The organism is Paenibacillus xylaniclasticus, assembly GCF_004001065.1.
GTDB classification, from domain to species: domain Bacteria; phylum Bacillota; class Bacilli; order Paenibacillales; family Paenibacillaceae; genus Paenibacillus_T; species Paenibacillus_T xylaniclasticus.
In genome coordinates, this window is the sequence record NZ_BIML01000033.1 from 1 (window position 1) to 47,325 (window position 47,325).

Sequence of the window (47,325 nt, forward strand, 5' to 3'; positions counted from 1 at the left end):
GCCATTTCTTCAAGAAGATCAAAGAAGTTTTCGTTCGGCACTATCTCATATTTTGTTTCATCAACTGCAGGTGGTTCAACTTCAAACTTCACCCCTGTATCACCAAAGTATCCTTCTTCCCATGACTCATATTCAGATGGAAATGCACAACCAATAAACTCTGAAACACCATAGCCTGTCAAGTTTGAAAAGCCTTCTAGAGCCTTTACGAATTTATCTTCATCAAGATAAAGGAAATAAAGCTCCATTGCAGTTAATTCCTCGAATTTTTTATCGATTCTCATGGCTTACCTCCATTAATCAATTTTAGGATAGAAATTCGTAATTATACCATCAGAATCCATATAACCCTCAAATTTCAACCCATTTGGTGCAACGCCAGTAATTTTTCTTCCGACTATACTGCCTGCATCCATTCCTTGTTGCATAGCAGCTTTGTAATGCTCCCCATTGTCAAGACACGAATTTTTGAGGAATAAGTTAATCCTCCTTGTCGTGTAGTCTAGCTAGGATGCGATTTTGTCAGTCGAATGGACATAGAATTGATCTGGTTTGGCGCCGCGCAAAGACTTATGAGGCCGTTCCTGATTGTAAAAATGGACATAGCGAGCTATCCCTTTACGCAGCGCGCGAGGGTTTTCAAATTCGTTTAGAAAGATGCATTCGTACTTGAGAGACCGGAAATAACGCTCTGTGCGGCTGTTGTCTGTTGCCCGGCCTTTACCATCCATAGATACCTTCACTCCTGCTTTTTCTAGCAGTTCAGGATAATCAGCATTGGTGAAATGGGAGCCCTGGTCGCTGTTCATAATCTCCGGCTTGCAATGGCTGAATGCGCGTCTTAAGCATCTCAGAACGAAGCCCTTTTCGAGCGTGCTGGACAGTTCGTAATAATCAATGACTTTTCTGCTGTACCAATCGATGATGTTGAAGAGATACATGAATCCCTTGCCCATCCGGATATAGGTGATGTCGACTCCCCAGACCTGATTTGGACGGTCAATCGTTAAACCACGAAGCAGATAGGGGCGGGTATATTTAGCATGAAGGCGCCTACTTAGGTTCGGCTTTGGATAGATCGCCTCAAGGCCCATAAGCTGCATCAGACGGCGAACACGCTTACGATTGATTTTGAAGCCTTGCTCTCGAAGGAACCAGGTCATTCGCCGGTAGCCGAAATAGGGATGCTTCGTGTAAATCTCATCGATCCGATGCAAGATCTGTACATTTTCTTCGCTCTCACGACGCTCTTTCTCGGGGCGGTAGACGCTGGTTCTGTTGATACTGAGAAGGTCTGCCTGACGCTTGATCGTGATCTCGGCATTGTCACGCTCGACCATAGCTTTACGTGCTTCGGGCGATTCATTTATGGCCAGATTTTTTTTTGAGCCAGTCGACCTCAACTGTGAGTTGGCCAACCAGCTTCTCTAAATGCTCCTGCTTGCTCTCATACTCCTTTCTCACTTTGTCGACTTCACTGGTCTTCTTCTCAAACACCGTGGTTGCACGCTCTAGAAACTCCGACTTCCATCGGCTAATCATCACAGGACTAAGTTCATATTTAGCAGCGATCTCGTTCACGGTCTGCTCCTCACGGAGCACCTCCAGCACAACCTTTGTCTTAAACTCTGCAGTGTATCGGTTCCGTTTTTCCATGGCTTAAATTATAACTTATTTTTCACCCTCCCGTGTCTCAAGCTATGGGAGCATTATACTTTACCCCATTCAATAATTGTTTCATCAGATATTTTTGATGGATCATAAACAGTCTTGGGGTTCTTGAAGTACTTAAATTCTCCAATTAAGTTACCCTTGTTATCAAGTTTGGGTATCTTGTACTCAATTTGGATGATACCGTCAATTGTCGGGTGCTTCGTTACTTTATGAATAGCGACAGGCGCTTATATGGAAAGCATCGTCTTCTGGATGAAAGAAAATTATGCGACGAGTCCTGAAGAGATGGCCAACAGCTTAATTGAAATCTCACTATTTGGCCCCTACATTTCTCCACATCCGCTCAGTTAAGCTGTAAAGATAGCTTACGCGAGAAAGAGGCTTGTCCAGAAGTCAGCAGCAGCTGACTAACGGACAAACCTCTACAAAGTTACGCTCCATTGGGTACAGACACAAGGAAAGCCTTGCTTTATGCCCGCTTGCCCCTTCCACCTGGATGCGATTGGGTAATTTCCGTTATTTTCTCTCCATTGACTGTTACATCTCCACCAATTAATTGAGCAGTACCATCTGCATCAAAGGCAGAAGAAGCCTCTATACGAATGGTTCCGCCATTAATATATATATCGCCATTGGAATCAAATGCGTCCGTATCTCCACTGTCCATCCTTACGTCAATGGTACCGCCATTTACTTCGATCACGACATTCGATTTCACTTTGAACGAAGCATTAATCCCATCATCCATCGCAAACATCTTGATCTGACCATCATTGATCTTAACCACATTGGCCTCGATGCCTTCTTTGCAGCTCTCGATGTTTATAATACCTCCATCGATTTGAACAAAGCGGTTCGCGCGGATGGCATTATTTGCAGCGGTAATGTTTAAGGTTCCGCCTTCCATATAAATGTACCCGAGAGTATCATCCTCATCGTTCTCGCTATGCAGAGCGTCTTTATCCGAATCGATACTAACCGTTCCATCGTGGATCAGAATGGAATCATTCGCCTCGATCGCATCCGCGGAGGAATGAATCGTATACGTGCCTCCGGTAATTGTGAGATCATCCTTGGAGGAAATCCCGTTACCTTCGTTAGACACAATGTCTAATGTACCGGTTCCGTTCAGGACCAGATCCGCTCTAGAAAAAATGACCGCATCCAAATTGGTTGACCCATCTGCTGTATAGTTTCCGTAGACGGTCATGTGGTTCTCACTGCTCGTGGATGTAACGAATACTTTATCCGCTGCTTTTACATATATAGCGGGCGAGTCCTCATTGGTGATACTCACGCCATCAAGCACGATTTGAACCTTCGCATCCTTAGCAGCATCAACCACGACTGTCGCGTTGTGTGCCTCGCCGCTTATGACATAAACGCCCTCCTGATCCAGCGTCACATCTTGATTGCTCTCTAATTTCATCCGTACAGCATTCGTAAGCTCCACCGCCTGCTTGAGGTCACGGTCACTAAATAATTGCGAGGTATCTAACAAAGTTGTCGACACTGCATTTGACGCCACAGCCGAAGGCGCTGCTCGGGTCGTCGCAGCAGCTGACCCGCTCTCATCTTCTGCCTTAGAGCATCCTACAGCAGACAGGCAAAGCGCGGCGGCCAACATAATCACGCTTATTCTTTTCAGCTTCTTCGTACTCATGAATGATCCCTCCTCGTCTCTACAGTCATTTTAATGCATGGATCTTAAATCAAACTGAAAGGAACGAGAACGAATCGATTATCTAGCTTTCGTATCATCAAACCCGTAATAGAAGGTCATTTCCCATAAGCAATGGGCGATGAAGCTTTCGTTAGTCATCCATCATGCTCATCAAATTCCTTAGTAGAAATCCATTCCTCATTAGCATCCTCTTCGAATACGTTGATGTAGATGTACATGTTCGAATCATTGGGAGCAGGTGAAGTGGACTGCAGACTCTTATATAAAGCTGCAAACTGATCACGCTTATCCCTCTTAAACTCCTAATGAAGAACAAACATACTCCATACCTTATCAAAAGGTGTACTCGTAATGAGATCTTTAAATGTTGGCATATATTTAGCTACTCCGATCTTAATTAGTTCACTGGTCTTAATCTTCTGATAGGTAAGCCTGAATAAGATCGAGCGTATCCTGTATGAAGTCATCGATACTATTCCACGCGTCCTTCATCTTATCCCCAACATACTCGGCCTGATCGACGATCCAATCCCACGCGCTTCGCTTTTCCCGGAAATCCTGTATTTCCGACAACAGCTTATCGATTTCTCCTTCGTTATGCTCATACCGCTGGATCGCATCTCCGAGGAACGCAATCAGCTGATTCATCTGATACTCTACGTCCTGGATCGAACGATTCACACTCGCGACGCGGGAGCCAATGCTCCGCCTCGCCGATATCGCCCCATCAATGCGAACCGAGGCTGCTCCGTTCGCCGCCTTCGTTAATCGTGACTGGCTCTTCTCTAAGCTTCGCTTAATTCCATTTCATTCGGTTAGATTCACATTAATGGATGACATGATTTCCACCGCCTGTATGGTCCTATAAAGAAGGAATTTGGACTAGGCGTTATCAATGCAGTTCGTCTAGCAGCTTACCTTTTATCCAACACTACTACACCAATTAATAGAATTAATGTTAACTATTTCAGCCCAGAATGGCCATAACCCGACCTGAAATGGCAATTTCGTATACCTTCTTGTAAACAAATCAAAAAAATAACCTTGCATTAAACGAACACCAAATAGCCCCCAGCTAGCTATCAGGCTGAGGGCTATTTTCATGCTGCAGTTTCACCGTTTCATGACAGAGAGCAATAAGAAACGATCATCCATTTCGCAAATCAGAAATTTCTTTCGCCATCTGCACCAGCTGCTCATAAGAACCGTTTAACTCCTCCATTTTGGCTGCGATCTCTTGAATGAATCCAACAACTCCATGGATATTACTGCTCATATATTCTAAATCCGACTTCATATTATTGAGCTGATCTGCAATTTCAGTCGATGATTCTTGGCTGCTCATTGCCAGCTTCTTAATCTCCCGCGCAACAACCTCAAAGCCTTTCCCGATCTCACCCGCTCTTGCCGCCTCAATCGAAGCGTTCAATCCCAGAAGATGCGACTGGCTGGCAACATACTGAATTCCGCTAATTAATGTTTCACTATTGCTTACCTGATCAACAATCGAATCGGAAAATTCCGAAAGACGCTGCATCTTTTCCGTCGCTTGCATTTGGGCAGCCGTTGTTTCTTCAATAATAATTGAGATTTCATTCATGATCGAGTTAAGATTGCCGTAGTTCTCTTTTAACAGCTCACCCTTCCTATTGTCAGAGACTAGTCCAATGACGCCGACGACCTCCCCCTCATCAAATATTGGCGTTGCTGTTGTTATATATGGAAAACCGAACTGTTCGGCTCCTCTTTCTTCCGTTCTTTTTACTCCTGAGCTTAATGCAATCTCGGATACGGTTCCCCTAAGCTGATCAACCTTGGCTCCAACAGGAACCGGCAGCTTTATCTGTTTGCCTGGGAGCGAGACCAAAACTTCTTCCATATCGGTAATGATAATATGCGTATCATCATGGAGGGATTCCTGAATTAGTGATGCTGCTTTAATCAAATCCGCAATTTTCTCATTCATCGGCTTTATCTTCCTTCCAATGTTATGCGCTTACATAGTCGGCTACACCTACTAAAGCCTAGCACATGCTCTCGGTAAAAGCCATGAGTTACTATAAAAGAAATGCCCGAGGTGCTACAATAAGCATCCTCGGGACGTTCAGCATTCAGTTATGTGCGAAAAGCATATTCCAGCGGATTCAATTGCTCGATTGCTGCGAGAACGTCATCCAACGGCATTATATCGGCGTATTTCTGATTCATATTCCATAGGAAGAGGTCGTAAACCTCTTGACTGCGGTCTGCAACGCATTCCTGCGGCACAATCGTCCGGAAACCGTAAGAGCAGCTGTCTAAGCTCGTCGCATACACACAGCCCCCGACCGTACAACCACACAGAATGACCGTATCAATATGCATAGCGTTCAACATCGGCGCAAGGTGCGTTCCGAAGAATGCGGATGGGCCGTGCTTTTCGATCTCTACATCTTCTGGCCGCACATCCAAATGGCTATCCCATTCGTAGTGCCAGGAGCCAGGCTGAATCTCTTTCAAGCTTGGACATTTCTCTCCCCAGATCCCTAGATCGACTCCATTCAACTTGTAGCCGACCCGCGTGTAGATGATCTGAATGTTTTTCTCCCGAGCCACATCGGTCAGCTGTCTTGTCGCCTTACAAGCATCCGACATATCAGCTCCTGATGCGGACTGTTCGCTTGTAAATGCGTTCTGAAAATCGATGACGACGATAGCCGGTCGCTGACCGAAGCCCGCTCTACCGCCCAATCCCGCATGACGATATACTTCGCTTCTATCCAACGCGCTCCCCTGCCTTCCTATGTTTTGTCCTTATTTGCAGACGGTTTTGCCCCTGCTTATTGACGAAATAGATGCCAATCAGAACTAACACAATGCCCGCTACCATATTCATCGAGAACATTTCACCCAGTATTAGCGTAGCCAGCAAACTTGCCAAAATCGGTTTAACGAAAAAGGTGGTTGAAGCAAAGCTTGTGTCGAGCGATTCTAACGCCTTGAAATAGAGGAAGAATGCCAGCCCCGTATTTCCGATACAAATGTACGCCATTTCCCACCAAATTGGCTGTAGATCGATTGCAAAAGGGGATATTCCCTTATATAAAACAAATGGTAATATAGTCAAACTACCCAAAATAGAAGAATAGGCGTTTAATGTGATGCTTCCAACCCGCAGCGCCACTTTTTTCCCTAAAACGGTATACAGGCTGAATGCGATCATGCCCGCAGCTTGAAGCGCGACGCCCAGATAAAAATCGGAATTGGTCGTTGACGTTGTCGCGCCTAGTGCGACTGCGACGCCGACAATGCCGATCAGCAAGCCGGCTGCTTTCTTTACCGTCAAACGTTCCTTCAAGAAGATAGAGGAGAATAATGCAACAAAGACCGGGTTACTGCTAATGATCATCGCCGCCAGATTAGCCGGCGTATACTCCATCCCGATTTGAATGAGATTCATGCTGATGCTTACGTTCAGAAAACCTAACAGCAGCAGGATAAACAAATCTTTTTTCGTTAAACGGATACCTTTTTTCTTCATATGCATGAAGGCGAAAGGCAGCAGCACAAGGCCGCCGGTCAGAAAACGGACAAAAGTCAACTGTGTCGGGTCCACGAAGCCTTGGACGAACTTGCTGATGACCTCGTAGGAGCTGAAGCTGAATACAGCAATCGCCAGCCATACGTAACCTAAGTTTTTTGAGTTCATCTAAAAATCTCCTAGTACACCGGCCGGTACTCCTAAATTCGAATTCGACCGTTATTTCATATAATGTTCGAGTTGACCTGCGTACCGGTATAGATTGGCTTCGTCAAATGGTCTTGCAATAAGGGAAATTCCAACCGGCATGTTGCGATCATCCTTCCCTGCAGGAATGGTGATGCTCGGAAATCCGCTGTAGCTTGCAATCCAGGAATACGTCGGGTACAGCGTTAGCGGACTTTGTGCCGTGCCGTTAATCTCGATGCTCTTCTGGCCAATTAAGCAAGCGGCAGCCGGTGAGGTCGGCAGCAGCAATACATCGCTATCGCCCAGCAATTCGTATAGAAGCCCGACCATCTCATGGCGCATGCGCTCGTATTGAACATATTGATCGGAATTCAGATCGCCCTTCATCAAGCGATTGTAGACCTGCTCGTAAATATGGGAGCGATGCTGAGCAACATCCTCCTTGTGCTCCATATGGGCGCCTGCCATGAGGAGAAGCTGATGAGCGGTGCGCAAATGGTCCATTTGAGGAAAATTCGTCTCCCGAATGATCGCACCTAATTCGGAGAACGCACTGACCGAGTTCCGTACCGCTTTCTCGACGGAAGCCTCCACACCTTCGATGGAGTTGGCGACAAAGGCAACCTTGCCTCCCGATAACAATTCATTCATTCGGCTTAAATAGTTTTCCGGCTTCAGCGGAGCGCTTCGCAAGTCCCGAGGGTTATACCCGGCAATAGCGTTAAGAATGAGTGCGTTATCTTGAACCGAACGTGTTATAGGACCGATCGTATCGACCGCTTCGTTCACTGGCATAGCCCCTTCGTTGCTAACGAGAGAGAACGTGGGCTTCAGTCCGACAACGCCGCACAAAGCGGATGGAATGCGGATCGAGCCGCCGGAATCTGTGCCGAGCGTTCCTGCACATAGAAAACCTGCTACTGCAGCCGCGCTTCCCGAGGAAGAACCGCCGGACACTCTTTGAGGATCATGGGGATTTAGAACCGGACCGTTATAGGACACATCTCCCATCGGTCCCATTGCGAACTGAGAGGTATTCGTTTTGACGCTGACGTTGACGCCTTGAGCCTTCAATTTGGCAATAGCGAACGCATCCTCGTCTGGAATGTAGTCCTTGTAAGCGCCGCAGCCGAAGGTTGTCCGAATTCCTTTCGTCCGAATAATGTCCTTCACACCGATGAGTGCGCCGTCCAAAGGACCGATCGCTTCCCCTGCGGCATACCTTTGCTCAGATTGTTTGGCGAAAGCCAAAGCGGCTTCCTCATCAACCGTAACGATAGAATTCAACGATTCCCGCTTCATAAGCTCCAGCATATGCCTCGTATACTCTACCGGAGAGACGCTTTTTTGCACGAACCGTTCATGCAGCTCTGTGAGTCCAAGTTGTTCTAATGCGTTGTTCATTTCATTCATCCACCTAACCCTGTATTGGATTCAATGTAAGACGGAGGATAGAGATGGCGCAGCCGAAATGGCCGCGCCACTAAATTCCTTATGTTGAACGAAACTCTTTATATCAGGGTTTACGCGCTTTTACGGGATGCCCGCAACGCTTTCGTCGCTTCATAATCTACAGTCATCGTATCAGCATGAATGACAACCCCGTAGTCCGCTTCGACGTCCTCCAGCAGGCTGAAGCCGTCTAATATATCGTTCAGTACCAATTCAGGGTCCCGTTCCAGCGGATCTCCATAGCCGCCGGAGCAAGGGGACGATACTTGAATGACATCGCCGGCTTTGAAGAAATCAGCCGAAACTTTGGAAGGCATAACTTGTTCTTCAGCCGTACCAGGGTTTTTGACCAGGTTAGCAGGAAGTCCGTCGTGTCCCCCGAACAAGCCAGGAGGCGAGTCGAAGTGGCGGTCGCCTTCGCAGCCTAGGATGCCGTCATCCAAGAACCGCGTTTCGCGAATGACGCCGATACCGCCGCGCCATTTGCCCGGAGCTGCTTTCTCAGGCCGGATTTCATAGCGTTCAACAAGCAGAGGCAGATGCCACTCTGTTTCCTCGATTGGAACGTTGCGAGTGTTGGCGATGATACAGTCGATCGTATCGATGCCATCCTTCTCGTGTCTGCCGCCGTAGCTTCCTTCCGTTACTTCGCCATAAACCCAATATTCGCCGGCTTCTTTGTTAAAGCCGCTGTATACGATATAGTGAATATTCGCCGAGCTGCCTGCAGCTACACGCTCTGGCATTACAGGAGCAAGAGCCCTAATGATGCAATCCGCCATACGGTTAACTTGATTGAACCGTGCCGAGGACGCCCTCGGGAAGTTCGGGTTGAAGATACAACCTTTCGGCGCAATGACGTTCACCGGACGCTCCAAGCCTTCGTTCTGTGGAATATATTCCGTATGAAGTGCGTCGTCCAAGAACAAATCGTGAATAACCGTGTTGATTGCTGGCCGCGTGCTGCCCTCGAACGGTACGTTGAAGGCCGTCATAACCTCGTCGGCGGAACCAGACAGGTCAACCGTCAGCGAATCTCCGTGAATCGTCACGGTCGTCGATACTTTAAGACGTTTGCCAAGGTTCACGCCGTCATCGTCCAGATAGCTTTCTGCATGGTATACGCCGTCCGGAATTTTCGCAATTTCCTTGCGCAGCATACGCTCGGAGTAATCGAGCCATTCTTCGGAAGCCGAGAATACCGTCTCGAGTCCGTACTTCTCAACCAGCTCCAGGAACCGTTTCTTGCCGTGCTCCGCTGCTGCAATCAAAGCGTGAATATCGTTATCGTTCATCGACGGCGTACGCACGTTGTCCAGAATCATCGTCCACAGCTGCTCATTCAGCTTGCCTTTTTCATACAGCTTCAGAGCATTGTAGATTCTCGCCTCAGCGTAAATATCGCGGGCATCGATGGCAACGCCGGCACCGGCGTTACCTACGTCTACCAGGTGCGCATTAATAGCGGAATAGCCAATGTGCTTGCCTTGGTAGAAGATCGGAATCGAGATTTGCACGTCTGGCGTATGAGAAGCGCCGTAATATGGATGGTTATGGATAATGACGTCGCCATCATGAATGTTTCCTTCTAGGCGGTGCAAAATGCCTTTAATGTAACCGCCGACCGAACCGGCGTGCATCGGCGAGTTTTCGCTCTCGCAAATTTGTCTGCACGCTACGTCACAAATACCTGCGCCCAAATCCTCGGATTCACGGATGATACTGGAATAAGACATGCGATACAGGACGATACCCATCTCTTGAGCAATCATTTTGAAAGCTCCACCCAACACCTGCAGCGTTACCGGATCTACCGGAACACGTTTAATATCAGTACCTTTTATATAACGAATCGCTTCACTCATGCCAAAGCTCCCCTTCCTTATTGAATATCGATTAGAATAATGCCATATTCATTAACGGTCGCCGTGCAGTTTGGCTCGATAAGGACAGTCGTGTCCATTTGATCGATGACAGCCGGTCCGACAATGACATTGCCATCTCTGAGCTTATAACGGTCATACACTTTGGACTCGTACGTGCCGATTTCGCCATTGACTTTGAAAATGATATCTCTCGAGTACTTGTAAGCTGCCGATGGATCTTCCTTAGACGCTGGAACCTTCGCAATTTCGAGCTCTGGCATTTTGCCAACGCCTTCGACACGAATGTTGACGATTTCGATCGCCGTTTCTTTGTAGTCCTTACCAAAGAACTCCAAGTGAGTGCGGTGGAAATCTTCTTTAATTTTCTCGAACGCTTCTGGCGTCAATTTGCCGTTCGGAACGGTTACGCGAAGCTCGTAGCCTTGTCCAAGATAACGGCATTCCGCAACGCGCTGGAGGGAAATGTCCGCTTCTGGCACTCTGTCCTCTTTCAGTCGGCTCAACGCTTCTTGCTCTAATGCTGTGAAGTCTTTGTCCAGCTTGTCCAGATCTGGCTTCGTCGACAGCTGCATCTCCGTTTTGGAGAAGTCGTATAGCAGGTTCGTTGCTACAAGACCGACCGCGCAGAGGGCGCCAGGGCTTGTCGGAACGATTACTGTTTTCATGCCCAATTCCCTTGCTACAGCGCAGGCGTGCAGTGAACCGGCGCCGCCGCAGGCGAACAATGCGAAGTCACGCGGGTCAAGACCGATGCGGATACTTTCTTTCTCGATGGCCTGAATCATGTTGTTGTTCATAATTTCGATGATACCGAGCGAGCACTCCTCAACGGTGCGGCCCAGCTTGTCAGCCAAATTCTTCTGAATCACATCGCGGGAGTATTCCGGCTTGATCGTCATCCGGCCGCCGAGCAATTCTGTACCAAGACGTCCGAGCAAGATATTCGCGTCGGTAACCGTTGGCTCCGTACCGCCGCGGTCGTAGCATGCTGGACCAGGAACAGCTCCGGCGCTTCGAGGTCCGACTCGGAAAAATCCGCCTTCGTCAATGTAAGCGACCGAGCCGCCGCCCGCACCGATCGTACCGATATCGATCATCGGAATCATGGCAGAATAGCCGCCGACCTGCGTATCAAGCAAATGCTTCATGCCCGGCTTCAAATTCGGAATAACCGCAATATCCGCCGAGGTGCCGCCGATATCCAGGGAAATGACGTTCTTGATTTCCGTCAGTTTGGATGCCCAGATCGCACCTTGCACGCCTGCTGCAGGACCCGACATGAGCAGATGCACCGGTTTTTCGGCTGCAGCGGAAGCTGTCGCAACGCCACCGCCGGACTGCATGAGATGAAGGTTAGCGTTAACATAGCCAGCGCTGACCAGCATGCTTTCCAGGTTCTTGATGTAGCTCGCCGTTTTCGGTCCGACATACGAGTTGAGCGATGTTGTCGTGAAGGACTCGTATTCGCGGAACTGAGGGCTTACCTCGGAACGAAGCGAGACATAAGCTTCAGGGAATTCCTCTTCAATAATTTTCAATACCTCTTGCTCATGCGTCGGATTCAAGAAGGAGAACAGGAAGCATACGGAGATCGCTTCAACGCCATCCTCTTTCATTTTCCGGATCGCTGCCCGAGCCTTTTCTTTGTCCAGCGGCTTGAGAACCTCACCGTTAGGTGCAGTCACCCGCTCCGAGACAACGTGACGGTCCCTTCTTTGAACAACCGGATTCGTTTGCCATGGAATATCCTGCATAATACTAAAGTTGTATGGTCGCTTGTGGCGGGCGATATGAAGAATATCGCGGAAGCCCTCGGTGGTCAGCATGCCGACCCTCGCGCCTTTGCCTTCCAGTACCATGTTCGTAGCAATCGTCGTCCCGTGGAAAACCTCCATAATTTCTTCGCGTTTCGCTCCGACGATGCTGCACAGCTGATTAATGCCTTCCATTACCCCGATGGATGGATCGTGCGGGGTGGTAGAAGTTTTATATACTTCAAACGTTTCGCCGTCTACGTAAATCAAGTCTGTAAAAGTACCTCCGACGTCTACACCGATGCGTTTCATGGTTAGTTCGCTCCTCGTCTTTAAAGTTTTAAATATTCTGCCGGACTAGCTGGACTCTATCGACAAGCTTGATTCAATAGATGTCAGAATATTCTGAATACTGTTGCGAAGTTTTAGTCTGCAAGCCTTAACTGCTGCCATTGGCCTGCAAGCTATCTTCTACATTGCTATGCACTCTCCGATGTACTTGTCTGAGATGCGCCAGGCTGTACAACCGCTAACTTCTTCTTCTTCAGCTGCTTTTCTTGCAGCCGTTTTACGAGCACGGATGACATAACCGACAGTACAAGCGCCAATCCATAAAATATATCTTGAATGAAGGTGGAGATGCCCATAAGTGATAAGCCGGTTGTACCGGTAACCAGGAAGTATACCGCAATGATACAACCAATCGGGTTAAAGCGTCCCGGCTTAATGCAAGTTGATCCAAGGAATACAGCTGCGAATGCTAGCATGAGGAAGCTCAAGCCTGACGATGGATCGGCACTGCCGAGCGTTCCCGCGTACAGTACACCGCCGATTGCGGATACGAAGCCGGATGCGGTAAAGCATCCCCAACGAATACGATCCACTTTAATGCCGCTTAGACGTGCTACATTGTTTCCTCGGCCAACCATCAGAATTTTTTTGCCGATCGCGGTAAATTCCAGGATGTAGAATAGAATTCCGCATAAGATCAGCGCATAGAAGAATACGTAAGAAATATCGAATATACGGCCGATGATAACAGCTTTCTGCAGTGATGAATCGATTCCCGTAATCGTTCTCGAACCGGATATCCATAACGTAATGCCGTTTAATAACGTCGATACACCCATTGTGACGATGAACGGGTTAATATTTAGCTTAGAGACGATCGCTCCGTTAATGAAGCCGATCAATGTACCGATCAAGATAGCCAGTACGACCGACACTCCGATTGGAAGTCCCAATTTCACATTGGCTGTCGCTACAATCATGCTCGATAATACAAGGATGGAAGCAGCGGACATGTCGTAATCCCCAGCGACGAGTGGAATCATAATGGCCAAAGCCAACACGACCAACACCGCTTTAGAGCTAAACATCATCGAGAAATTTCCCCACGTCGGGAAAATATCCGGAATTATCAATGAATACAGAATGATAATTCCAATCCAGACAAAGATAATCGCGTTTTTCTGAAATATGCTAGCCAATGAAAATCGCTTTTTCGCCTCAAGCTCTCCGACCGCAACCGATGCATGATTTTTCATGGTTCTCGTTCCTTTACACTTTAATAGAAGAAACATGACCGCAAGAGGTATTCATTACTATTACGGATTGGCTGCTTTCACCGGAAACCAATTCGGCGTACCCATAATTTCGCTCCACAGCTCTTCCGGAATCACGAGTTCTTCTTTCAAACTAGGGTCCAATCTCGTCATGAGCGAGCCTTCATTCCCCGAACGCACTTTGTCTATCCAATCGGGTTCAATAATCAGCTCTCTGCCTATCGCTACCAGATCAATCCCCGTATTGTATGCGTCTAATGCATCATCAGGAGTAAAGATCGATCCGACACCGATTACAGGAATTCGGTCCCCAGTCTGTTTCTTAATAATTTCCAGCCTTGACCGCTCCGAGTATCCTTTCGCTCCCCGCTTCGGATTCGACCAGAAGTCGCCTAATGAGACGTGCAAATAATCAAGGCCAGTGTTTGCAAGCTCATCGACAAGAAGCAGCGTCTCGTCCATTGTAATGCCAGGCGTCTCCGGCTCTTCTGGCGAGAACCGATAGCCTAAGACAAACGGTTTGGTAGCGTACTTCTCTCTGACACGAGTGATTTCTTCTACGACCGCCAGCGGAAAGTTCATCCTATTGCGAATGCTTCCCCCCCAATCGTCTGTACGACGATTGGAGTGAGGGGAGAAGAACTGTTGAAGCAAATAGCCGTTGGCACCATGCAGCTCGACGCCGTCGAATCCGGCTTCAATGGCCCGGCGTACGGATTCACCGAAAGCCTTCACCATCGCTTCAATTTCTTCAGCACTCATTTCTCTTGGGACGGGCAGCTGTACCCGGTCCGGCCGGGCGTAAGCGACCGGGCTAGGCCCGATCACATCACCATCTGGAACCATAGCCGGGTCACATCTCCGGCCTCCATGATTAAGCTGAAGAATCGCTTTCGTTCCATTCTGCTTAATAGCGGCAGCTACTTTCGCTAGCGAAGGAATAACCTCGTCCGAAGCGGCGGATGGCTCGCCGGCAAAGCCTTTACCATTAGGTGTAATGTAAGCGCAGGCCGTAATAATCATTCCAAGCCCTTGCGAGCGTCTTGTGTAATATTGAAGCTCGGCTTCGGATGAAGTACCGTCCTCTAATGAGGAGAAGTGGGTCATAGGTGCCATTACTAAGCGATTGTCCACTTCTAACCCGCATTTGAATTTATGACTTTGAAATAATGGCTCGTATTTGCCGTTCATGCGTGCCTCACCTTCCATCATTCATCTTCGTACGATTGACGATCCTTATTTATCAAGCTGCCACAGCTCGCGATAGCCTTTGATGTAATTGTCGCCGTAGCCTTGCGTCGAAACAGCAGGAACACCTGCATCCTCTACGTTGTCCTTCGTCCAAATGTAGAATTGGAATGCCTCGTCGGAAGGAACTTCAAGACCAGCGAGTACACGCATTTCGTAATCGAGGTAACCGTAAGACAGCCACTCCAGGCTTTCGCCTACAACCATCTCTACCGAGCCATCGCGAACCATATCCAGTACAAATGGCGTTCCGTTGAAGCCGACTGTTTTGACCTTACCGGTGTTACCGCTAATTTGAATCGCAGGAACGACGTATTGCAGCATGCTGTCGTAAATTGCAATGACATAATCGATGTTACGATCGGCAAGAAGGGCGTTCTGTACTTCCGATTGCATTTTCGTACCCCAGTCGCTAATCGGCACGTCCAAATATTTCACTTTCGCGTTAGGAGCATACGTAGCGAATTCCTTCTCCATCGCTTCGACCATCGTCAGCGAGCAGCTCAGATCACTTTCTTTGACCACGAGTACATTAACGTCCTGACCGCCTTTGAGAATCGTCCAATCCGCCAGCAAATTCGCTGCCATTGCAAAATCTTGCGGTGCGGAATGATCGACAGAATCAAGCGTTTCGCCAAGTGCCGTTACGTGCGTAGTAATGGTCGCAATTCCAGCTTTTTGCGCTTCTGCGATTTGAGCCGTCAGGCTCTTAGGATCGACACCCGATAGATCGATCAGATCGTAACCGGAGTTGATCGCATGCTCAATGCCTTGCACATATTCTACTGATTTACCTTGGTTCTCCCACGTGAACACTTCAAAGCCAATCTCACTAGCAATTTCGCCTTGCGTTTTGCTAAGCGTCTGCGCATACGGGATTGCGCTGTTCGTTGGGATCGATAAAATCTTCTTGCCTTTCATTAACTCTTTGGCATCGAATGACTCTGCTTCGAATACGAATTCAGGCTTTTCAGACAATTTAGCCATACGCTCTTCGATAACAGATACATCAGCCGACGCGCTCTCTGCTGCTCCGGACTCCGTTGATGTGGACTCGGAAGCCGCAGACCCTGTTGCTGCGGTCTCAGTCGTTGCTTTCGTATCCTTGCTTTCCGATGAACACGCCGATAGAACCAACATTGCCGCAACGCTTAAGAAAACCAGTTTTCTCCACATCCTAAGATCTCCTCGCTTTTTATATATAATTTTTGTTAATAATTAATAGCTTGCTTGTGATCTAATTCTGAATTCGGGATGTTGTAGCAGCACTGCATGATTCGTTCCTTCGTGATTTCTGATCCTGTAAGCTCGCTGACGATTTGACCGTCAGAGAACACGAGAACTCGAGTGCAAAGCTGCTCTAGCTGCTCGTAATCGGAGGAGGAGCATATAACCGCCATACCGGATACGGACGCATTGTCGATATGGGTGTATAGCTGCTGCCGTGCTCCAATATCTACCCCTTGTGTTGGTTCGTGCAAAATTAACAGTTCAGGAGCATCCTGCAGCCATTTCGCTAAGATTACCTTCTGTTGGTTACCGCCTGATAGCTGGGAGAATACCATTTTCGGATCATGAGGGTGAACCTTGTACTGGCTTAGCAGCTCGTTCGCTTTCTTCAGCATTTTCTTCTTCTGTAAGCGGAACGGACGATAGTCTTTCATCACCAGCATCATCAAGTTATCCTCTGTTAACAAATCACCGATGCCTCCAGCATTAGGACGGTCCGCAGGGATAAGCGCCATCTTGTTTTCTACCGCTTGACGGGGACTAAAGCTCGATAAATCGATGTGCTTACCTTGGTAAGAAACCGCTCCGGACTGCTCATCCAGCACGCCAAACAATATATATGGAATTTCTTCGAATCCCGAACCGACGAGACCGGTAATTCCGAGCACTTCCCCTTTCGAAACCTGAAAGCTTACGGACCTGACCAGATCGCCCTGCAGCTTATCGAAACGATACGTTTCGGCCTTGCTTCTTGCTGCAACCGATTTGCTTTCCATCTCGTATACGTTCAGCTTCTCACCTAAAATCATTTCGATGATGGAATGCTTGCTGTGATGCTTCGTTTCTGCGCTGCCTACGTTCATTCCGTCACGCAGTACCGTGAACATATCGGTCAATTCAAGAACCTCGTCGATTTCGTGAGAAACGAATAGGACACTGTAGCCTTCTGCGACGATTTCCCTAACCAGCCGGAATAACGTATCGACCTCTTCTTTCGGTAAAAATACGGTAGGCTCGTCCAAAATAAGCAATCCTCTTTTTGCTTCTTTGGCATTCTTATTGCCCTTAATATCTTCTACCGCCCTTACAATGGCCAGCATCGCTTTTTCAACCGGTCCGAGTTGAGAAACTTCCATATCGATGTCCATATTGACTTTATATTTTCTCAACGTTTCACGCGCGTTTCGTCTTTCCTCCTTCCAATCGATATAGAGGGCTTTCGAAACGGCGAGCTTGCTTATGAGCAAGTTTTCCAAGACGGTAAACTCTGGTATTAAGCCAAGATCCTGATGGACAAAGCTTATACCGTATTTGGAGGACTCTCCCGGCTGCAGCGGAAGCTTCGCTTGTACGCCGCTGACCCACAGCTCCCCACCCGGATCAGGTTGATGATAGCCCGCCAATACTTTAATCAAGGTAGACTTTCCGCATCCGTTTTGTCCGAGCAGACCGTGTATTTCGCCCGGCCGAATCGTTAGATTCACGGATTTCAATGCTCTGGTACCGCCGAACGTCTTCGAAATGTTCCGGAGACGAAGCGTCGCATCCGCATCTTCGACTTTGTGCATCTCCTACCCCTCCAATCACTCAGATCCCAAAGTTGTGTAAGGTTATCTAACACAATTCAATCTGGGATACTAGATTTTCATCTAGTGGATTCGATGAAATCAACTGTTGAGTCACATTTTACATAGCAAAACAACCGTAGTCAATAGTTTTTTACAAAAAATAATAATTATTTTAACACAATTGCGTAAGTTTTTATTACACCAAATGTCAATCTAAATTACACCGAACGCGTTAGATGGAATGTCTAAAATCAACACAAAAACACCCACGCAGGATGTGCGAGGGCTGGGATGGTTGTATAGAGAAATGAATAGCAAAGGGGAAAACAATAATACGAAAGACTTGTAGGATCGGTGGTTTGCAGAATCAAAGAGGGAAGGTGAGGATTTTATACTTTCTTCGTTTGGAAGAACGACTTCATGTCCCGTTCCGTATCCGTGAGGAATGTGTACAGCAGCCGTTTCACAATATCCCGGGACGTCTCGGCAAGATTAAAGGAGTCTGGATGCGTTGCCCAGTACTGACAGAGTCCGCGCGTAGCGCTGAAGATCGTTTTCGCCATATATTCAGCAGAATAACTGAGCGTCAGCTCTCCTCTTTGCTGACCTTCCAGAATCAGCTCAACTGCCGGACTGATCCGGTCCTGATCGAGCATATACAGCGCATTTTCCGAAAGAAATACTTTACGCAGGAAATCAGCAGAATTTTGATTGTAGAGCTCCGCACTGAAGAAACAATAATAACTCGCTATCTTTTCAAAGCTTCGAGCATTCTGCAGCCGTTTGGCCTCTTCGCTTGCAAAATAAGTCTCAACCTTTGGCATAATTTCAAAAAGGAGCTCGTCCTTAGATTTAAAATAATAATAAAAAGTACCCACGGTAATATCCGCAGCCTTAGAAATAGCATCTACAGTGATGTTGTCGAACCCTTTGGACAGAATCAGCTTCTTACCGCACGAGATAATCTTCTTTTTCGTTGCAATGGCCTGCTTAGCCCGGTTGGTGAGTTCTTTTTTCATCAGTAAACACCCCAATATCACAAATTTTATGTTCTACATTATTTCGTTGACTAAACTATTTTCACTTCATTCACTTCATCCATTTCCAGTAACAAGCATTTCTACTCGTTTGGCTTGAGAGTTTACACAACAGGACGGCATATGTCAATATTCCTAACATGTCTTATTTGCTAGCTAAAGCAATTTTTGGATAAAAAAGAGGTCAGCCAAAGTCGTTCTGACGGCTAACCTCATGCTCCCAATTACAAACAAAATTAGGTTGTAATCCTGCAATAAATCTCATCCTCAAGCTGATAATTAAAATCCTCTTCTTTATATGGAATCGGATTGGACCTTTCCCATTCAATTGTCTTTAACAGGCCTTCTTGCAGTGAATATTGCTCCCGATATCCAAGCTCGGAACGAATCAATGAAGTATCATAGACTAAGCTTTGTTCGGTATTCAAATCATCAAATCTCAGATGTGGAGGTAAAGCTTCACGATCTGCTTTAATGATCTCGCCTGACCATCCGCTCGCCTTGCCAACCTCAGCTACTAATTCATACATCGTCAATGCATTCTGCTGGCCTACATTATAAACTTTTCCTTTGGCTATATCTTTCGTTACCGCCAATGTAATAGCATGAGCTACATCTTCAACATAACCATGGGTCCATCTAAAATCTGCAAACCCTTGTTCCAGCAATAGATGCGGACGTTTGTCGTCCATCCTCTTCACATAATTAAAGAACCGATGCTGGCCGTCATGCGGTCCATATACAACGGGTAATCTTAGAACCGTTCCTGGAATATCATTGTTCAATATTTTATGTTCGATTGGGATCTTATCGTAGTCATTGTTACCTTTATTGCGATATGGATATAGCTTCTTACGTAACGGTGATCGTTCTGATATTGGACCCTCGGTTATTGGTCCAAGCTCATTTCGGATAATCACATCATATGCAAAATAGACATCCCCGCTGCTTATCGCTACGATTCGCCCCGTAATCCCTTTAAAGACACTTAATAGATCGTCTGCATGCTGTTCGATATATGGAATCATATCCAGCACTAAGTCAGGCGACAATCTACTAAATTCCTCGCTGTATTCACTTAGATGATTGCGATCCCCCAATATCTGGTTGACGTTCACGTCCAGCTTATTGTTCTCACCTCGATGAAACACTGTAATCTCATGACCTAATTGAACAAGATTTCTTACTACATGCGGACCAATAAATTGAGTTCCACCAATAATTAGTATTTTCATTCAGTCATTCCCCTCCAGCGACCATGATACAAGCTTTACAACTTCCTTAACCATTCAAATATGCTACTCTAGGTATATTATAGTATATTTTGATTTTATTATAATAGCGCTACAAGGAAATTCATTAATATACAGCCAGTACATATTCCATTTCTGCACTTATTGCAGTTTTTGAACCGCATGTAGAGGATTGACTGAAGAAAGGCTGTACACCATGCATACTTTTCGTATAAGTAGCCCGTTTCGATCTATAATGAAGCAAAATTCCTGCATCAAACGCAGTAATCTAGCATATTACGAAGGGTGAGTCGAAGAAAGGCTGTACACCATGCATAAGTTTCGCGTAGGTCATCCCGTCTTCCGGAGACTTTCAAAGTGCTCAACCGAGTTTGTGTCAAATTTATGTAGAAGGAAAAAATTTCAGATAGAGTATTGATCTTTATGAAACGAGTTGTTATAATCATTTCCGGTGGTGCAAATGATATTCATTATCATTGAGAATGGGAAATGTAATACATAATAGTTTCCACCCGATAACCACTATATTTATGCACAATTTTTATATATGATAAGGAGAGTTGCGCAATGAAAAGAATCACAACGATTCTCATGATGGCAGTGCTAGTCTTTGCACTAGCTGCTTGCTCCAATTCGAGCAAAGAAGAAAGCAATAAGGAAAACACGAGCAACGCTTCTAACACGACCACTACTGAAGCACAGGCTCCGGCTGAAGAGGCTGCAAAGCCAACGACGGTTGATGTTACGGACAGCACAGGTGCTACTGTAACGGTTCCGGTTAATCCACAAAACGTCGTTGCTTTGGATAACAGAACGTTCGAGACGCTCGCTGCTTGGGGCATCAAGCTCGCTGCAGCACCTAAAGGCGTAATGCCGAAAGACAGCGTTTATGTAACGGATGAGTCTGTACAAGATATCGGTAACCACAAAGAGCCTAACCTGGAAATTATCGCTGCTGTTAACCCTGATCTTGTTATTGTCGGTCAACGCTTCGCTACGTTCTATGAAGATATCAAGAAGCTTGTTCCGAATGCAGCTGTCCTGAACATTGACATTGATGTATCCGGCGAGAACGGCACGCCAGGCGACAATCTGGTCAAAGGCTTCAAAGATATAACGACGATGCTGGGACAAATCTTCGATAAGAATGAAGAAGCGAAAGAACTGAACGCAAGCTTCGATCAATCGCTTGAAGCTGCTAAAGCGGCTTACAATGGTACAGATAGCGTTATGAGCGTCATCGTTTCCGGCGGTAACATCGGCTACTCCGCACCATCGACTGGCCGCGTATGGGGTCCACTGTTCGATATCTTCGGTTGGAAAGCTGCATTGCAGGTTGATGGCGCAACTTCCGATCACCAAGGCGATGAAGTGTCTGTAGAAGCCATTGCACAAAGCAACCCGGATTGGATCTTCGTACTGGACCGTGACGCTGCAACTTCTGCCGAAGGAGAAAGCGTTCCTGCTAAAGACGTAATTGACAACGCTCCAGCACTGAAGAATACGTCGGCTATCACGAAAGGCCAAACCGTATACGCTCCAGCGGACACGTACACGAACGAATCGATTCAAACGTTCATCGAAATCTTCGACGAAATTGCTAAAGCTCTGAAGAAGTAAAATAAAGGAGTACATTATTGTGCCCAATGAAGCTATCGCTGAGGTTGAGACTATTTCTCAACCTCAGCTTTCTACACGTAAAAAGATATGGACGTTTCCATTTATACTCGCGCTTCTTTGCGTTGTCATTTTAGGGATCATCTCTCTGTTTACTGGCGTGTATGACATATTCGGCAAAGACGACGGCTGGGACATGTTCTTCATTACTCGTGTTCCTAGAACGATCGCCTTGATGCTGGCTGGGGCTGCTTTGGCCATGACAGGGCTAATTACGCAGCTGGTAACACAGAATAAAATGGTTGAGCCGACCACGATCGGAACGACAGAGTGGGCCGGCTTAGGTTTGCTTGCGGTATACATGCTTATCCCTGGACCTACATTAGTCATGCGAATGACTGGCGCCATCGTGTTCTCTTTCATTGGGACGATGATCTTCTTCCTCTTCTTAAGAAGAGTCAAGCTGCGCTCGTCTCTTATCGTTCCGATCATTGGCTTAATGCTTGGTTCCGTCATTTCAGCCTTTTCTTCTTTCTTGACGCTTTACTTTAACATGTCACAGACGATTGAAGGCTGGTTTATCGGTTCCTTCGCCGCCGTTCAAGTCGGAAGATATGAATATTTATGGGTTATTGTCATCGTCACCATTCTTATCTTTATATATGCCAATCGTCTAACATTAGCTGGATTGGGCGAAGACGTAGCTACAACATTAGGTGTCAATTACAACCGGCTTATTCTATTGGCTAATGCATTAATTGCCATATCGGTCGGCATTGTATCCGCTGTCATCGGTCACCTCCCTTTCCTAGGATTGATCGTCCCTAACATCATATCCATGATTCGAGGAGATGATCTGAAAAGCAATCTTCCATGGGTATGTTTGATGGGGATGGGAACGATCACACTATGTGATATCCTATCTAGGGTCATCATTATGCCTTTCGAAGTGCCTGTCTCCTTAATTCTTGGAACTGTAGGGGCAGTCGTCTTCATCCTAATGTTGCTAAGACAACGAAAAAGCAGGAGGCTGCGATGAAGACATTGGATTATCCACTCAACACCAGTAGCGTTGTCAATACCGGCATTCGCGTTAGATCCGCCAGTGCTTTCCGTTCCAGGAAAGAAGCGGCGCGCTATTGGATGATTTTATCGTTATGCATTGGGGTGGGTCTGCTCGCTTCCGCAGGATTATTGTTTTATAACAATCCGGTGCCGGTTGACTCCCCTTCCTTCGTCCCTGTTGTTAAGAGACGACTTGTAGCTATTGTCGCCATGCTTATTGCGGCATTATGCCACAGCTTCTCGACCGTCGCGTTTCAGTCCGTTACGAATAACCGGATTATTACGCCGTCTCTTCTTGGCTATGAATCGCTATATTCTACGATTCAGACGAGTATCCTGTTCTTCTTCGGAGCTAATGCGCTTGTCAGCTTCAGCGGTACAGGAGCCTTCATCATCCAGGTCGGTCTGATGATTGCGATGAGCTTAATCCTGTATGGATGGCTGCTGTCCGGGAAGTATGGCAATTTGCAGCTGATGCTTCTTGTCGGCATTATTATTGGCGCTGGTCTCGGCTCTGTGTCAAGCTTTATGAGACGGGTGCTTGCTCCATCGGAGTTCGATCTGCTGCAAACACGACTTATTGGCTCTGTAACGAATGCGGATTCCGAGTATTTCCCGATCGTGATTCCGCTTGTTCTCATTACGGTCCTAGCCCTGTTCTTCTTCTCCAAACGATTAAATGTACTATCTCTCGGCAGAGATGTGGCTACAACCTTCGGAGTGAACTACCAGGCTGGCATCATTATAACGCTCGTCTTAGTTGCGGTCTTAATGGCGGTGTCCACATCACTGCTTGGCCCGCTTACCTTTTTTGGTTTTTTAGTTGCGATGCTGAGCTATCAGGCTGCACCAACGTATGATCACCGATACATCTTTCCGATGGCTTTCGCAATCGGATTCGGTATTCTGACATCGGCGTACTTTTTGCTGTATCACGTCTTCCATCATCAAACTGTCGTAGGCGTCTTGATCGAGCTGTTCGGTGGAATCACGTTTCTTATTGTTATCTTAAGGAAGAGGTCGCTATGATAAAAATTCAGAACGCTAGGAAATGGTACGCGGATGAGGTCAAGATTGGACCCTTGAATATCGATATTCCTAAAGCAGGGGTAACTTCATTAATTGGCCCTAACGGTGCTGGAAAATCGACGACTCTTCTCATGATCGGCCGATTGTTGAACATGGATGAAGGTCAAATTACGGTCGCCAATATGAACGTCACCACATCGAAATCCGAAGATTTGGCGAAAATTCTAACTATCTTGCGGCAAGAGAACCATTTCGTCACTCGACTTACAGTTCGACAGCTGGTAGGCTTCGGAAGATTCCCGCATTCGAAGGGAAGATTGACGAAGGAAGATGAGGTTATCATCTCGAAGTATATCGACTTCTTCAAGCTGACGGAGCTTGAGCATCGGTATTTAGATGAGCTGTCAGGCGGACAGAGACAAAGGGCTTACGTCGCCATGGTTCTATGTCAAGAAACCGAATACGTGCTGTTGGATGAGCCTCTTAACAATCTGGACATCGCCCGCGCTGTTCAAATGATGGAGCATCTCAAATTAGCAGCGAAAGAGTTCGGCAGAACCATTCTTGCCGTCATGCATGACATCAACTTCGCGGCCAAATATTCCGATCGGATCTGCGCAATGAAGCATGGACAAATCGCTGCATTCGGAACCGTAGAGGAGATTATGAAGCCTGATCTTCTGACCGATATCTTCGAGACGAAGATTGATATTATCCAAGGTCCATACGGCCCATTAGCGGTATATTAAATGCCGATACCTGCTTGAAACAGCTTACTAAATGATGCGGAGGCGATATACGGTGCAAATTTACTGGCTTAAGATCAAGAAGATTGTAGAGGAAACGCCTGAAATCAAAACGTTCTTGCTCGAACGCCCAGAAGACTTTACATGGGACGAGGGTGCTCATACACACTTCGCAATGAAAGGCTTTAATGCAGGAAACCAACCTAACCGCAGTCTCGTTCGCCATATGTCGATCTCCACTGTACCGTCAGAAGATGCGATTGGCATTACAACGCGGATTAAGGAGCAATGCTCGGAATTCAAATCGATTCTCAAACAGCTTCAAATCGGCGATGAAGTAGCGCTGTTCAAAACGCACACCAATCTGCCGCTGAAGCGCAACGGGAAGAATGTGTACCTATTGTCCTCAGGCGTCGGTATTGCGACGTTCCGGTCGATTGTGCTTGATTATTTCAACCGTCCTGACAACATTAAACATATGCATTCCTTGAACATTGAATCATCGAAGCAGTTCCTGTTCACGGATCTGTTCAAATCCGCACCCGACCGGAGCTTTACCGCACAGTTCGTAGACAATCGCCAAGAATACTATGCGGAAGTTCAGAAGCTCGCTGCAGACAAGGACGGACTGTTCTATATCGTAGGCAGCGATCAATTCCTTGCCGACAACATCGCCATCCTGCGTGAGAATGGTATTCCAGTCGAACAAATCATGCTTGATAAGCGCCAAGAGCAGAAAGAACAGTTGTTAGCGTAATGATCATAGAGTATCCATAAATACACCCTAAATGTCAGATCGGATCTAACATTTAGGGTGTATTTTTTGACCAAAATAAAAAGCCTGAGCCCGGTACAAGACCGAGCCCAAGCCCTATTCTTTAAAATTGCAGCTGCTTATTGTACATGATCTGGCCTGAGCCACCGACGAATATATAGTATCCATGCGCCTTGACACCATCGATCACCATTTGGTCTCCGAACGTTTCAACATTCTGCTTGTCAGGAACCTTGATCTCTTTCCACTCTGTACCGTTCTTCGATACATAATAAGCAATATAGGTTTCATAATTTCCGTTTACTTTTTTTAATGAGTCGTTAAAAGCAAAGAAATAACCGTCGAATGAGGTCGTGAATTGAAAATGATCATTCTGATCCAAATTCACTTTAGCCTTGGACCACTTCTTCGCATCCTTTGACGTCCACAGCAGCGCAGGATTATACGGATTAACGGCTATGTAAGACTGTCCATTCCAAGCGAGATCGACATCTCTCGAATTCAAGGTTGCCGCTGTCGTCCAATCGATCCCGTTCGTCGTCTGCATAATTTGGGTATATGGTTTGCCATTATTGTAGATTTGGAACGCGCCTACGACCTTCGTTCCATTCGTCACCATTGAAGTGAGCCAGTAGCCGCTCTTACTCACTTTAGTCGCCTTCGTCCAAGTGATACCGTCCTTAGACGCGTATACGCCGTAACCTTGATCGGATGCGACGAAAACCTTCCCTGTCCATTTAATGCTCTGCAGCGAGCCATAAGCATCTTTAAAGGCAACCTTTTGCTTGCTCCAGCTTACTCCGTCAGAAGACGTATACACGCCTCCGTTACCAACGGCTACAAACTTGTTCGCGCCCCAAGCCACATCGAATAAATTCGTTCTACCCATGTTCTTCGTATAAGCAAAAGGCTGCGCTGACCTCCACACTGTGCCGTTATCGGTATAAACAACACTGCCCAGATAACCGACGGCTACCGTTCTCTTGCCATTCGTTGCGATCCCCGTGAACTCGCCTACGACCGGCGTTCCGATCAATTTATAGCTCCACTTCACACCATCCTTCGTATAGAAGGAATAGGTACCATCGGATTCGTTCGAGCCGATGCCGGCGAAGCCGCCGTTCACCGGATAGATTGAGTAAATCTCTAGATTAAGATTGGGAAGACTATGCTTACTCCACTTCACGCCATCTCGGGACGTATAGGACACCTGCTGATTATTCGCTTGGAGATACCCTTCCGCGATATACATTGTTCCATCTGTAACAATCGACCTTAGATTCACTCCACTTGGCGAATTGGATTGCTTCTTCCAACTCACTCCATCTGCTGACGTATAGATTCCGTTGCCGACTCCTATGTACTGATTGTTCGCCCAGATCATGCTGATAATATTGGCTTTCGTGTCCCGTGCCCGGCCCGTCCACTTCCTCCCGTCCTTCGAGGTATAGACCTTATTGTCCTCGAACCCATACAAGAAATAAGTATCGTGAACGTATTCAATCGGATGGTAGCCGTAGGATACTGGGTGGGTGAAGGTTTTGGTCCACTTGATTCCATCGCTGGAGGTATACACATGCTCGCGCCCTACAGCGACAAACTCATTCTTGCCCCAGACGGCGTAATGAATCGCTTCGCCAGGTTCAAAATCGATTTTCGTCCATTCCTTCCCATCCGCAGACATGAAAGCCTCGGATGGAGAATACTGCGCTTCGTTATCATATTGCGTGTTGGTACCGAACAATAGATATTTCGATCCGTTCCAGGCGATCGTCGTAAGCTGATAGTTACCGAACTTTGTAAGTGTCTTCCAATTCCGTCCGTCTGTCGATTTCATCACGGTCCCATAAGGCCCAACGGCCATATATTCATTCTTCCCTTTGATCAGCGCATAAGGTGCACTATTACTGTAGGATAAATCGACCGTCCAGCCTTCTCCGATCGCATAGGGCGATTGCTGCAGCTTTATGCTGTCAATGCTGTCGTAAGTGGATGCAGCAGATACCGTAATATTGTCTAATAACAAAGCCATTACGAGAATCAGACTGCACCATAACGCGGCTACCTTTTTCAACCTCATAATTCCCTCCTGTTGTCGTCTCATGATGATGGAAAATTACGAACCCCAGAATACAGAGCCGATGACTAGACTATTGTATACCCAATGCTTCAATATTTTAATGGGGGCCAGTGTCATATTTTCGTATATATGAGTGAATTAATCAAAAAAAATGATTATACCTTGAAGTTCTACTCATCGTAATGTAAAAAAACGCCCCGAGACGCAATCATGCATCCTTGGGACGTTCACCATTGTTTACACCCACTCATTATTGCTTTGATAATCTCTCAAGTCTTTCTTTAAAATACTCTTCCAAGCCTTTATCCGTGCAGTAGATAAAGCAGCCTTTTTGTCCTCGAGTCATCAGTGTGCGGTACGTGTTCCGAATGATCTCGTCTGCCAGTCTCTCGCCCTTCGCTTTATCTTCCTTCAACAGCTTGGAAATCCCTTTGAGCGATTGATCGGTTTTGGCTCTCTGCCTGAAGTCCGTGATGAGCTGGCCATTACTGTAACGAAGATCGTTGCCAATAATGACGCCGACGTAATCGAATTCAAGACCTTGGCAGGTATGAATGCAGCCAGCTTCATGAACGGAGTTACAATCGATTGCCCAGGTTGTTGTATTGTCGAGATTCCAGCTCATACTGAACCCGTGTTCTTCTATTACGATATCATGGTAGTTAGGATTTTTTCGATATTGACTAGACCAATCCCAGCAATATCCAGCCACGATTCTTGATTTATTATTCGCAGCGTTCAGCTCCTCAATCTTGGCTTTCAGCTCATGAGGGTCACTGTACACGCGAAAATCATAGTCGATTCCCATGTCATTAGCGTTAGCTGTGTCTCGAATTCCCAATACATCCTCAAGCCAGCTAATATAACCGTCTGAACCGTCGCAACGGAATTGTGAAGTAAGCTCCGTTCTCGTAACCGCTGCTCCAAGCTCCGATGCGAATTTCTCAATCATTTCGATACTGCCAATATCTTTTAAGGTTACACGCTGCCTCTCATCAATAAAAAATACAGCGAGCCTTGAGGCTTGAATAATTTCCTTAACTTGATTCTCGCCCAGGTTTTGATACATACCGGATTTCTCATTCAGCCGATGCGCCTCGTCAACGAGTAGAGCGTCAAACTCATTGGCCGGACAGTCATAGTAGCTTCCCGATCCTCTGAAAAGGTTATGAATACGCGTTTTGCGAAAATCCCCGGACAGCTTTGCTGCATAAATGTTTCTCGGAGCGGAATTGCGAGTCACATATTGTGCGACTAATCCTGACTGCGTCAATTGTACTAACAAATTAACAGCGAGCACTGATTTCCCCGTACCAGGTCCGCCTTCAACAATAAGCACTTGTTTCTGTCCCGTTCGTTGAGCCTTATTGGCGAGCACCAACGCTTCTTCGTATACAACCTTTTGTTCATCGATCATTTTGAATTCGCTATTGCCTCTCAGCATGCTGTTCAGACAATCCTGCAGCGATTTGGAAGGACGAATCTTCCCTCTATCAATGCGATACAGATTCTCCTTGTTGTCACCATATTTAATATGCGCCTTAATGAAGTCCCTTAGCTTCTGCGCATCGCCTTTGGCAAATACCGGGGCCTTCTCAATATAGTAACGATATATCGGATCTAATAAAGGATCGCCATCCGGTGAAATAGGATAATTATGAAGATACGCGCAGGGATGAAGCTCAATATTCTCGTTCTGTACATTCTCGTTGTAATCTTCAATTAACGATGAGTATGTCCATACTTGGTAAGATGGATGCGGCGTTTCCCTGACTCCTCTATTCAACACAGTCTTGACGATTGCTTCCTTCCCCTCCACCTTCTCGATCGAATTCCATTGCTTCAGTTCAATTACCATCACCGAGTCGGAATGATCATTGCGACCTGAAATAAGGAAGTCGATTCGCTTCGACGTGTAAGGAACTTTAAACTCAATGGCCACTCCGGCATTATCCGGAATTTCCGTGTCGACAAGAACCCGATACATATACTGCAGCGAATTGTCCCAAGCCCGCACCTCCCGCTCATTGACCTTACCGATCTTTTCTTTAAAATTTGTCGTAATATGGGTAACTACATTATCCGTGAATACATCCGTAATAAATTCAAGCTTAGTTGCTTCGTATACGATCATGGAATTGCTCCACCTCTTTAGCTGCGTAGTAAAAGGCTGCATTCAGCCTAACATTCTTATCCAACTAGATTGTAAATGGTTTTCCGTCATAAAACCATCCCTCTTGATTTCCATATTCCTAGAATTTGGATTTTAGAAAAGTCGTGTTGAATCAAGCCTTAATATAAAGCAGATGGTTGTATTTATGGGTTTAAATGGTATATGTATTTTTATTTCTACAAGAAAATATATCTAAATAATCGAATTATATAGTATAATCGGATTATCACATAATAACTATACGCCTAATTTATGGAGGGTCATGCTTGATTACGACAACTAAACCATTTGACGCAAAACGGATACATAAAATTAACTTGTTCTTGACCTATGCCATAATTGTACTGGTTGTTGGATCTCTAATATTAGGAAGAGGCTTTATCGCAGCGTCAGATTATGTGTTTATTGGGGCAGGCATCGCTGCTCTCTCTACCCTTGTTTATTTTGTGAGAATACCCGATAAATCAAAAGCATTAATGTTTGCACTGATCCCAGCAGTTGTTATTCTTGCTTTATTTTATATTGATGGATTTGGACTTAATAAGCACTATATTCTAATGTTTACCGTTATTATGATTGCTTTATATTTCGATAAGAAGCTTATTGTCATATTCGGATGCATCGTATCCAGCCTGGTATTCCTCTTATATCTTCTGGCAGGAGACAAATTTCTCGCTGCAAACAACAGCCTTTCAATATTTGTAACGGTCTACGTCCTGTTAGCCGGTACGATCATCGCGTTGTATTTCTTAACTGGCAATGGCAGTAGACTCATTGAAGAAAGCAGAAGAAACAGTGAAGAAACACACAAGCTGTTCGAACAATTACAAGTACTGCTGCAATCCGTAGAAGCAGGCGCTCACAACCTAGAGGAGAAAGTAAAAGATGTTCGTATCAATACGACTGAAGTAAGTCGAAGCAGTGAGGTCATCATCGGAAGTACAGATGAAGTTGCCTCATCCATTGAGCAGGAAACACGTTTAATTACTTCTGTGAATGAAGAAATGTTATATATTCAAGAAGCTCTACAGTCCTCCGCCTCCATATCATCAGATGTAATTCATGACGCGAGTGCGATGAATACGCATTTTCAAGTTAGTGAAACCAAAATTCATGATATTACAGTGCATATGGATGTGATGAATCAAACGATTAATAAGACAGTTGAGACCATCGATTCCTTGCAGCAGAACTTGCTCAAAGTCAATAAGCTGCTTACGGGCATTCAAGATATCGCAGGGCAAACCAACCTACTCTCTTTGAACGCCTCGATTGAAGCTGCAAGAGCAGGCGAGCATGGGTTAGGCTTCGCGGTTGTAGCCTCGGAGGTAAGGAAGCTGGCGATCCAAAGCAATCAATTCGCAGCAGAAATTAATGAAGTAACGAACAGTCTGTTCGAAAATTCAAAAGACGCACAAGTCAAATCAGTCGAAGGTAAGGCCGCTGCTCAAAATGTAAATCAGCTGCTGCATGACATTACGACATTGTTTCATTCCATCAGGCATACATTCGATCAGATGAGCGTCCAGCTTCACGACAGCAACAATTCAATCCATAGCTCGTCCACGAAGTATGTTCAGACTCAACAACAGCTGCAATCGGTCGTGAGTATGGCTGCCACGAATAATCGCATTATGCGGGAAATGAAGGATACGATCTACAAGGAAGATGATGCCATTCAGCAAATAAGCAAGTCCATGGACGAGCTTCATCAGCTAAGCGAGAAATTGACGGGGCTGTGTAATTCGGTGAAGTAGATGATCGAGTCTAAACAGAAGGGATTGAGAGTCCTATACAGATTCTCAATCCCTTATTCACACATCTCGCCTTCGATGTACAATCGCCGCCGTTATAATGCTTGCGAATGTCCAAGCACTCAATAGGATACCCCCTTGCACTGGGGAAAGCATGGTTACATGATCCGGCTGCGCAGACCACATCACAACTCCAGTTGTATCCGGAAGATACTTTGCTAACTGTGCCTTACCCCGTATAAACGGACCCGCTATGAAGTAATAACCGAGAATAATAGCGAGCGCAGGAAGCATCCGGCGCATAATAATTCCGATTGCCGCACTGATCAGAGCAGTCAGTGTGAGGTATACGCTCACTCCCAGGATGGAGGATACAAGATTCTCCCCTGCAATGGAATGACGGTCATCTCCGAATACGGTCTGAGCAAGCAGAACGCCAGAAGAGGATACAACGCATGCAGCAGGAATAAGCATGGCGGTCAACGTGGCAATCGCCGCCATAATCTGGATGCCCCGATGCGGCATTGCCACCAATGTTGTGCGAATCTGACCACCGTTGTATTCCGAACATACGGTCAGTATACCGAAGAGCATAAATCCCGCTTTCGAATAGCTGACAGAAGCCAGCCCGATTTCCAATGTGCTCTGCATGGACATGAAGCCCTGCAATCCGGCGTTCGAATAAGCGTAAGCTAGAGCAAGATTGACCATTAAGGTACTCCCGAGGATGTACCATGTAATCGGCAGCGAACATAACTTTGACAGCTCCGCCAATATCGCCCGAGACATGTCCCGTCCATTCATCTGGTTACTCATACATCCCTCCGACACAAGACAAATGTCCCAAGCGTCAACAACGCGATCACCCAAGACGCCATCACGATACCGCCCCAAAGCGGTGTAAGTTGTCTCGCGGTATCTTCAATTTCATAGAACATATGGATTCCAGCCCTATCCGGCAAATAGTACGCCAGAGGGGTAATGCGAGACAGCAAATAAGACACGCTGACGACAGAGCTATTCACCATCAGAATGGTAAGCGGCAGAGCGCCATGCCGTGTCAGAATTGTAATGCCTAAGGCCATAAGCGCGGTAAGCATCCAATAGCATACAACGCCGATTAGGCGATAAATATCGTTAAGCCCAAGTGCCGGAGTATAATCCTCAAGGATGATCTGCATCATGATCGTGGTGAGAAGGCTTGCGATGATGGCGAGAATGGCGCTAATCGTTGCAACGGCAGCCGCTTTCGACAGTAGAAAACGAATTCGAGATGTGTTAACCGTCAGACTCGTAGTGATCTGGCGTCCGCCGCCGGATTCTTCACTTTCGGTAAAGTATTCACTGCTGATTGCCAATACGCCAACAATAATGACCCCTGCAACACCGAACCCCAGCATTTCATAACTGAAATTGTATTCTACTGATGTTTGAACGCCTTTGTTAATATCCGAGAGCTCCTGTAAGGAGCGGATTACGGCGAACACGGGCGCAACAAGTATACCGACCACAGCGGCGATCCATATGGCAGGCAAGGAGAGCAGCTTTGAGAACTCTGCGACAAGTGCTTTTCTCATAGGATGTCCTCCCTTGCCGTATAAGCGAAGAAGGCATCTTCTAATGACTTATGGGAACCAACGATCTCGGTAAGCGTACCGCTCGCCATAATGTACCCTTTATTAATAATGACGATGTCGTCAACCGTGTCGGCGGTTTCCCCCATCAAATGGCTCGATAATAATACCGTGCAGCCTAATGCCGCACGTTCACGGACAAACGTCCTTATCCAACGAATCCCTTCCGGGTCAAGTCCATTAGCCGGCTCGTCCAAGATGAGTATTTCTGGATCTCCTAACAGTGCGGCAGCAAAGGCTAGTCGACGCGTCATACCAAGAGAGTAATGGCCAACCCTCTTCGAGGCAGCATCCAGAAGCCCTACCATTTCAAGGACTTCATTGACTCGAGAAAGAGGAAGCCCTGCAGACCTGGCAATCCAGTTCAAATGCGCTCGCCCTGTACGCGATCGATGTGCTCCTGATCCGTCCAATACGACGCCAACAGTCCGTAGAGGATCAGTAAGCTGAGTATATGGCATGCCATTGAGCAACGCAGTGCCTGATTGGGCCCGGTCAAGTCCCAACAGGATTCGCAGAGTAGAGCTTTTCCCTGCGCCATTGGGACCGAGAAACCCGGTCACGCGGCCTGGCTTGGCTTCAAAGCTAATTCCGTTAAGTATAGGGTGTGATCCACGGCGCTTTGTTAACTTTTCGATCGTGATCAAGCATAACACCTTCCTTGTCTTCGTTATGCCTACCATCGTATCGAAACAAGTATAAATTCAAGAAAGGTTATGTCTAAGCTTCGTCTAATTTTTGTCCAATCCATACGGTCGTCCCCTCTGCATCGGAACGATAATGGATTTGCAGTCTCATCTCATGAAGCATGTACTTGGTAATCGTGAGGCCCATCCCGGCGCCGCGATTCGCAGACAGGGCATTCATCCCCGGTCCATGATCTTGAATCATGAATCTTTGTTGCTCGATATCTGCAGCAATTCTGATGAACTGCCCGTCAGCCGCATGGCGAAGAACATTTTGAAACAGGTTGTCCAGCACACGTATCATCCATTGTGAATCGATCTCCCATAGGAAGGTCGCATCGAATGGCAAATCTGCGTCTATACGAAAGCCTGCGTCCTCAAATGCTGGATACCATGAAGCAATAGATTCTCTTAGCAATCGAACCATATCTGTGGGCGCGGGATGATACGAGTATTTACCTGATGTGAGTAGTGTATAGGAGAAAAGGTTATCCATTAGCTCGCTCATATGGGTAATGGTATGGTCAATCGCGATGAGCGAGGCCATTCCTTCCTCGCTGAGATTTTCCCTATGCATTCTGGAGGCATGCCCGCGAAGAGCGGTCATCGGCGTCCGTAAATCATGGGACAGATTGACGATCAATTGCTTTCGAAGCGACTCTTCTTCCAGCTCCCGTTGGTGACTCTCGCGAAGCTTTCGAATCATTTGATTAAACGAAGCCCCAAGCTGATCTACTTCATTCATTCCCGAAGCAGGTTCTGGGACCGGTTCTGGAATCCAGGAGCCGTCCTCGGGAACAGCCATCGCCTGCTGCAGACGGATGAACTGCTGTCGAAGACGATAGAAGAACACCCATGAGACAGAGATAAAAATAATGATAATGAGACCGATCATAATAAGTATGCTGCTTGACGTATTCATACTCGACTCACTAGAGGGCGAACTTACGCCCAGAACCAATATTACAATCATAACAGGGACCAGAACCAGACTCAGAAAATGAACCACTAAGTATCGTCGAAAAAAAGAGCGCTGTCTCATAATTTCATCCGATATCCAATGCCGCGTACGGTCTGAATAATTTCTGGCGCATTAGGATCTTGTTCCAGCTTCTCGCGAAGATGACGAATATGGACGGATAGAGCCTTATCTCCATTGATGTATAAGTCTCCCCAGACTGCCGTCCATATTTGCTCTTGCGTTAGAATTTGATTCGGATGGCGTAAGAAACATTCCAAAATTTGATATTCCTTCCCTGTCAGAGTCACTTCTTCTCCAGTACGCTCGTTAACTACCGTGCGCCCGGGAAGATTAACTTGGATATACTGTCCAAGCTTTATATGATCTGCAAGTCCCGCTCCGCTGCGGCGAAGCAGCACTTCTATTCTTGCAGCTATCTCATCGATGTAAAAAGGCTTGGTGACATAATCGTCGGCAAATTGCAGTCCTTGCAGCTTGTCCTCAACAGCCGCCCGAGCGGACAACAGCATAATCGGCACCGTTGGCGCAGCTTTCTTCAACCGCTGGCCGACCGTAAAACCGTCTAGCCCAGGCAGCATAATATCCAGAATAACCACATCCACCCCACCAATTTCCTTGTCAGCATGCTCGCCGGATAACAACCAGCAAACGTCATATCCCCGCTTCTTGAGCTCCTCCTGAACCCAGCATCCGATTTCTTGAGTATCTTCAATTAATAGAATACGCTTCGCTTTCATGAGACCACTTCCCTTGCATCCCTTCTTCAACCTGATTATAGATCTATCACAGCAATCCATTTCCTTCTATTTTATCATTTTTCCTAGTAATAGCATTAATAGAGCCTATACAGTCTCTGTACGAAACTTCACAAATGCCGTATGCGGGGGACAAAAAATGCTCTAATGCAAGGTACCGTCCACTTTTTGTCCGCCCATGCTCCCTTAATCCCTAAATAACAGCGACAAATTACGAGGAAAAATATTGGCAAATTATTATTTTTATGGTATTATAATTTTTCTGTCTCGTTTACTAAAATTGTTGAATATTGTATTATATATTTACATCAGCTCATAATTTATTTGTTAAGAATCATTCTACAACTAGAGTGATTTTGGATTTGCGCATTTTAGCAGTTTTCGAATATGGATTAGGAGGGTTAATTATTCTGGAAAGTCTTCCATGCACAACGTGCAGTGGCTTATGTTGCGGTCCGGTTCCGATAACCAAACAGGAGCTGCATCATATTAAAAATAAAATAAAAAAAATGCCCGCTAAAAATCGTTCGGAACTAGAAAATCAGCATCGATTTTATGGGACTTGTATCTTCTACGACCTGAATAAAAACCGCTGCGGCATTCATTCGGTAAGGCCCGCAATATGCCGTGCATTCGGGCACTATAACAACTTAATTTGTTTCAAAAAACCAGAAGCGGCTTCAAGAAAAAATTGGACCACCACCGAAAATCCTATTGGGATCTTATCGACCGACTTTACTTGGAAGGATTTCAAGTAATTTGGGTGTAAATATACGCGGACCAGAAGATATGTAAGGAAAATCAATAGAGATTTAAAGTAAAAAACCGTCTCTCTACTAGTAGAAGAGACGGTTCAGCGGTTATCATCATGTAGGCGGATATGTCGATTTAAACAGTCAAATTATTCAGCACTAACTTTCTTTATGAACTTGTGAATCATAGGAAGAATAATGTCATAATAATTATGGATAATATTAACAAAAGCATTCGCTTCTTCTAGCGTAATTTCTCCTTCATGGTCTAACTTATGCAGAAAGACCTCTAGACTATCATATTTATCACAAAATTTATATAGATTTTTATAATGCTGAGAATTCTCAAGAATTCCCCTAGGATGTTCTTGATGAAAATTGACCGCATTTTGTGTATATACAAACTTGTAATTCATTTCATACAATTTATAAGATAGGTCGGTATCTTCTATTCCATAACCTTTATACGTTTCATCATAAACTATCTTTTCATTTAAATGATTTCTATTAAAAGCCATATTTCCACCGAATGCTCTACCCCACCCAAAATGAAAACCGGATAAATCTTCTCCATACTTATCCACAATAGGTATGAGCATTGCTGGATCATATGAACCTATTAAATGATTTTTCAATGTCGTTAATGGATTTTCAAGAATGTCTACAGATGTTATTAATTGAATATCTTCTGTGCAATCAACCAATTGAGGATACTTCTTATAAAGGTCCATCCATTGTCGATACTCTAAAGCCAGTTTATGGGTATAAAATGAGACCACTCTATTCTGCTTGCCAATACTTACAACCTTGCTATCCGTTCTTAGCCGAAGTTTATGCTCACTAATAAATTCAGGAGCCGGTATACGGTCGTCATCGACAATAATAATGTTTTCACCGCTAGCAAGTTCAAGAGCTTTATTTCTCGCCCCTGCTGCACCCGTATTATTTTGGTAAACGTATTTCAAGTTGATGTATTTTGTGTATTTATTAATAATCTCCTCGGTTTCATCTGTTCCGCCATCATTTACAATCACCAATTCGAAATTATTGTCAGTTTGAGTAGCGAAACCAGCTAATGTCAGATCGAGATACTTGGATTTATTGTATGTACTTGTTATTACCGATGTTAAGGATCCCATTATTAACTCCCCTTTGTATTGTAATCGTATGAGTCGATGAGCTTGATCTTGCTGCTATGAAACGGCGCGCGATACGTTGTCAAAATCCGTTTAACGAGCCGCTCGAACACCTGTTGAAGTAGTACGGGGGGTTACCTGATTGTGCTTCCGACTAAGTTGAGCTGCTGAGGTGGATGTGAGCCCGAGTTCACGCTGAAACGCTTAACAAAGCTGCAATTGCGCATGCAGGAACAACTTCAGGTACGCGTACGCAACAGTCGTCAGCTTCTTCACGTATTGATCTTGCCGAGCTTCCGAAACCCAATCTGCGAACGTTCTCGTACATATTGGCGCTAACCATCTACCAGACGAAGATAATAGAGTATGCTCATCCATGCGATTGATCCTTTTCAGTGGATTATGGACAGGGCTACCTACCATAACTATTGTAAAGGATTTTTTTATGCGTAAGCTTGTATAAGACAGAAAATTATGAAAATTAAGATAACATTAATGCAGCGCTAGTGAGGCACTATACAGACATCTTTTGTATGTGTGAATACAATGACTCTGTATGCGTATTTAGACTTACCTCAATTGACCATTGCGGTTATTCTAGGTGTGTAATTGGGGCATCAGGTTCGAATTGACGAGGAGGAAGTAGAGCTTCTTCAAATGCCCTACCCTTGGAGATTATCTCGTAAACAGTATCCGTGTGATCTCCGTTCCGAAACGATGTGGTTACTGTTAATAGAGTTCACCTATTTCGACTCTTCTCACTTCTTCCCATGATCCAATACAAGACCAATCACAATAATTATCATTAAATTTCACCTGCAGTATCTCTGATACTCATCCCCTACTCTCCTCCTATAACATAGCATTATTATGGACATATTTAATGAAAATGTCAACAATATACAGGACGAGAAGGAGTGCTGCGATAAAAATGCAGTCGAAAAACCTCTTCATATGAAATAATATGAAAGCTAACGAGGAAAGAGGAACAGGGGACCATTGGCCTATATAACAAAGCATTTAAAGATGAAGCAGTAAGATACTACGTTGTTCAAGGCTCACCGTCTGTAAGAATTGCGATCGCGATATTGGTGTCAAGCAGATACCCTCAATTACACGTGAATTTTTTGTTCAGTTACTACAAACAGGAGAACAAAATATCCTCAGACTCAGATGAAATGCAAGCTTCACCTGAACCCGAGGATAGTCTAATAGTTTATTGTGCGAATAACACGCTGCTTACCAATCAATACGTCGCTTCCTTGCTCGTTTTGAACATATGGACGACCCGGTCTAAGGAATCTCTCCGTTCATTCAACTCGCCGACTTGCGTATTAATCATGTTGGCGTACGCGTGGTTTTCTTCGATTTGATTGAGCACGCGCTCCATGCGTTCCATCAGCACTGCCAGTTCCCGGTGCTGACGCTGGCGGCTCTCTCTCATCGACGACGTTCTCGCCTGGAATTGCCCGACGTTGTCCATCACTTCGAACATCGCCTTATCCATCACTTCGATTTCCAAGGCAGCTTGCCTGATTTTATCCGGGATTTGGTTCATTTCTCCAGTCAGATAATTAAAGGATTGCCGGAACTTGTCTGTGCTTTCTTTGCCGCTTTGGATCAATTGACTGGTGCGATTCAATATGTTGCGGATTTGTTCGGAGGAAAGACTGGATTGCTCCGACAATGTTCTAATTTCCTGTGCGACAACCGCAAATCCAGCGCCGAACTTCCCAGCCTTGGCTGCTTCTATGTTTGCGTTCAACGAGAGCAGTCCGATTCGTTTGGAAATGTCGGCGATCGTGCTTGTGACCTGCTTGCTCACATCAGAAGATGCAGAAATATCCGACATCGCCGCTATCAAATCCGCAGCCTCATGCTGAGCGAAAGCGAGCTGTTGTTCCAAATTCCCGACATAAGCAGCCAATTCGCTCATTTGACCAAAAATCGCCTGCATATCATCAGAAATTCCACTGATCATTCTCGCCGAGCTTTCTATAGCGTCGATCGTTTCTTGATCCTCAGCCAGCTCCCGCTTCATTCTCTCGTGAACTTCGCGGAAATAGTCGTAGGCCTGGCGTACAGAATCGTGTTGCTCGACAGAATTTCCGTGTAAATGACCGCTCAATTCGATCATGCGGCTCGAACTGCTGTTCACGAACATGGTCTGACCTTGGACCTGCTGTACGAGAACATTGATCTTGTCCAACAAGTAGTTAAACGACTCATTCAACTCAGCCGTGTCTTCGCCGGGTTCGATCGTAAGCTTGCGCGTCAAATCAATTCGCTCGGCCGCGATCTCATTCATCGCGCGAACCGTATCGAGCAGAGAAGTTTTAGCGCCATGCTCCGATATGTTCAGCCCTACTTGCTCGTCTTCTCTGCTTACTCGCAGCTTTAAGGTAAGCGTAAAATAGTCCCCACCTAGACAGCAGATGGAGACTCGGATAAGTTATTTTGTAGAAGTAAACACGCGGCAAGTTAAAGGAAGAGTAGGCGACCATGGGAGCAGGACGTCTAGTGCCTGTTCATCTTGTGGGTTCGGCAACTGCGGCAACTTCTCCAGCAAATGCGTGAGATAGTAAAACGGATGCAACCTATTCTCTTTAGCCGTCTCCACTAAGCTGTAGATGATCGCGCTAGCCTGAGCTCCCTTCGGCGTGTTGGCAAACAGCCAGTTTTTCCGACCAATGACGAACGGCTTGATGGAGCGCTCGCTTCGATTGTTATCGATCTCCAGCCTCCCATCCAAGAGATAGCCTTGCAGCCTGTCCCATTGGTTCACACAGTAAGTAATCGCCGTTCCGATCAGGCTTTTTGGCAACACTCTCGCCTCTTGCATCTGTAGCCATGCCAAAAAAGCATCCAGCACCGGTCGGCTTTTCTCCTGGCGGATGGCAAATCGTTGTTCCGGCAGCAGTCCTTCGGCCTGGCGCTCAATCGCATAAAGGCGGTTGCAGAAGTCTAATCCCTCTTGCGCCACGGTGCTGGTGGCCGTTGTATGTTTCGGCAGTACCTGAACTGCCTCAAAAAACTTGCGCCGGGCGTGCGCCCAGCAGCCCACTCGCGTCACACCGGCGACCTGGTCGTAGCTGTCGTATCCGTCCGCGTGCAAGTAACCCTCGAATCCCGACAAGAACCGCTTCGGGTGCTCGCCCGACCGCGTCGGTTGGTACTCGTACAGGACGATCGCCGGACTAAAGGGGCCGGTTCGATACAGCCACAGGTATGATTTCTGCTCGGCAGTCCGTCCAGGCTCCCGCAGCACCTGCAACGTTGTCTCGTCAGCGTAGGCGATGTCCTGCATCAGCAGATGCGCCTTCATCCGATCGTACACCAAGCGGAGCCACTGGGCGCCATGAAGCATCCAGTTGGCCATCGTCTGCCGGGACAACTCAACTCCGAAACGAGCCCAGTGCTGTTCCTGACGGTAGAGCGGCAACCCTTCCACATACTTCTGGCTCATGATATAGGCCATGCTGGAAGGCGAAGCAAGACTGCCCGATTGAACGGGGCGGGGCATCGGCGCCGTGACAACCGGCGTCTCCGTGCCGTTCCGCTCGCAGTTGCGGCAACCGTAGACATAGCGAACATGCTCAACGACTTTCACTTCGGCCGGAATGACCTTGAGTTCGCGACGCACTTCGGTGCTCATCTCATGCAATGCGCACCCGCAGCAAGCGCACGTTTGCTCCGCTTCCGGCAGACGATGTTCCACCCGTTCGATGCCTAGACCATCCAGCTTCAGTTCGCGCTGGCCCTTGCGCTTCTTGCGCGTGTAAGTGACTTCCTCCAATACGGGCTCTTCTTTGGAGGGATTGGCCTCGGCCTCTGCCTCGTTGAACAACAACAGTTGGTCCGGGTGCGTTTGCTCGCTGGAGGAGGCAAACTGCCGACGCTTGGCCAGCCCTAACTGCTCCTCGTACCAGCGCAGTTTGGCCTTGAGTTCCTCGTTTTCACGCATGAGTTTATTCAGTTGTTCTTCCGCTGTTGTAGGGGATTTCGTCCGTTTGTCCATACCTACTCATTCTCGATCTCGCCGGCGATTCCTATCGGGAATTATGGCGAAACCAAGGCAATTCATCTTGCTAAATGACCGTTTGGACCCGTACCGGCGGATGCGCCTTGCGTTGTTCCAGCGTCAGCCCATCCAACAGCCAGCGCAACTCGCGGCTGGAGACCGTCATGACCCCTTCTCGGCCGGATGGCCACTGAAACGTACCTCGCTCCAGTCGCCGATACAACAGCCAGAAGCCGTTATGATCCCACAGCAGCATCTTCAGCTTATCTCGCTGGCGGTTGCAGAATACAAAGAGACTGGGCGCAAAGGGATCCAAGCCGAAGCCCTCCTGCACGAGAGCCGCAAGTGCATCGATGGACTTTCGCAAATCCGTGGGTCCGCAGGCCAAATAGACGTGCTGGGCATTCGGGAGTGTTAACATGACGCCGCCTCCGTCAATACATGTACAACGTCGCGAAGTAACTGAGGATCGAAGCCGCTGCGAAGTTCGATCTGGGCATGACCGATCCGAAGAAGGAGGGGAGGACTTTTCACTTCATCGGCCACGGTTAGAGGAATGAAGCGTGCAGCCGGAACTGGAGTGGAGGAGTCACTTTTCTTGGATTTGTAGAGCCAGTATTTCATTTGGTCGACGGTGCAGTCATGGGCTGCGCACCAAGCTTTCAAGGTCAGACCGCTAGCCTGGTATTCAGCGATTCGCTCCTGCCATTGCTGCCGTCGTTCTTCATGTGCTGTCATGAGGTAACCTCCTTACGATTTCGGGTGCCTCCATTGTCTCACTTAACTCCGACCGCTTGAAGGTGGGGACAGTTTGACGCTTACGCTTTAAGGTCTTGTGCAAAAGATAATAAACTGCCAGCCCTAACCCGAATGCCCAGAGAAACACCACGCCCGCACCCATTGCCTGCACCCCGAGCTGCTCAAGGCGGGAACCTGCGGTCAGAGAAGCGGAATTACCGAACAGCGCCACAGCCAGCGTGCCCCATACCCCGCACACACCGTGGACGGCAACGGCGCCAACAACATCGTCCACCTTCAGTTTGCTTTCGATCCATCGCATGGCGATAACGACCACGACACCTGCAATTGCACCGACTAGCAGGGCCCCGGACGGCGAGATCATATGGCAGCCTGCCGTAATCGAAACAAGTCCAGCGATGACGCCGTTCAATATATATTCCGGACCCGGCAGGCGATCGGCAAACCAACTTACGAGCATCGCAACGAATCCGCCGGCTGCCGCGGCCAGACATGTGTTCAGGCCAATCAAGGCGATATCCGTATCGACTGTGCCGAGCGATCCGGCATTAAACCCGATCCATCCGAACCACAGAATGAATACACCCATCGAGGCAAGAATCAGGTTAGAAGCCGGGAATCGGTTCGGCCTGCCTTCTGCGTCGTATTTTCCTAGACGGGGACCGACGACGATCGCAGCGGCCAGCGCTACCCAACCGCCCACGGAATGTACGACAGTCGAACCGGCAAAATCGATAAATCCCAGCTCAGCAAGCCAACCCTGTTGATCCGTATGGAACAACCCGCCCCATGCCCAATGGCCGGAAACCGGGTAAATGAGCACCGTTACAATCGCCGTTCCTACCAAATAGGTCACAAACCGAGCCCGTTCAGCGATCGCCCCAGAAACAATCGTCGCCGCCGTTCCGGCAAACGCGGTCTGAAACAGCAAGAACGCCCAATGCCACGGATCTTCACCCATTCCGTTGAAAAAAAATTCACCCCATCCGAACCATCCGTGTTCGGATATGCCAAACATCAAGGGAAAGCCAATTAGGGGGAACAAAATCATCGTAATCATGATATCAGCCACATTTTTCATGGCGACACTTATGGAATGCTTGGCACGGGTAAATCCAGCTTCCAACAGAGTAAATCCTGCCTGCATAAAAAAAACCAGCGCTGTCGCCAGTAACAACCAAAGAAAATCCAGCCCTATCTGCAAACTAACCGTAGACGTTTCCATAGAAGCCTCCGAACTTTGCGATATATTTCCTGACATTAAAGGAGCATAAACAAAACAATCCAATGATATCACTCGAAAATCTGAGTTACATGTCACATAATATAACATAAATATAGAGGAAAATCTATAAATGCTTATTCCTCAGCTTTACAATGTCAAACATCTTAAACATTTTTCATTCGCAGGATTACGATCAACTTCAGTCAATGGCTGGCGCATGTCCCTTTATGGTCAAAAAAAAAAGAAGCGAGCCTTTTCCCGCTTCGCTGCATTATGCGCCAATATTCCTCAGCTATTAGTCTTAAATGTTCTGGTGCAAACCAATTAATAAATTCAATCGCTTCGTCAATGTTGGATGCAGCAACGATTGCTCCCTTACCATTAGAACCGAAGACATTTAATAAGTATTGTCTCCGTTTCTCTTCGACCTCATCTATACATTTCCAAAGATGGGTTTCTACTTTATGGGCAAGGTTTATCGATGTGGTAACCAGAATAGAAGAAGAATCGGGGCCATGCTCCCCTTCATTAATTAACTCATAAGCTATTTTTAACGGATCGGCCGATTCATCTGCGAATATAATACATTCGGTCGGTCCGATGCCTAACACACTCTTTCTGCCGTATGTCATGGCCACACTCATTGCCGCCGCAATCCCGCCTGGTCCTGGTCCATAAATCCCATCAACTTCTGGAATGGAACTCGTACCTTGTGCAAACCCAGCAATTATAGATACTCCGTTGCCGATCACAAATTGATCCGCTCCCGCAAGCTTTGCCACTGCTACCGGTCCTTGGTCTCCAAGTCCATTGGTTAACAAACATAGCCAAATTAGCGTCTCGCACATTATTAATTGCTTGTTCTATAGCTGAGCGTAATGTGGGCGACAGCATGGATACACATTCTTCAACATAATCATTTGAAAGAACCAGTTCATTCAAATCAACTCCATCATACTTCGTTGTCATACTTCTAATTCCCTCATCCCCCTTATTGGCCACCTCATCGAAAATGGTCAAAACTCCATTCAGTACCTCTCTGTTGAATAACGTTTTATGGGTTTTGAAACTCTCTGTAAGTCGTTCATTCTGTTCAGGGATCTTGAATATAAGGCTTGAATTTTGCATTTTTCTCTACCTTAAACAAAGAGCCATGTAGGATAAAAAATACCTACATGACTCTTATGCTTCAAGTCCGTAGGTATAACGCCAATAAGCGTTTGTACCTACGGAAAAATTCCGTCATACAAACGCCTAACTATGATGATGGTTATAGGATTGTGTTAATACAAGTATACAACGGTTCATTTGAGATATCCTCCTCAACCATACTTGGACATATTATATATTGTAATCCACTATTTGTGAAAAGTTCCTGTTATTTGACGAACAAGTTGTCGAACGAATCTAAGAATTAAGTAATGCTGCTCCACCCTCCCCTGCAGGAACGCTGTATCCACTCAACCAAGGTGAATTTTCGTACTAAGAAAAGAAGTATCGCAGTGAACTACTATTGATATAGGAGAGGGAATGTGTCTGGAGAAATTAATGTACCAACACTGTGTGTAACGCTGTTTTCATTTTATATTGCTATAGATTTTTTCGCAGCCTTTAGAAGCATATTCACAATTTGAAGCATTAGCCTTATCCCTTTGGGACCGTATCCAAACTGGTTCAACGTCCCGATCAGATAAGCATCCGTTGCAGGATGGTAGAACATAAACGAACCGGTAGAGCCAGCATTGCCCCAAGAGTTATATTTTGCTGGCATTAACACAGGAACTGTTTTTATATTCATTACTCCGTAGCCGTAATCAATTCCTACAAAGAATTTCCCACAGTCGGCTTTCATTTGTTCAATCGTTTCTTTCTTTAAAATCTGATCATTTACGAGGGCTTTCATAAACTTTAACAAATCATTAGTAGTGGATACGACTCCGCCGCCAGCATGCAAGATGTCCAGACTCTTGTTATTCGTGACGTCCGTGTTACGTATGTATAACTTTGCAACCTCGTATGGACTAGCTTCTACAGGTGCAGTACGAGAGAAATGGGAATGCTTCATCTCTAGTGGTTCAAAAATATTTGTTCTTAGCACTTCATGGAATGGTAACCCTGTGATTTTCTCTATAATGAACCCTAATAGATGATATCCTGTATCCGAATAATGAAATCCTTTACCTGGCGGGAAGTGATTCTTCATATTCTCCTTCGCCCAATGAATCACTTTAAGCGGGGTCCATGCTCGATTCGGTTCATCAACTAGCAAGTCAGGCATTGATTTTCCCTTAACTGGCTGATCCTCAAAGAAATCATGTAATCCAGAGGTATGATTTAGTAAATGTTTAATCTCGATCTCGTTCGTATAATCTTTCCCCTTGTAAATATGCAGATCCTTTAATAGATCTTCCTCTAAATACTGTGAAATTTTATCCTCATAAGAGCAAAGCCCTTGTTCAACTAACTGTCCAACAAGAACAGCCGCGAAGAGTTTACTAACACTGGCGATATAATATGGTTGTTGTGCGTGTATAGATTCTTCCCCAGCGGCGATATTAATATCTATGCCGTGTTTTTCTGAATGTACATGTAATAATGCATGATGTACTTTAGGGTCCTTGTCTACTTTCTCATTAAAGAATTGCTCGATTTGCCTTTGTACCTGTGCCTTCTCCATTATCATAACTCCTTATAATATTTCAAATTTTATTGTTCTGCACGACGTTTGGCTGCGCTGATTACATCTTCTGCGGCGCTGCTCATTAATTGAATCATCTGTTCCTCTGTAAAACTCTCTGGCAGCAGTTCATTCGCCACCATAACGCTCATCCCAACCTGAAAGGTTTTCATCTTTAGAAAGATGACAAGCAATTCATTATCAGACAATCCATGAAGAGTAGAATCCATTCTCATCATCTTAATGAAGCCTTGCGTCTCTTCGTCATTGTGCTTCGCATGATCGTTCTTCTTCATCACAAGCTCGCGAAACAGCACGGGATACTCTCTTGCAAATCGAATGCTGGCCACACCGATATCATAGAACGGCTTCCCTGAGTTTTGCTCCTTCAAAATCTGTCTGCTAATCTCGAAGGTTTTCTTGTACACCTCTTCGACTAGCTCTCCGGCCTCTTTGAAATTGACATAAATCGGGGCAATCGAGCTCCCTAGCTGATCGGCTACCTTGCGGATGGTTATGGCATCTACTCCTTCTGTCCTAGCAATTTCGAACGCCGCGTCAATGATCTGTTCTTTCGTAAACTTATTTTTTGGTGCCAACCTCTTTAACCTCCAAATGAACGATCAATATATATCAATCGATATAAATCATATGTTATGTATCAAATATTACATATTGCTGGTTTCGTTTGTCAACACCTTTTTTGTGAATTTTTTGGTTTATGTGAGAAAGGGTGCCATTGTCAACAAAGCAGCGTACATGGTGATCGGCATTGATCTGGATGGAAATAAGGACGTACTGGGCATGTGGATCGGTGAGAACGAGTCCTCGAAGTTCTGGCTTAGCGTATTGAACGAGCTCAAGAATCGCGGCGTACAGGACATCCTCATCATCTGTGTTGACAACCTGAAAGGCTTCTCAGAGGCCATTCATGCTTGCTATCCGCAAACCGAGATTCAGAAATGCATCATTCATCAGATCCGCAACTCCACCCGTTATGTTTCCTATAAGGATCTAAAGAAAGTAACCGCTGACCTTAAACCGATCTATAAAGCTTCAACCGAAGAAGCGGCGCGAATCGAGCTGGATCGATTTGAGGAACTATGGGGCACAAAGTATCCGCTCATTGTACGATCGTGGCGCAACAATTGGGACGAGCTCGCAACCTTCTTCAAATACCAGCCCGAGATCCGAAAGCTCATCTATACGACCAATATAATCGAGAGCTATCATCGGCAACTCCGCAAAGTCACAAAGGGAAAGAGCATCTTCCCATCCGATGAAGCCCTCCTCAAAATGCTCTACCTCGCTACGATGGACGTTGTACGAAAATGGACGGGGCGAGTACAAAACTGGGGACAAATGCTGCTGCAATTCTCTGTCTTTTTCCCGGATCGGG

The 47,325-nt window shown here is 46.3% G+C and carries 40 protein-coding genes and 1 pseudogene; 8 read left to right on the forward strand and 33 right to left on the reverse strand.

Annotated elements, in window-relative coordinates; genetic code table 11:
* From cdiI to PXY01_RS19475, 16 genes are all read right to left on the reverse strand, one after another.
* The coding region (gene cdiI, locus PXY01_RS19395) for a ribonuclease toxin immunity protein CdiI (RefSeq protein WP_127572337.1) at nucleotides 1-284 on the reverse strand (284 nt) is incomplete at its 3' end.
* Between the two features lie 222 nt (nucleotides 285-506).
* Nucleotides 507-1,656 (reverse strand): IS3 family transposase gene (locus tag PXY01_RS19400; RefSeq protein ID WP_444980863.1). Its coding sequence is split into 2 segments (ribosomal slippage): nucleotides 507-1,386 and nucleotides 1,385-1,656, totalling 1,152 coding nucleotides; the frame shifts between segments, so codons are not numbered across the junction.
* 487 nt (nucleotides 1,657-2,143) lie between these two features.
* Nucleotides 2,144-3,337 (reverse strand): carbohydrate-binding domain-containing protein, encoded by a 1,194-nt coding sequence (locus tag PXY01_RS19410; RefSeq protein ID WP_127572364.1) that lies wholly within the window; start codon nucleotides 3,335-3,337, stop codon nucleotides 2,144-2,146.
* Between the two features lie 432 nt (nucleotides 3,338-3,769).
* Nucleotides 3,770-4,006: a hypothetical protein gene (locus PXY01_RS19415; protein WP_127572366.1), complete on the reverse strand. Its 237-nt coding sequence runs from the start codon at nucleotides 4,004-4,006 to the stop codon at nucleotides 3,770-3,772.
* Between the two features lie 499 nt (nucleotides 4,007-4,505).
* On the reverse strand, nucleotides 4,506-5,324 hold the full coding sequence (locus PXY01_RS19420; protein ID WP_127572368.1) for a methyl-accepting chemotaxis protein: 819 nt from the start codon (nucleotides 5,322-5,324) through the stop codon (nucleotides 4,506-4,508).
* 149 nt (nucleotides 5,325-5,473) lie between these two features.
* Nucleotides 5,474-6,121: an isochorismatase family protein gene (locus PXY01_RS19425; RefSeq protein ID WP_164744502.1), complete on the reverse strand. Its 648-nt coding sequence runs from the start codon at nucleotides 6,119-6,121 to the stop codon at nucleotides 5,474-5,476.
* On the reverse strand, nucleotides 6,114-7,046 hold the full coding sequence (locus tag PXY01_RS19430; RefSeq protein ID WP_127572372.1) for a DMT family transporter: 933 nt from the start codon (nucleotides 7,044-7,046) through the stop codon (nucleotides 6,114-6,116). Before PXY01_RS19430 ends, PXY01_RS19425 begins: the two co-directional genes overlap by 8 nt.
* 51 nt (nucleotides 7,047-7,097) lie before the next feature.
* Nucleotides 7,098-8,471, reverse strand: a complete 1,374-nt coding sequence (locus tag PXY01_RS19435) for an amidase (protein ID WP_164744503.1) — start codon at nucleotides 8,469-8,471, stop codon at nucleotides 7,098-7,100.
* 119 nt (nucleotides 8,472-8,590) lie between these two features.
* Nucleotides 8,591-10,384 carry a hydantoinase B/oxoprolinase family protein gene (locus PXY01_RS19440; protein ID WP_127572375.1) on the reverse strand — a complete coding sequence of 598 codons (1,794 nt, stop codon included), beginning with the start codon at nucleotides 10,382-10,384 and terminating at the stop codon, nucleotides 8,591-8,593.
* A gap of 17 nt (nucleotides 10,385-10,401) precedes the next feature.
* Nucleotides 10,402-12,471 (reverse strand): hydantoinase/oxoprolinase family protein, encoded by a 2,070-nt coding sequence (locus PXY01_RS19445; RefSeq protein WP_127572377.1) that lies wholly within the window; start codon nucleotides 12,469-12,471, stop codon nucleotides 10,402-10,404.
* A gap of 167 nt (nucleotides 12,472-12,638) precedes the next feature.
* Complete coding sequence (locus PXY01_RS19450; RefSeq protein ID WP_127572379.1) at nucleotides 12,639-13,706, reverse strand: ABC transporter permease; 1,068 nt, start codon at nucleotides 13,704-13,706, stop codon at nucleotides 12,639-12,641.
* A 60-nt stretch (nucleotides 13,707-13,766) separates the two neighbouring features.
* Nucleotides 13,767-14,915 (reverse strand): NADH-dependent flavin oxidoreductase, encoded by a 1,149-nt coding sequence (locus tag PXY01_RS19455; RefSeq protein ID WP_127572381.1) that lies wholly within the window; start codon nucleotides 14,913-14,915, stop codon nucleotides 13,767-13,769.
* Nucleotides 14,916-14,960: 45 nt separating this feature from the next.
* Nucleotides 14,961-16,148: a sugar ABC transporter substrate-binding protein gene (locus tag PXY01_RS19460; RefSeq protein ID WP_127572383.1), complete on the reverse strand. Its 1,188-nt coding sequence runs from the start codon at nucleotides 16,146-16,148 to the stop codon at nucleotides 14,961-14,963.
* Between the two features lie 35 nt (nucleotides 16,149-16,183).
* Nucleotides 16,184-17,770 carry a sugar ABC transporter ATP-binding protein gene (locus tag PXY01_RS19465; protein WP_127572385.1) on the reverse strand — a complete coding sequence of 529 codons (1,587 nt, stop codon included), beginning with the start codon at nucleotides 17,768-17,770 and terminating at the stop codon, nucleotides 16,184-16,186.
* Nucleotides 17,771-18,159: 389 nt separating this feature from the next.
* Nucleotides 18,160-18,789 carry a TetR/AcrR family transcriptional regulator gene (locus PXY01_RS19470; RefSeq protein WP_127572387.1) on the reverse strand — a complete coding sequence of 210 codons (630 nt, stop codon included), beginning with the start codon at nucleotides 18,787-18,789 and terminating at the stop codon, nucleotides 18,160-18,162.
* A gap of 254 nt (nucleotides 18,790-19,043) precedes the next feature.
* Nucleotides 19,044-20,042: an NAD-dependent epimerase/dehydratase family protein gene (locus PXY01_RS19475; RefSeq protein ID WP_127572389.1), complete on the reverse strand. Its 999-nt coding sequence runs from the start codon at nucleotides 20,040-20,042 to the stop codon at nucleotides 19,044-19,046.
* 585 nt (nucleotides 20,043-20,627) lie between these two features.
* Between PXY01_RS19475 and PXY01_RS19480 the strand changes: the two genes are divergently transcribed.
* The 5 genes from PXY01_RS19480 to PXY01_RS19500 are packed head-to-tail and all read left to right on the forward strand — an operon-like array spanning nucleotide 20,628 to nucleotide 25,274.
* A complete protein-coding gene (locus tag PXY01_RS19480; protein WP_127572391.1) occupies nucleotides 20,628-21,680 on the forward strand; it encodes a siderophore ABC transporter substrate-binding protein in 1,053 nt (350 codons plus the stop codon).
* Between the two features lie 19 nt (nucleotides 21,681-21,699).
* Nucleotides 21,700-22,716, forward strand: coding sequence for an ABC transporter permease (locus tag PXY01_RS19485; protein ID WP_127572393.1), 1,017 nt, complete (start codon nucleotides 21,700-21,702; stop codon nucleotides 22,714-22,716).
* Nucleotides 22,713-23,771, forward strand: coding sequence for an iron chelate uptake ABC transporter family permease subunit (locus PXY01_RS19490; RefSeq protein ID WP_127572395.1), 1,059 nt, complete (start codon nucleotides 22,713-22,715; stop codon nucleotides 23,769-23,771). The genes PXY01_RS19485 and PXY01_RS19490 overlap by 4 nt, the downstream gene beginning before the upstream one ends.
* On the forward strand, nucleotides 23,768-24,520 hold the full coding sequence (locus tag PXY01_RS19495) for an iron ABC transporter ATP-binding protein (protein WP_127572397.1): 753 nt from the start codon (nucleotides 23,768-23,770) through the stop codon (nucleotides 24,518-24,520). Before PXY01_RS19490 ends, PXY01_RS19495 begins: the two co-directional genes overlap by 4 nt.
* Before the next feature lie 52 nt (nucleotides 24,521-24,572).
* Nucleotides 24,573-25,274 (forward strand): ferredoxin--NADP reductase, encoded by a 702-nt coding sequence (locus PXY01_RS19500; protein WP_127572399.1) that lies wholly within the window; start codon nucleotides 24,573-24,575, stop codon nucleotides 25,272-25,274.
* 121 nt (nucleotides 25,275-25,395) lie between these two features.
* Here the strand turns inward: PXY01_RS19500 and PXY01_RS19505 are convergent, their stop codons facing one another.
* On the reverse strand, nucleotides 25,396-27,372 hold the full coding sequence (locus PXY01_RS19505) for a beta propeller repeat protein (protein WP_127572401.1): 1,977 nt from the start codon (nucleotides 27,370-27,372) through the stop codon (nucleotides 25,396-25,398).
* Between the two features lie 250 nt (nucleotides 27,373-27,622).
* A complete protein-coding gene (locus tag PXY01_RS19510; protein ID WP_127572403.1) occupies nucleotides 27,623-29,506 on the reverse strand; it encodes a DUF2075 domain-containing protein in 1,884 nt (627 codons plus the stop codon).
* A 305-nt stretch (nucleotides 29,507-29,811) separates the two neighbouring features.
* On the opposite strand from PXY01_RS19510, the gene PXY01_RS19515 reads away from it, so the two are divergent.
* Entirely contained in the window at nucleotides 29,812-31,302 is a 1,491-nt protein-coding gene (locus PXY01_RS19515) for a methyl-accepting chemotaxis protein (RefSeq protein WP_127572405.1), read from the forward strand.
* 57 nt (nucleotides 31,303-31,359) lie between these two features.
* Here the strand turns inward: PXY01_RS19515 and PXY01_RS19520 are convergent, their stop codons facing one another.
* The 5 genes from PXY01_RS19520 to PXY01_RS19540 form a co-directional block, all read right to left on the reverse strand.
* Complete coding sequence (locus PXY01_RS19520; RefSeq protein WP_127572407.1) at nucleotides 31,360-32,115, reverse strand: ABC transporter permease; 756 nt, start codon at nucleotides 32,113-32,115, stop codon at nucleotides 31,360-31,362.
* The gene (locus tag PXY01_RS19525) at nucleotides 32,112-32,876 is read right to left on the reverse strand and encodes an ABC transporter permease (RefSeq protein WP_127572409.1); all 765 of its coding nucleotides are present in this window, start codon (nucleotides 32,874-32,876) and stop codon (nucleotides 32,112-32,114) included. The genes PXY01_RS19520 and PXY01_RS19525 overlap by 4 nt, the downstream gene beginning before the upstream one ends.
* The gene (locus PXY01_RS19530; protein ID WP_127572410.1) at nucleotides 32,873-33,580 is read right to left on the reverse strand and encodes an ABC transporter ATP-binding protein; all 708 of its coding nucleotides are present in this window, start codon (nucleotides 33,578-33,580) and stop codon (nucleotides 32,873-32,875) included. The genes PXY01_RS19525 and PXY01_RS19530 overlap by 4 nt, the downstream gene beginning before the upstream one ends.
* A 73-nt stretch (nucleotides 33,581-33,653) precedes the next feature.
* Nucleotides 33,654-34,541: a sensor histidine kinase gene (locus PXY01_RS19535; RefSeq protein WP_246028015.1), complete on the reverse strand. Its 888-nt coding sequence runs from the start codon at nucleotides 34,539-34,541 to the stop codon at nucleotides 33,654-33,656.
* Nucleotides 34,542-34,657: 116 nt separating this feature from the next.
* Nucleotides 34,658-35,338 (reverse strand): response regulator transcription factor, encoded by a 681-nt coding sequence (locus PXY01_RS19540; RefSeq protein ID WP_127572414.1) that lies wholly within the window; start codon nucleotides 35,336-35,338, stop codon nucleotides 34,658-34,660.
* Between the two features lie 368 nt (nucleotides 35,339-35,706).
* Here PXY01_RS19540 and PXY01_RS19545 point away from each other — a divergent pair, with 368 nt between their 5' ends.
* Nucleotides 35,707-36,114, forward strand: a complete 408-nt coding sequence (locus PXY01_RS19545) for a YkgJ family cysteine cluster protein (protein ID WP_307719401.1) — start codon at nucleotides 35,707-35,709, stop codon at nucleotides 36,112-36,114.
* A 143-nt stretch (nucleotides 36,115-36,257) separates the two neighbouring features.
* On the opposite strand, the gene PXY01_RS19550 is transcribed toward PXY01_RS19545, so the two are convergent.
* From PXY01_RS19550 to PXY01_RS19600, 10 genes are all read right to left on the reverse strand, one after another.
* Nucleotides 36,258-37,247 (reverse strand): glycosyltransferase, encoded by a 990-nt coding sequence (locus PXY01_RS19550; protein WP_127572416.1) that lies wholly within the window; start codon nucleotides 37,245-37,247, stop codon nucleotides 36,258-36,260.
* 1,243 nt (nucleotides 37,248-38,490) lie between these two features.
* The gene (locus PXY01_RS19560; RefSeq protein WP_127572418.1) at nucleotides 38,491-39,552 is read right to left on the reverse strand and encodes a methyl-accepting chemotaxis protein; all 1,062 of its coding nucleotides are present in this window, start codon (nucleotides 39,550-39,552) and stop codon (nucleotides 38,491-38,493) included.
* Between the two features lie 144 nt (nucleotides 39,553-39,696).
* The gene (gene tnpC, locus PXY01_RS19565; protein ID WP_127572419.1) at nucleotides 39,697-41,262 is read right to left on the reverse strand and encodes an IS66 family transposase; all 1,566 of its coding nucleotides are present in this window, start codon (nucleotides 41,260-41,262) and stop codon (nucleotides 39,697-39,699) included.
* Nucleotides 41,263-41,332: 70 nt separating this feature from the next.
* Complete coding sequence (tnpB, locus tag PXY01_RS19570) at nucleotides 41,333-41,686, reverse strand: IS66 family insertion sequence element accessory protein TnpB (RefSeq protein WP_127572421.1); 354 nt, start codon at nucleotides 41,684-41,686, stop codon at nucleotides 41,333-41,335.
* On the reverse strand, nucleotides 41,680-42,003 hold the full coding sequence (gene tnpA / locus PXY01_RS19575; protein ID WP_127572423.1) for an IS66 family insertion sequence element accessory protein TnpA: 324 nt from the start codon (nucleotides 42,001-42,003) through the stop codon (nucleotides 41,680-41,682). Before tnpA ends, tnpB begins: the two co-directional genes overlap by 7 nt.
* Complete coding sequence (locus PXY01_RS19580; protein WP_127572425.1) at nucleotides 41,990-43,357, reverse strand: ammonium transporter; 1,368 nt, start codon at nucleotides 43,355-43,357, stop codon at nucleotides 41,990-41,992. The genes tnpA and PXY01_RS19580 overlap by 14 nt, the downstream gene beginning before the upstream one ends.
* A 95-nt stretch (nucleotides 43,358-43,452) precedes the next feature.
* The gene (locus tag PXY01_RS19585) at nucleotides 43,453-44,031 is read right to left on the reverse strand and encodes a histidinol dehydrogenase (protein ID WP_164744506.1); all 579 of its coding nucleotides are present in this window, start codon (nucleotides 44,029-44,031) and stop codon (nucleotides 43,453-43,455) included.
* Nucleotides 43,934-44,377: a histidinol dehydrogenase gene (locus PXY01_RS23390; protein ID WP_127572429.1), complete on the reverse strand. Its 444-nt coding sequence runs from the start codon at nucleotides 44,375-44,377 to the stop codon at nucleotides 43,934-43,936. Before PXY01_RS23390 ends, PXY01_RS19585 begins: the two co-directional genes overlap by 98 nt.
* A 454-nt stretch (nucleotides 44,378-44,831) precedes the next feature.
* Nucleotides 44,832-45,926, reverse strand: coding sequence for a serine hydrolase domain-containing protein (locus PXY01_RS19595; RefSeq protein WP_127572431.1), 1,095 nt, complete (start codon nucleotides 45,924-45,926; stop codon nucleotides 44,832-44,834).
* Between the two features lie 29 nt (nucleotides 45,927-45,955).
* A complete protein-coding gene (locus tag PXY01_RS19600) occupies nucleotides 45,956-46,525 on the reverse strand; it encodes a TetR/AcrR family transcriptional regulator (protein ID WP_127572433.1) in 570 nt (189 codons plus the stop codon).
* Nucleotides 46,526-46,655: 130 nt separating this feature from the next.
* On the opposite strand from PXY01_RS19600, the pseudogene PXY01_RS19605 reads away from it, so the two are divergent.
* Nucleotides 46,656-47,325 (forward strand): annotated as a pseudogene (locus PXY01_RS19605) (IS256 family transposase); the annotation flags it as partial.

What these genes read in the sequence shown, in the direction of transcription:
- PXY01_RS19410 (WP_127572364.1), bottom strand. Translation starts at nt 3,337, where the DNA reads ATGAGTACGAAGAAGCTGAAAAGAATAAGCGTGATTATGTTGGCCGCC.
- PXY01_RS19415 (WP_127572366.1), bottom strand. Translation starts at nt 4,006, where the DNA reads ATGAATCAGCTGATTGCGTTCCTCGGAGATGCGATCCAGCGGTATGAG.
- PXY01_RS19420 (WP_127572368.1), bottom strand. Translation starts at nt 5,324, where the DNA reads ATGAATGAGAAAATTGCGGATTTGATTAAAGCAGCATCACTAATTCAG.
- PXY01_RS19430 (WP_127572372.1), bottom strand. Translation starts at nt 7,046, where the DNA reads ATGAACTCAAAAAACTTAGGTTACGTATGGCTGGCGATTGCTGTATTC.
- PXY01_RS19435 (WP_164744503.1), bottom strand. Translation starts at nt 8,471, where the DNA reads ATGAACAACGCATTAGAACAACTTGGACTCACAGAGCTGCATGAACGG.
- PXY01_RS19440 (WP_127572375.1), bottom strand. Translation starts at nt 10,384, where the DNA reads ATGAGTGAAGCGATTCGTTATATAAAAGGTACTGATATTAAACGTGTT.
- PXY01_RS19445 (WP_127572377.1), bottom strand. Translation starts at nt 12,471, where the DNA reads ATGAAACGCATCGGTGTAGACGTCGGAGGTACTTTTACAGACTTGATT.
- PXY01_RS19450 (WP_127572379.1), bottom strand. Translation starts at nt 13,706, where the DNA reads ATGAAAAATCATGCATCGGTTGCGGTCGGAGAGCTTGAGGCGAAAAAG.
- PXY01_RS19455 (WP_127572381.1), bottom strand. Translation starts at nt 14,915, where the DNA reads ATGAACGGCAAATACGAGCCATTATTTCAAAGTCATAAATTCAAATGC.
- PXY01_RS19460 (WP_127572383.1), bottom strand. Translation starts at nt 16,148, where the DNA reads ATGTGGAGAAAACTGGTTTTCTTAAGCGTTGCGGCAATGTTGGTTCTA.
- PXY01_RS19465 (WP_127572385.1), bottom strand. Translation starts at nt 17,770, where the DNA reads ATGCACAAAGTCGAAGATGCGGATGCGACGCTTCGTCTCCGGAACATT.
- PXY01_RS19470 (WP_127572387.1), bottom strand. Translation starts at nt 18,789, where the DNA reads ATGAAAAAAGAACTCACCAACCGGGCTAAGCAGGCCATTGCAACGAAA.
- PXY01_RS19475 (WP_127572389.1), bottom strand. Translation starts at nt 20,042, where the DNA reads ATGAAAATACTAATTATTGGTGGAACTCAATTTATTGGTCCGCATGTA.
- PXY01_RS19480 (WP_127572391.1), top strand. Translation starts at nt 20,628, where the DNA reads ATGAAAAGAATCACAACGATTCTCATGATGGCAGTGCTAGTCTTTGCA.
- PXY01_RS19490 (WP_127572395.1), top strand. Translation starts at nt 22,713, where the DNA reads ATGAAGACATTGGATTATCCACTCAACACCAGTAGCGTTGTCAATACC.
- PXY01_RS19495 (WP_127572397.1), top strand. Translation starts at nt 23,768, where the DNA reads ATGATAAAAATTCAGAACGCTAGGAAATGGTACGCGGATGAGGTCAAG.
- PXY01_RS19505 (WP_127572401.1), bottom strand. Translation starts at nt 27,372, where the DNA reads ATGAGGTTGAAAAAGGTAGCCGCGTTATGGTGCAGTCTGATTCTCGTA.
- PXY01_RS19510 (WP_127572403.1), bottom strand. Translation starts at nt 29,506, where the DNA reads ATGATCGTATACGAAGCAACTAAGCTTGAATTTATTACGGATGTATTC.
- PXY01_RS19520 (WP_127572407.1), bottom strand. Translation starts at nt 32,115, where the DNA reads ATGAGTAACCAGATGAATGGACGGGACATGTCTCGGGCGATATTGGCG.
- PXY01_RS19525 (WP_127572409.1), bottom strand. Translation starts at nt 32,876, where the DNA reads ATGAGAAAAGCACTTGTCGCAGAGTTCTCAAAGCTGCTCTCCTTGCCT.
- PXY01_RS19535 (WP_246028015.1), bottom strand. Translation starts at nt 34,541, where the DNA reads ATGAATACGTCAAGCAGCATACTTATTATGATCGGTCTCATTATCATT.
- PXY01_RS19540 (WP_127572414.1), bottom strand. Translation starts at nt 35,338, where the DNA reads ATGAAAGCGAAGCGTATTCTATTAATTGAAGATACTCAAGAAATCGGA.
- PXY01_RS19550 (WP_127572416.1), bottom strand. Translation starts at nt 37,247, where the DNA reads ATGGGATCCTTAACATCGGTAATAACAAGTACATACAATAAATCCAAG.
- PXY01_RS19560 (WP_127572418.1), bottom strand. Translation starts at nt 39,552, where the DNA reads ATGAATGAGATCGCGGCCGAGCGAATTGATTTGACGCGCAAGCTTACG.
- tnpC (WP_127572419.1), bottom strand. Translation starts at nt 41,262, where the DNA reads ATGGACAAACGGACGAAATCCCCTACAACAGCGGAAGAACAACTGAAT.
- tnpB (WP_127572421.1), bottom strand. Translation starts at nt 41,686, where the DNA reads ATGTTAACACTCCCGAATGCCCAGCACGTCTATTTGGCCTGCGGACCC.
- tnpA (WP_127572423.1), bottom strand. Translation starts at nt 42,003, where the DNA reads ATGACAGCACATGAAGAACGACGGCAGCAATGGCAGGAGCGAATCGCT.
- PXY01_RS19580 (WP_127572425.1), bottom strand. Translation starts at nt 43,357, where the DNA reads ATGTTATATTATGTGACATGTAACTCAGATTTTCGAGTGATATCATTG.
- PXY01_RS23390 (WP_127572429.1), bottom strand. Translation starts at nt 44,377, where the DNA reads ATGCAAAATTCAAGCCTTATATTCAAGATCCCTGAACAGAATGAACGA.
- PXY01_RS19595 (WP_127572431.1), bottom strand. Translation starts at nt 45,926, where the DNA reads ATGGAGAAGGCACAGGTACAAAGGCAAATCGAGCAATTCTTTAATGAG.